Source organism: Pantoea sp. BRR-3P, from assembly GCF_039621635.1.
Lineage (GTDB): Bacteria > Pseudomonadota > Gammaproteobacteria > Enterobacterales > Enterobacteriaceae > Pantoea > Pantoea floridensis.
This window is the reverse complement of sequence record NZ_CP155067.1, coordinates 634386-692056: the sequence shown is the minus strand read 5'-3', so window position 1 is coordinate 692056 and position 57671 is coordinate 634386. Positions and strand designations below refer to the sequence as shown.

Annotated in this window: 51 protein-coding genes (2 of these 51 cut by a window edge); 26 read left to right on the top strand and 25 right to left on the bottom strand. The window is 53.5% G+C overall.

Annotation, left to right across the window (positions count from 1 at the left end):
• The 4 genes in view from AAGR08_RS22660 to AAGR08_RS22645 are tightly spaced (at most 8 nt apart) and all read left to right on the top strand, a layout consistent with a single transcriptional unit that may run on beyond the window.
• A protein-coding gene (locus AAGR08_RS22660; RefSeq protein WP_345830336.1) for a TonB-dependent siderophore receptor crosses the window boundary here: on the top strand, positions 1 to 2041 show its 3' portion. It extends 89 nt beyond the left edge of the window; 2041 of the gene's 2130 nt are visible here — the last part of the coding sequence; its start codon lies off the left edge, out of view; it ends in the stop codon at positions 2039 to 2041.
• Positions 2035 to 2904 (top strand): ABC transporter substrate-binding protein, encoded by an 870-nt coding sequence (locus AAGR08_RS22655; RefSeq protein WP_345830334.1) that lies wholly within the window; start codon positions 2035 to 2037, stop codon positions 2902 to 2904. Before AAGR08_RS22660 ends, AAGR08_RS22655 begins: the two co-directional genes overlap by 7 nt.
• Positions 2901 to 4880, top strand: coding sequence for a Fe(3+)-hydroxamate ABC transporter permease FhuB (gene fhuB / locus AAGR08_RS22650; protein WP_345830332.1), 1980 nt, complete (start codon positions 2901 to 2903; stop codon positions 4878 to 4880). Before AAGR08_RS22655 ends, fhuB begins: the two co-directional genes overlap by 4 nt.
• A gap of 8 nt (positions 4881 to 4888) precedes the next feature.
• Positions 4889 to 6472 (top strand): cyclic peptide export ABC transporter, encoded by a 1584-nt coding sequence (locus AAGR08_RS22645; protein ID WP_345830330.1) that lies wholly within the window; start codon positions 4889 to 4891, stop codon positions 6470 to 6472.
• On the opposite strand, the gene AAGR08_RS22640 is transcribed toward AAGR08_RS22645, so the two are convergent.
• The 12 genes from AAGR08_RS22640 to AAGR08_RS22585 form a co-directional block, all read right to left on the bottom strand.
• Positions 6462 to 7157 carry a DJ-1/PfpI family protein gene (locus AAGR08_RS22640; protein ID WP_345830328.1) on the bottom strand — a complete coding sequence of 232 codons (696 nt, stop codon included), beginning with the start codon at positions 7155 to 7157 and terminating at the stop codon, positions 6462 to 6464. The genes AAGR08_RS22645 and AAGR08_RS22640 overlap by 11 nt on opposite strands.
• A 62-nt stretch (positions 7158 to 7219) precedes the next feature.
• Positions 7220 to 8746 (bottom strand): sodium:solute symporter family protein, encoded by a 1527-nt coding sequence (locus AAGR08_RS22635; protein ID WP_097098202.1) that lies wholly within the window; start codon positions 8744 to 8746, stop codon positions 7220 to 7222.
• Complete coding sequence (locus tag AAGR08_RS22630) at positions 8743 to 9012, bottom strand: hypothetical protein (RefSeq protein WP_097098203.1); 270 nt, start codon at positions 9010 to 9012, stop codon at positions 8743 to 8745. The genes AAGR08_RS22635 and AAGR08_RS22630 overlap by 4 nt, the downstream gene beginning before the upstream one ends.
• A 147-nt stretch (positions 9013 to 9159) precedes the next feature.
• Complete coding sequence (locus AAGR08_RS22625) at positions 9160 to 10098, bottom strand: phosphotransferase (RefSeq protein ID WP_345830832.1); 939 nt, start codon at positions 10096 to 10098, stop codon at positions 9160 to 9162.
• Positions 10098 to 11030: a phosphotransferase gene (locus AAGR08_RS22620; RefSeq protein WP_345830326.1), complete on the bottom strand. Its 933-nt coding sequence runs from the start codon at positions 11028 to 11030 to the stop codon at positions 10098 to 10100. Before AAGR08_RS22620 ends, AAGR08_RS22625 begins: the two co-directional genes overlap by 1 nt.
• The gene (locus AAGR08_RS22615) at positions 11027 to 12298 is read right to left on the bottom strand and encodes a Zn-dependent hydrolase (protein WP_345830324.1); all 1272 of its coding nucleotides are present in this window, start codon (positions 12296 to 12298) and stop codon (positions 11027 to 11029) included. The genes AAGR08_RS22620 and AAGR08_RS22615 overlap by 4 nt, the downstream gene beginning before the upstream one ends.
• Entirely contained in the window at positions 12237 to 13034 is a 798-nt protein-coding gene (locus AAGR08_RS22610; protein WP_097098206.1) for a DeoR/GlpR family DNA-binding transcription regulator, read from the bottom strand. Before AAGR08_RS22610 ends, AAGR08_RS22615 begins: the two co-directional genes overlap by 62 nt.
• Before the next feature lie 90 nt (positions 13035 to 13124).
• A complete protein-coding gene (locus AAGR08_RS22605) occupies positions 13125 to 14519 on the bottom strand; it encodes an amidase family protein (protein WP_345830830.1) in 1395 nt (464 codons plus the stop codon).
• A 358-nt stretch (positions 14520 to 14877) separates the two neighbouring features.
• Positions 14878 to 15846 carry a magnesium/cobalt transporter CorA gene (corA, locus tag AAGR08_RS22600; protein WP_345830322.1) on the bottom strand — a complete coding sequence of 323 codons (969 nt, stop codon included), beginning with the start codon at positions 15844 to 15846 and terminating at the stop codon, positions 14878 to 14880.
• A gap of 43 nt (positions 15847 to 15889) precedes the next feature.
• Positions 15890 to 16360 (bottom strand): GNAT family N-acetyltransferase, encoded by a 471-nt coding sequence (locus tag AAGR08_RS22595; RefSeq protein ID WP_345830321.1) that lies wholly within the window; start codon positions 16358 to 16360, stop codon positions 15890 to 15892.
• Positions 16361 to 16410: 50 nt separating this feature from the next.
• Positions 16411 to 16731 carry an AzlD domain-containing protein gene (locus AAGR08_RS22590; protein WP_097098210.1) on the bottom strand — a complete coding sequence of 107 codons (321 nt, stop codon included), beginning with the start codon at positions 16729 to 16731 and terminating at the stop codon, positions 16411 to 16413.
• A complete protein-coding gene (locus AAGR08_RS22585) occupies positions 16721 to 17395 on the bottom strand; it encodes an AzlC family ABC transporter permease (protein WP_345830319.1) in 675 nt (224 codons plus the stop codon). Before AAGR08_RS22585 ends, AAGR08_RS22590 begins: the two co-directional genes overlap by 11 nt.
• Before the next feature lie 102 nt (positions 17396 to 17497).
• Between AAGR08_RS22585 and AAGR08_RS22580 the strand changes: the two genes are divergently transcribed.
• The 4 genes from AAGR08_RS22580 to AAGR08_RS22565 all read left to right on the top strand — a co-directional run bounded on the left by AAGR08_RS22580 (position 17498) and on the right by AAGR08_RS22565 (position 19854).
• Positions 17498 to 18046 (top strand): XRE family transcriptional regulator, encoded by a 549-nt coding sequence (locus AAGR08_RS22580; RefSeq protein WP_097098212.1) that lies wholly within the window; start codon positions 17498 to 17500, stop codon positions 18044 to 18046.
• 139 nt (positions 18047 to 18185) lie between these two features.
• A complete protein-coding gene (locus tag AAGR08_RS22575) occupies positions 18186 to 18707 on the top strand; it encodes a GNAT family N-acetyltransferase (RefSeq protein ID WP_097098213.1) in 522 nt (173 codons plus the stop codon).
• Positions 18708 to 18776: 69 nt separating this feature from the next.
• Positions 18777 to 18962 carry a tautomerase family protein gene (locus AAGR08_RS22570; RefSeq protein WP_007886101.1) on the top strand — a complete coding sequence of 62 codons (186 nt, stop codon included), beginning with the start codon at positions 18777 to 18779 and terminating at the stop codon, positions 18960 to 18962.
• Between the two features lie 151 nt (positions 18963 to 19113).
• Complete coding sequence (locus tag AAGR08_RS22565) at positions 19114 to 19854, top strand: GntR family transcriptional regulator (protein ID WP_097098214.1); 741 nt, start codon at positions 19114 to 19116, stop codon at positions 19852 to 19854.
• Here the strand turns inward: AAGR08_RS22565 and AAGR08_RS22560 are convergent.
• From AAGR08_RS22560 to AAGR08_RS22545, 4 genes are all read right to left on the bottom strand, one after another.
• A complete protein-coding gene (locus AAGR08_RS22560) occupies positions 19841 to 20821 on the bottom strand; it encodes a PfkB family carbohydrate kinase (RefSeq protein ID WP_345830315.1) in 981 nt (326 codons plus the stop codon). The genes AAGR08_RS22565 and AAGR08_RS22560 overlap by 14 nt on opposite strands.
• Positions 20808 to 21824, bottom strand: coding sequence for an ADP-ribosylglycohydrolase family protein (locus AAGR08_RS22555; protein ID WP_345830828.1), 1017 nt, complete (start codon positions 21822 to 21824; stop codon positions 20808 to 20810). The genes AAGR08_RS22560 and AAGR08_RS22555 overlap by 14 nt, the downstream gene beginning before the upstream one ends.
• Positions 21825 to 21847: 23 nt before the next feature.
• On the bottom strand, positions 21848 to 23122 hold the full coding sequence (locus AAGR08_RS22550; RefSeq protein ID WP_345830313.1) for a nucleoside permease: 1275 nt from the start codon (positions 23120 to 23122) through the stop codon (positions 21848 to 21850).
• 192 nt (positions 23123 to 23314) lie between these two features.
• Positions 23315 to 24691 (bottom strand): aldehyde dehydrogenase family protein, encoded by a 1377-nt coding sequence (locus AAGR08_RS22545; RefSeq protein WP_097098218.1) that lies wholly within the window; start codon positions 24689 to 24691, stop codon positions 23315 to 23317.
• A gap of 480 nt (positions 24692 to 25171) precedes the next feature.
• On the opposite strand from AAGR08_RS22545, the gene AAGR08_RS22540 reads away from it, so the two are divergent.
• The 3 genes from AAGR08_RS22540 (at position 25172) to AAGR08_RS22530 (ending at position 29897) form a co-directional block, all read left to right on the top strand.
• Complete coding sequence (locus AAGR08_RS22540) at positions 25172 to 26101, top strand: RepB family plasmid replication initiator protein (RefSeq protein ID WP_007886110.1); 930 nt, start codon at positions 25172 to 25174, stop codon at positions 26099 to 26101.
• A gap of 1617 nt (positions 26102 to 27718) precedes the next feature.
• Complete coding sequence (locus AAGR08_RS22535; RefSeq protein ID WP_345830308.1) at positions 27719 to 28918, top strand: AAA family ATPase; 1200 nt, start codon at positions 27719 to 27721, stop codon at positions 28916 to 28918.
• 7 nt (positions 28919 to 28925) lie between these two features.
• Positions 28926 to 29897 carry a ParB family protein gene (locus tag AAGR08_RS22530; protein ID WP_345830306.1) on the top strand — a complete coding sequence of 324 codons (972 nt, stop codon included), beginning with the start codon at positions 28926 to 28928 and terminating at the stop codon, positions 29895 to 29897.
• Positions 29898 to 30344: 447 nt separating this feature from the next.
• On the opposite strand, the gene AAGR08_RS22525 is transcribed toward AAGR08_RS22530, so the two are convergent.
• Complete coding sequence (locus tag AAGR08_RS22525; protein ID WP_345830304.1) at positions 30345 to 32276, bottom strand: sigma-54-dependent Fis family transcriptional regulator; 1932 nt, start codon at positions 32274 to 32276, stop codon at positions 30345 to 30347.
• A 272-nt stretch (positions 32277 to 32548) separates the two neighbouring features.
• Between AAGR08_RS22525 and ssuD the strand changes: the two genes are divergently transcribed.
• From ssuD to AAGR08_RS22485, 8 genes are all read left to right on the top strand, one after another.
• Positions 32549 to 33721, top strand: a complete 1173-nt coding sequence (gene ssuD, locus AAGR08_RS22520; protein ID WP_345830302.1) for an FMNH2-dependent alkanesulfonate monooxygenase — start codon at positions 32549 to 32551, stop codon at positions 33719 to 33721.
• Positions 33722 to 33735: 14 nt separating this feature from the next.
• Entirely contained in the window at positions 33736 to 35142 is a 1407-nt protein-coding gene (locus AAGR08_RS22515) for an FAD/NAD(P)-binding protein (RefSeq protein ID WP_345830300.1), read from the top strand.
• Between the two features lie 75 nt (positions 35143 to 35217).
• The gene (locus AAGR08_RS22510; RefSeq protein WP_345830299.1) at positions 35218 to 36612 is read left to right on the top strand and encodes an LLM class flavin-dependent oxidoreductase; all 1395 of its coding nucleotides are present in this window, start codon (positions 35218 to 35220) and stop codon (positions 36610 to 36612) included.
• The gene (locus AAGR08_RS22505) at positions 36609 to 37628 is read left to right on the top strand and encodes a methionine ABC transporter ATP-binding protein (RefSeq protein ID WP_097098225.1); all 1020 of its coding nucleotides are present in this window, start codon (positions 36609 to 36611) and stop codon (positions 37626 to 37628) included. Before AAGR08_RS22510 ends, AAGR08_RS22505 begins: the two co-directional genes overlap by 4 nt.
• On the top strand, positions 37625 to 38323 hold the full coding sequence (locus tag AAGR08_RS22500; RefSeq protein ID WP_097098226.1) for a methionine ABC transporter permease: 699 nt from the start codon (positions 37625 to 37627) through the stop codon (positions 38321 to 38323). The genes AAGR08_RS22505 and AAGR08_RS22500 overlap by 4 nt, the downstream gene beginning before the upstream one ends.
• Entirely contained in the window at positions 38320 to 39195 is an 876-nt protein-coding gene (locus tag AAGR08_RS22495; RefSeq protein WP_097098227.1) for a MetQ/NlpA family ABC transporter substrate-binding protein, read from the top strand. The genes AAGR08_RS22500 and AAGR08_RS22495 overlap by 4 nt, the downstream gene beginning before the upstream one ends.
• Positions 39196 to 39371: 176 nt before the next feature.
• Positions 39372 to 40805 (top strand): MFS transporter, encoded by a 1434-nt coding sequence (locus tag AAGR08_RS22490; RefSeq protein ID WP_097098228.1) that lies wholly within the window; start codon positions 39372 to 39374, stop codon positions 40803 to 40805.
• A 3-nt stretch (positions 40806 to 40808) separates the two neighbouring features.
• The gene (locus AAGR08_RS22485; protein ID WP_345830296.1) at positions 40809 to 42023 is read left to right on the top strand and encodes an acyl-CoA dehydrogenase family protein; all 1215 of its coding nucleotides are present in this window, start codon (positions 40809 to 40811) and stop codon (positions 42021 to 42023) included.
• A gap of 515 nt (positions 42024 to 42538) precedes the next feature.
• Here the strand turns inward: AAGR08_RS22485 and AAGR08_RS22480 are convergent.
• Entirely contained in the window at positions 42539 to 43486 is a 948-nt protein-coding gene (locus AAGR08_RS22480; protein ID WP_345830294.1) for a sulfonate ABC transporter substrate-binding protein, read from the bottom strand.
• 266 nt (positions 43487 to 43752) lie between these two features.
• On the opposite strand from AAGR08_RS22480, the gene AAGR08_RS22475 reads away from it, so the two are divergent.
• Together AAGR08_RS22475 and AAGR08_RS22470 are read left to right on the top strand one after the other, a co-directional pair.
• Positions 43753 to 45810, top strand: coding sequence for an FUSC family protein (locus AAGR08_RS22475; RefSeq protein ID WP_345830293.1), 2058 nt, complete (start codon positions 43753 to 43755; stop codon positions 45808 to 45810).
• A 15-nt stretch (positions 45811 to 45825) separates the two neighbouring features.
• Complete coding sequence (locus AAGR08_RS22470) at positions 45826 to 46515, top strand: aspartate/glutamate racemase family protein (RefSeq protein WP_097098232.1); 690 nt, start codon at positions 45826 to 45828, stop codon at positions 46513 to 46515.
• A 176-nt stretch (positions 46516 to 46691) separates the two neighbouring features.
• Here AAGR08_RS22470 and AAGR08_RS22465 read toward each other — a convergent pair whose 3' ends face one another.
• The 6 genes from AAGR08_RS22465 to AAGR08_RS22440 form a co-directional block, all read right to left on the bottom strand.
• Complete coding sequence (locus tag AAGR08_RS22465) at positions 46692 to 47963, bottom strand: alanine racemase (RefSeq protein WP_345830291.1); 1272 nt, start codon at positions 47961 to 47963, stop codon at positions 46692 to 46694.
• An 11-nt stretch (positions 47964 to 47974) separates the two neighbouring features.
• On the bottom strand, positions 47975 to 48712 hold the full coding sequence (locus AAGR08_RS22460) for an amino acid ABC transporter ATP-binding protein (protein ID WP_345830290.1): 738 nt from the start codon (positions 48710 to 48712) through the stop codon (positions 47975 to 47977).
• A complete protein-coding gene (locus AAGR08_RS22455) occupies positions 48709 to 49353 on the bottom strand; it encodes an amino acid ABC transporter permease (protein ID WP_345830288.1) in 645 nt (214 codons plus the stop codon). Before AAGR08_RS22455 ends, AAGR08_RS22460 begins: the two co-directional genes overlap by 4 nt.
• Entirely contained in the window at positions 49350 to 50087 is a 738-nt protein-coding gene (locus AAGR08_RS22450; protein ID WP_097098236.1) for an amino acid ABC transporter permease, read from the bottom strand. Before AAGR08_RS22450 ends, AAGR08_RS22455 begins: the two co-directional genes overlap by 4 nt.
• Before the next feature lie 49 nt (positions 50088 to 50136).
• The gene (locus AAGR08_RS22445; RefSeq protein WP_097098237.1) at positions 50137 to 50973 is read right to left on the bottom strand and encodes a transporter substrate-binding domain-containing protein; all 837 of its coding nucleotides are present in this window, start codon (positions 50971 to 50973) and stop codon (positions 50137 to 50139) included.
• Between the two features lie 141 nt (positions 50974 to 51114).
• The gene (locus AAGR08_RS22440) at positions 51115 to 51507 is read right to left on the bottom strand and encodes a RidA family protein (RefSeq protein WP_097098238.1); all 393 of its coding nucleotides are present in this window, start codon (positions 51505 to 51507) and stop codon (positions 51115 to 51117) included.
• Between the two features lie 393 nt (positions 51508 to 51900).
• On the opposite strand from AAGR08_RS22440, the gene AAGR08_RS22435 reads away from it, so the two are divergent.
• From AAGR08_RS22435 to zigA, 3 genes are all read left to right on the top strand, one after another.
• On the top strand, positions 51901 to 52653 hold the full coding sequence (locus AAGR08_RS22435; protein WP_345830286.1) for an IclR family transcriptional regulator: 753 nt from the start codon (positions 51901 to 51903) through the stop codon (positions 52651 to 52653).
• A gap of 114 nt (positions 52654 to 52767) precedes the next feature.
• Positions 52768 to 53874, top strand: a complete 1107-nt coding sequence (locus AAGR08_RS22430; protein ID WP_097098240.1) for an ABC transporter substrate-binding protein — start codon at positions 52768 to 52770, stop codon at positions 53872 to 53874.
• A gap of 201 nt (positions 53875 to 54075) precedes the next feature.
• On the top strand, positions 54076 to 55296 hold the full coding sequence (gene zigA, locus AAGR08_RS22425) for a zinc metallochaperone GTPase ZigA (RefSeq protein ID WP_345830284.1): 1221 nt from the start codon (positions 54076 to 54078) through the stop codon (positions 55294 to 55296).
• Between the two features lie 33 nt (positions 55297 to 55329).
• Here zigA and AAGR08_RS22420 read toward each other — a convergent pair whose 3' ends face one another.
• Entirely contained in the window at positions 55330 to 55998 is a 669-nt protein-coding gene (locus AAGR08_RS22420) for an O-methyltransferase (protein ID WP_345830282.1), read from the bottom strand.
• A gap of 91 nt (positions 55999 to 56089) precedes the next feature.
• Between AAGR08_RS22420 and AAGR08_RS22415 the strand changes: the two genes are divergently transcribed.
• Entirely contained in the window at positions 56090 to 56728 is a 639-nt protein-coding gene (locus tag AAGR08_RS22415; RefSeq protein WP_097098243.1) for a TetR family transcriptional regulator, read from the top strand.
• Between the two features lie 130 nt (positions 56729 to 56858).
• On the top strand, positions 56859 to 57671 hold the 5' portion of the coding sequence (locus tag AAGR08_RS22410) for a Cof-type HAD-IIB family hydrolase (RefSeq protein ID WP_345830280.1). Its footprint extends 9 nt past the window's final position; the window shows 813 of its 822 coding nt (coding positions 1–813); its start codon is at positions 56859 to 56861; its stop codon lies beyond the right edge, outside the window.

Sequence of the window (57671 nt, the reverse complement as noted above, 5' to 3'; positions counted from 1 at the left end):
AAACAATGCTGATAACAGCACACTTACCGTTACCGCCAGCAGCGTTGAGAGCGATAGCGCCGATGCTGACAGCTGGAATCAGGTGGCGAAAAAAGCCGATAGCGTCACTAAAAGCACGCGTCCATTGATTGAAACGCCGCAGAGTATTTCGGTGATAACGCAGGCGCAGATGGCCTCGCAGGCGGCGCTGAATGTCTCGCAGGCTTTGCGTTATAACAGCGGGATTGGCGCGGAGGGTGGCGGCGCAGATTATCGCTTTGATGACATCTCAATTCGCGGTTTTTCTGCCGATGAGTATCTGGATGGCCTGCGCTTACCCACCGTTACCTATTGGTCACGTCCGAATTACGATACTTATCTATTAGATCGCCTTGAAATAGTGAAAGGCCCAAGTTCGGTTACGTTCGGCCAGGCAAGTCCCGGCGGCGTGGTAAACCTAATCAGTAAGCGCCCAACCGCTGAGCCGATCCACCAGATTTTTGTCAGTACCGGCAGCCATAACCTGTTTGAAACCGGCCTCGATCTCTCCGGCGCGCTGGATAACGATGAACATTGGCTGGGACGCCTGACCGGAACCTGGTCACGCAATGACACGCAGGTCGATTACACCAAATACAAACATTATGACATCGCCCCTGCCCTCACCTGGCAGCCGAATGACGACACGCGTCTGACGCTGCTCGGGCAGTTCCGCAAAGATCCCTACACCGGATTTTATAATCAGCTACCGCTGGAAGGCAGCCTGATCAAACTGGCGCAGGGCAATTACTCCGATAAGTTTTACGGTGGCCAACCGGGCTTTGATTACTATCGCCGTGAACAAGCCAGTATCGGCTATGACTTTATGCATAAATTTGATGATATCTGGAGCGTGCACCAGAATCTGCGCTATCTGCACACCAGCAGCGATTATCAAATGGTCTATCCAAACGCCACCGTGAATGACGGTTCGGCCACGGTGAGCCGTGACAGCATGCGGGTGATTGAGTCGTTTAACGCCTTTGACGTGGATACCAATCTGCAGGGCAATCTGGATACGGGGCCAGTCAACCACGCGCTGACGCTTGGTGTTGATTACGTGCACGACGATCTGCGGCAAAACAGCGGCTATGGTACGGCGTCAGATATCAGCTATCTCAATCCTGATTACAGTACGCCGGTCGATCCGTTGTTGATCGATAACCATAATCGCTCGTTTATGACTCAGCTCGGCTTCTACCTGCAGGACAGCATGAAGTGGAACCAGTGGATCCTGAATCTAGGCGGGCGCTACGATCGGTCACAAACTCGCAGCCAGAACTGGGTTGCCGGTTCGCGTACTGAACTGAATGATTACGCCACCACTGGTCGAGCAGGCCTGATGTACCACTTTGATAACGGCATCGCGCCCTATATTAGCTACGGTACCTCCTTCCAGCCGCAGGCCGGCACCTCGTTTGACGGAAACGCTTTTACCCCCACCAAAGGCAAGCAGTCTGAAGTTGGCGTGAAGTATCAGCCGAATGGCCTTAACGCGCTGTTCAGCGCCGCTCTTTACGATCTGCGCCAAACTAACGTGCTGACCGCCGATCCTGAGCATGCTAACTATTCAGTACAAACCGGCGAAATCCGTTCGCAGGGATTTGAGCTGGATGCCAAAGCTAACCTTACTTCGCGCTGGCTGGTGAACGCCTCTTATGCGCTGACCAACCCGAAAGTGTTGTCTGCCAATGATGACACTGAAGGTAAGCAGCCCGTCGCCATTGCTCGCCAAAGCGCCACGTTGTGGACAGAATACGCCTTGCCTGGCGTGCTAGAGGGCATAACGATTGGCGGTGGCGGACGCTACGTCGGAACCAGCTATGCCACCACTGACAACAGCTTGAAAGTGCCGGCAGCACTGGTTTACGACGCGATGATGCGCTATCGCTGGCAGGATTGGCAACTGGGGCTCAACCTACAGAACCTTACCGATAAACAGTACATCAGCAACTGTAACGATCTCGGTTGCCACTTTGGTTTACGTCGCCAACTGATCGCCACGGTGAGCTATCAGTGGTAATCAGTCGTCGACAACTTTTACTGGGCGCGCTGACAGGCGCTGCCCTGTATTCATTTCCCACATGGGCGGATACCGCGCCGCGCTGGGTGATCCTCGATTGGGGATTGACCGAAATGGCGCTGCTGCTCAACGTCACTCCAGTGGGGGTGGCCGCGCCGGACTGGTATCGCCGCCTGTTCAGCCAACCTGCGCTGCCGCAGCAGGTTGCAGATGTGGGTTTGCTGTTTCAACCCAATTACGAAACGCTGTATGAGTTACAGCCGACGCAGCTGTTGGTGACGCCCGCGCATCGCCTGGCTGAAGCGCAACTTTCGCGTATCGCACCGCTGCACTACTTTCCCGTGAGTGGCCCACAGCCCTGGCAACGCGCGCAGCAAAATCTGCATACGCTAGCGCAGCTGGCCGGTGCGAATCAGCGCGCCGAGAGTGTAATGCGCAGTCTGCTAGCACGGATGGCTGTCGCACGGCAACGCGCCGCACGCTTTCAGGACAAACCGATCTATTTATTACATCCTCTTGATACGCTGCATGTGATGTTGCTCGGCACGGGAAGCTTATTTAATGACGTGCTGGTTTTACTCGATTTGCCGCACAGCACGCCATTTACGGTCGGTGCGCAGGGTTACGCCACGCTAGAGCTGGAACAGCTCACCTCCTTGCCGCCGGGTTGGCTCGTGCTGTTGCCGTCATGGCCGGAAATCGATCTCAATCCGATACTCCAATCACCGCTATGGCACATCTTAACGCGCCCCGGTGGGCACAGATTACTGACGCTGCCGGACGGTTTATCGACCGAAGGTGGCGTTCTGACCGCCGTGCGCTTCGCCGAGGCATTAGTAGCCGCATTAGAGGCGCACACATGAATCGTCACTGCGCCGGGTTAACATTGTTGCTGTTCGCGATGGCACTCATGTTGTGTCTTGAACAACTTGCCCATCAATTGTCGTGGTGCGCGATTTGGCAAGCGCTACGTGGCACCGCCATGCCGAGCCTGCAACAGCAGATGTTCACGCTGATGTGGTTACCGCGTCAAGGCATGGCACTGCTGTGCGGCCTGGCGCTCGGTTTTACCGGCGTTGTCATGCAGCAAGCCCTGCGTAACCCGCTGGCAGAGCCGATGACGCTTGGCATAGCGTCCGGGGCGACATTGGCACTGTCATTGGCGACACTGATTGGCCCAACTTGGCTGCTGGCCAGTCGTGAATGGATCGCTTTAAGCGGCGCCATTACCGCTTTTGCGGTGGTATTTTTGCTGAGCCTGCGCCAGGGTTTTACGCCGCTAGCGTTAACGCTGGCGGGGATGCTCGTCAATCTCTACTGCGGTGCCGTCAATCTGCTGTTATCCATCCTCTACGATCGTTCATTGTCTGCCGTATTTATCTGGGGCGGAGGCGCATTGACGCAGGAGAACAGCCATGCGCTGTGGTGGTTACTGCCGCGACTGGTAATGGCCGCCCTGCCGGTGTTATTCATTCTGCGCCCTCTGCGCCTGCTGGCGCTGGATGAGCGCGTCACCCGCTCAGTGGGTTTACCGGCAGGATGGGTGCGTGCTATTTCGCTGCTCTCAGCGTTAGCCATCAGCAGTCTTGTTATCAGCGTGGTCGGCGTGATTGGCTTTATCGGCCTTGCCGCACCTCATCTCGCTGCGTTAAGCGGTGCGAAAAATTTCTATCAGAAACTCATCTGGTCGCCGCTGCTGGCTGCTGGCTTATTGTGGTTAACCGATCAAGGCGTGAGTCGCCTGAATGGCATCAACGGTTTGCTGTTGCCGACCGGCATGATGACTGCGTTGGCTGGCGGACCGCTACTGCTGTGGTTTTTGCCGCGCCTGCGCCACATTTTCCAACCGGATGTCAATGAACCGTCGTCCGCTCCTTTTCCCACCCATCAGATAGCAATGCTGCCGGTGATCATGATGTTTCTGCTGATGTTGGCTATCGCGCTTGATTTTGCGCGAGGTCTGCACGGCTGGCACTGGAATTCACTGGCAGAAATGCACCAGATGCTGCCATTCCGCGTGCCGCGACTGCTCGCCGCGCTCGCGTCGGGTGTGCTGCTGGCCGCCGCCGGCGTGATTTTGCAGCGCGTTAGCCGTAACCCGATGGCCAGTCCGGAACTGCTCGGTATTGGGGCAGGCGCATCGCTGGGTATTACTGCACAGCTGCTGCTGTGGCCACTGGCGGGAATGGCGGTGATGATAGCCAGTAGCGCGCTAGGGGCTCTCTTCACACTTGGATTAACGCTGTGGCAGGCACGCCGCTATGCGCTCAATCCTCAGCGCATGCTGCTTAGCGGGTTGGCCATTACCGCGCTGTTTCAATCCGTCGCGGCGATCGTCATCAGTAATAACGGTATTGCCGCCGCCATGCTGCGCCAGCTGATGACCGGTTCCACCTATTATGTCAGCACGCCCATTGCGACTCTCGCTTTCGTGCTGGCCTTGCTGCTGCTGGCATTGACACCGTTGTTGCGGCGCGCCTTGCTGCTGTTGCCGCTCCATAACATTTCACCGTCGCTGGGACTCAATGTTGCCCATGCACGCCTGCTGTTGATGCTTCTGGCCGCCGCCATGACAGGCGTCGCTACGCTCATTGTCGGACCGTTATCCTTCATCGGTTTACTTGCGCCGCAGCTGGCACGCCAGCTTGGCGCGCGCAAACCGATGGCGCAACTGCTGCTGGCGGTGTTGATCGCCGCAATAGTGATAATGCTGGCCGATTGGGCGGGCAACAATCTGCTCTTCCCGCGACAAATTCCGGCCGGACTCATGGCCACGTTAATTGGCGGGCCATGGTTGGCACTGCTGCTGTGGCGACCACTCAATAGCGCCAACGCATAGGAGATGATGTGGCAATATATCGGCGGTTACTGCGCACCAGCGGCGCGCTATTTTTTATTGCGCTGGGTTGCAGCGTGATGGGTGGATTAAGTAATGCCGCGCTACTGGCGTTAATTAACCAGGGATTGAACGCCAGCGATGCACAACGTTTGCAGCTGGCATGGCAGTTTGCTCTGCTGGCGCTGTTGATGCTTGGCACGCGAACGCTGAGTCAGTCGCTATTTATGGCGATGGGCCAGCGCAGCAAGGCCGAATTGCGGCGCCAGCTGGTACAGCAGGTGGCCGACGCCGGCTATGCCAATCTGGAAAAGCACGGCATGCCGCGTGCGCTCAGTATTCTGACGCAGGATCTCGATCAGGTTGTGGTGTTTTTTATCTCGCTGCCCAGCTTTGTGATGTCACTGGCGGTGATTACCGGCTGCATAGCCTATCTCGGTTACTTATCGCTCACTGTGATGGTGATTGCGCTCATCACCATCATGATTGGCTCACTTGGTTACAGCAGCGTCCATCGGCGCGCGCTGCAGCTGATGCGTCAGTCGCGCCAGCGCGAGGAGGCGTTAACGGGCGAAGTCAGTGCGCTATTCAGTGGCGCGAAAGAGCTACGCTTGCACGCTCCGCGCAAACACGCCTTCATGCATAATAAATTGTTCCACACCATTGAACAGGTGCGTGTTGAACGCACGCGTGGCTACGTGCTCTATGCACTGGCGAATATCTGGGCCAGCGTATTTTTCTTTGCGTTTATCGGGGCAGTGATGTTTTTGCTTGCGCGTGTACTGGATCTGCAGGGCAGCGTGATGTCCGGTTTTGCCATGGTGTTTCTATACATGATCGTGCCGATTGAAAACGCGCTTTCCGCCCTGCCTGGCCTCACCCTGACGCAGGTGGCGCTTAAACGTATCGCCGCAATGCAGCAGCAACTGCCGCCGGAGCACACCGCCTTCGATAAGCCCCCACAATCATTTCAGCGGCTGGAACTGCGTGCGCTGACTTATCAGCATGACGTTTTCCAGCTCGGTCCGATCAGTCTGCAGTTTCAGCCCGGCGAACTGGTCTATCTCACCGGAGGCAATGGCAGCGGCAAAACAACGTTAGCACGCTTGATCACCGGTTTGTATCAGGCCGAAAGCGGTACCTTGTTGCTGGACGACGTCGCGATCGATGAGAAGAACCGCGCAGGGTATCGCCAGCTATTTTCAACGGTATTCAATGATTTTCACCTGTTCGACGATTTACAAGGCATAGATAGCGCGCACTTAGATAACGATGTGCAGAGATTGCTGCGATCGCTACAGCTGGAGAAGAAAGTGACGCTTGAAAATGGAACGTTCTCCACGTTAGCGCTCTCCACGGGACAGCGTAAACGACTGGCGCTGCTGGTGGCATGGCTGGAAGATCGCCCTTTCTATCTATTTGATGAATGGGCGGCCGATCAGGATCCGGCGTTCCGCGAGGTGTTTTACCATCAGCTGTTACCGGCGCTGAAAGCGCGAGGAAAAACCGTCTTGGTTATCACACATGACGACCGCTACTTCCATCTTGCCGACCGCTGCCTGAAGCTGGAATGGGGACAGTTAGTCAGCGCTTAAGACGCGCTGCGGCCTGCTCGGTTGCCACGCGACGGCGGGCAATAAATTCTGCTATCTGCGCTTTCGCCTCTGCCAGGCGCGCCGGTGAGGCACTGCGTGGAGAACCAGAATGGAATGGCGGTGCCGGATCGTATTCCATCTGCAGTTGGATATTTTCCGCAATCTCACGTCCAAACAGCTCTTCCGCTACCGTTAAGGCGAAATCGATGCCCGATGTAACGCCTGCGCCAGTGATACGGTTGCGGTCACGTACCACGCGCTCTGACACCGGCGTGGCACCCAGCAGGCTAAGCTGATCGAGCGAACCCCAATGCGAGGTCGCGCGATATCCCTGCAACAAGCCTGCAGCACCCAAAATCAGCGAACCGGTACACACCGACGTTACCCACTGTGCGTTCTCCGCCATGCGGCGCACGAACTCCAGCGTGTCGTCATCGTCCATCAGCGCAATCTGCCCGGGACCGCCGGGGATGCAGATCAGATCGAGTTTGGGGCAGTCAGCAAACGTGGCGGTGGGCACGATGGCCAGGCCACGATCGGACATCACCGGCTGCCGATCTTTCCAAATCAGATAATTAGTGACGTTCGGCATGCGGGCGAAGACTTCCCACGGACCGGTCAGATCGAGTTGCGTTACGTTGGGATACAGCAGCAAACCAATAGTCATAGACGAAGAAGCGGCCATGATAATCTCCATGAGCAATCAGAGCGTTATCATGGCCTTGCTTTTCAAAGGAACGCAATGGATTAATTCAGCAGGGGTTTGGCCTGCGGCTGTTTCACACCGTCTGCCAGTGCAAACAGTGCTGCCACCCGCTCTTTCTCTTTAGCATCAACCGGGATCAGCAGGCCGCAGATCACAAACACCGCGACGTTACCCGCCAGACCGACAATGCCGCTGGTCAGTGAACCCAGAGCCGGTATGTCATCCGGATAGAATACCGTCAGCACAATGGCGATAATGATGCCGCTCATCATGCCGAGCAGCGCGCCTTGCTTGTTGCCAAAACGACTAAAGATGCCGAAGAACAGCGGTACCGCCAGCTGAATAATGCCCTGATACGAGATCTGCGCCAGCAGCTGCAACCGCGAATAGTTAAAGGTGAAATAAGCCAGCAACGCGGCGGCGACAATAAACACCACCATGCCTGATTTCGCCAGCACCGTTAACTGACGATCGCTTCGCGGTTTATTCCAGGTGGCGAGGTCATTGGCGAACTGCGTGCCACATACCTGCACACACCCATCTACGTGACCAATGCTTGCCGCAAGCACAATCACCAGGGCGATTGCCAGCAGCCACGGGCCGCCTTGATCGAACAACGCGGTAAAGAAGCCGTTTTGTGGATTGGCCTGCACGTTTGCATCCTGGCTCACCGCGGTCGCAAACAGCATCAGGATGGCGTAGAAACCGCCCACCAGCAGAATAGTCAGCAGCGTACCTTTCTTCACTGCGCGAATACCGCTGGCGGTATAGATGCGCTGGAAGCTCATCGGCCAGCACATCGATCCGATAACGCCGGTGAAGATCAGGCTGAACATGTACCACGGACCGTAATGCGAGCCTTCCGCACCTGGAATTTGCAGCATTGCCGGTGGCAGCGAGGCGAGTTGACCAAAACCGTGATCGCCGCTAAATAGCAGGATGACACACACCAACGCGCCCAGCCCGTAAGCGATAATGCCCTGATACATATCGGTCATGATCAGCCCACGCATGCCCATGCTCACCGTCCAGTACTGCCGCACCAGAATCAACAATACGCCTGCGATTAGGCAAGTGGTGACGCCCCAGCGGCCAAAACTGGCGAATTCAACCAGTAGCGCGAGAGCCTGAATCCCCATGACCACCCACGGGAATACGCAGATAATGCCGATGATTGACGCCACGCGTTTCACTGCCGGACTGTTGAAGCGCATGCCCAGCAGATCGGGTTGCGTGGTCAGGTTAAAGTGTTGCCCCCATTTCCACGCGCGACGCGCCATCAAATACATCGCCGTTACGCCTAACGTGGAGTAAACCGCACCGTAAAAACCGATCACGCCACTGACCGACAGGGCGAAGAACGCGGTAAAGGTTGCGCCCGGCCACCATGAGTTGGTATAGCTCATGGCGATATACCACGGCCCGTACGAGCGCCCGCCGACGGCATAATCGGAAAATGACGTGCTTTTACGATTGGTGGCATAAAGCACCGCGATCATGATGGCCAGAAATAGGCCAATCATGCCGAAAGTAATGACGTAGTGGGGTTCTGCCGCACTGATTTTCATGATACTTCCTCATCGGCCGGAATTTCACCAAATGCGCATTCCGCGAGATACATTACCCATAAACCAATACCTAAAAATACGGCTATCGCCAGCCAGTAAATAATCGGTAGCGGAATCCCAAGAAACAGAGCGCTGCTGCCACTTACACTTAAATAGAGTGGTGGGCAAAGCGCTAACAGTAATAATGCAAGCAGATATATGGAAAAGACTTTATTTTTAATACTTATGCGGGCGCGCAGTTGTTGCCCGATGACCATCGAACTCATAGCGATCTCCTCAACGTTTATTGACGGTTTGCGCACTCCCTTACCTGCTGAAAACAGCATCTTCCTGGTGAACTTAAAACACTTCAAGCTAAAACAGATTGAATAGCAGGTGCCTATGAATGTACACCCAGTGTGGCGACCCGCGGTTTATACCGCTCGCAGCCAATTCTCCCAGTCGGGATGATGTAATACACTGCGAGCGCGTAAATTCTTCCAAGCACCATATTTTGAAAAATCAAAATCAATATCTGCCACATGATGCTGAATAATAGCCCAGGTAGACCACTTCATATCGGCAAGATATTTATGGATCTGCACGCGCGCAAATAAAGCGCTATCCACTTTGCCAAAATAATCTTCCAGTAATTCGTGTTCAATTTGCGGTGTGAAAAACATTTCGCCAAACCACAATGCTAATTCATAGCAACGATCGTTATTTGACGCATATTCGAAATCCACCAGCCGAATATCCTGCTGCGCATTGAGCATGAAATTGCCGGCAAGCGTATCGTTCATGCAGGGTACTAAATCCAAACCGGCGGCCTCTAACGCCTGTTGTGCTCGCTCGGCTTGTTTGTGCAGCCATATCGCCTCTGCTGTAAAGACCACCTTGAGCGCTTTGACTTGTTCAATGTGTTCGTTGAGCATGTCGAACACCGTTTTGTTCTGCTTGAGCAAAGGCTGATCGTTAAAGCTTTTCAGCCCATGCAGCGCGCGATGGCGAATGGCCGGCTGCTGAAAATCGAGATTAGACGAAGCGCGCCAGCCATCAATAAATTCGAAGACTTCAACACCTAACTCGCGTAGAAAGGCCACCACCGGCACGCCGTAACCGGTTTGTGCGGCTTTCAGGCTCGCTTCATGTGCGGTTTCGCGGTTAATAAAGCGTTCGGTGCCTTCGCCGGGAATTTTGACAAAGTAGGCGCACGGCGCACCGTCGACTGAGACATGCCAGTTTGCGTTGGAAATCCCGCCGCTGACCGGACGATAATGTACCGCTCTGCCCTGCCATTCTGGCATGGCTGCAATTGCCTGCTCTACGCGCTGTTCCTGCCAGTTTTGTGCTTCTCCGGGACGTTTGCTCATCATGCTGCCTCCGCCGTCAGGGTTAACCATCGTTCAAAACGAGGATCGCTGGCGCTTTGTCGACAGCGCAGCAGCATCCATTGCCCTAGCTTGGCAAACTCAAGACCACGAGAACTGATGCTGCCGTTCAACATGCCCCACAGCGTCCAGTGATAATCATCAACCAGCGCGTATAGGCGGCAGCGCGCGACATCCGCTTCGCTACAGGCGCCACGCCAGGCACGAATCGCATCGCGCCAGCGATCGTCAGTGGGCAACTGTTCGTGGATCAAAGTAGCAATATCGTGCCAGGCATCGCCCTGCGCAGCATAATCAAAATCCAGCATTTGCCAGTCGCCTTTGCTGTTGATCATCCAGTTGCTGGCAATATTGTCGCCGTGAATCAGCACGGGCTGATACGGCACAGCATTCAGTGCCTGCCAGGCCAAATCAACACACTCGCCGAGCCAAAGGAGTTCGTCCGGTAACACCACATTTTGCCGGGCAATGTGCTGACGCAGCTGCAACATATCCTGCTGACGCTGCTGGCTTGGCAGTGGTAAACCGGCGTGATGCAGTTTATCCAGGGTACGAGTGAGCGCGTTAAAGTGACGCGGATCGCGGAAGGTCTCCAGCTTCGCCCAGCGATAATCGGCAGCCAGCGCCGCAAAAATCAGCACACCTAAATCGGCGTCAACGTGACAGAGTGCTGGCGCAATGCCCAGTTCTCCCGCCTGGCGGCTAATTTCCGTGGTGCGCTGCAGGTCGATCAGCGATTTTTGATCATCAAACAGGACTTTGGCGTAATAACGTGTCTCCGACGCTGTAACATAAAATCCCGCCCACTCCGTTGCTAAGCGATGCGGCGAGGCCACACCTGCGGTACCCGGCGCTATCACCACGCGTTGTGAAGGCTGCCAGCGCGCCAGCGCCTGCTCTAAACGTCCCATCATTCTGCGGCCTCCGGCGCTAAGCTGAGTTCACTGAGCATCGCCATCAGCACATCTAATCCGCGATGCAGATCTTGCTCGGCGGTAAATTCCCGTTCGTTATGCGAAAGCCCATTCACGCTCGGGACAAACAGCAACGCGCTGGGGCAGTGATAGCTCAGGCTGATGGCATCATGCCCCGCGACACTGCGCATTGGCATGGCGCTGAATCCCAGTTTTTCCGCCTGCGCCAGCGCCAGCTGACTGAGGCTGTTATCCAACTGCTGACGCGGACGAAATTGTGCGCGGTCGAGGCTGACATCCGTCGCGGTTTGCTGGGCAATGGATTGCATCTGCTGACTGAAGCTGTCACGTAGTTGCTGCAGCAGTGCTTCGTCAGCAGAACGAAATTCGATAAACAGCGTTGCTTCACGGGTCACCACGTTAGGTGAATTGGGCGCCGTTTCCAGACGGCCAACCGAAGTATGTAGTACCTCGCCGTGGCGATCGGCTTCAGCGCGCACCGCTACAATGGTCAGTGCCGCAGCTAACAGCGCATCGCGTCGGCGCGACATCAATGCCGGACCGGTGTGATTTTGTTCGCCGCGAAAGGTCACCTGCCACTTCAGTGCTGCCCAGGTTTCCGTTACTACCCCAATCTGTTTTTGCTGTTGCTCAAGATGTGGACCTTGTTCAACATGCAACTCGAGGTAAGCCGCTAACGGCAGCGGGGGCAATGCGTTACCGTCATAGCCAATGCTGCGCAGTGCGGCTTGCAATGTCACACCTTCAGCATCTTCACAGGCCAGCGCGTGTTTAAGCGACAGTGCGCCAGTAAAGACAGAACTCCCGGTTAAGCTGGGTTGAAATCGCGCGCCCTCTTCGTTGGTCCAGTTTACTACCGCCAGATTACGCGCTGGTTTTTCGCTTAACTGACGCACCAGCGCCGCGATAGTGGCTGCTGCGCCGGTTACGCCGTATGCGCCATCGAATCGTCCGCCCTGCGGTTGACTGTCAAGATGTGAGCCGCACAGGATCCACGGCGCTCCTTCGACCAGCGTCATTAAGCCAAAAATATTGCCAATTTCGTCGACATGAACCGAAAATCCCTGCTGCTTCAGCCAGAGGCAAAAGGCATCGCGCATCTGTTTATCCGCAGCCGAAGCAGTAAGACGATGCAGACCACCCGCGTCAGTGGAACCAATGCTGCTGCTCAGCGCGAAAAGCGCGTCAAACGCCTGATAGTCTTGTGATGTCATCCGCGGCCGTGCCGGGATGGAGGATGTTGACATGTGCATTCTCCAGACTCGCTACAAAAGCTGCCGCAGGAGGCGCATTGGTCACTAAGGTGTCGACCGCGCTAAACGGCAGCGTATTCACAAAGGTTCGCAGTCCAAATTTGCCTTCATCCGCCAGAATCACACTCTGACGGCAGTGCGTGCTCAGCACGCGCCGTAACAACGCCTCAGGCTCTTCGTAGTCCATAAAGCCGTTTTCCCGATCCACTGCGCCAATGCCCATGAAAGCGATGTCGTAGTGAAACTGCCGGGCAAACTCCAGCGTATGGGGGCCAATCAGTGCGTTATCATTTCGCCGAACGCGCCCTGGTGTTAGCGTCACAGCGTTCTCGCTTTGTTGCGTTAGCAACGCGGCGATATCCATCGAATTAGTAATAATTTTCAGACGCGAAAAGCGCGTTAACTGCTGTGCCAGCGCCAGGGTTGAGGTGCCCGTATCAAGAAATAGCGCCATCCCCTCCTCCACCAGATCGCTGGCTAACTGTCCAATTCGCACTTTCGCCCGCGGTTTGATACGGCTGCGAATTTGCAGCGGCTGCTCCTCGCTGGAGACCGGCAAAATGGCCCCACCGTGCACTCGCCGTAATACGCCCTGCTCTTCAAGAAACTTCAAATCACGTCGAATAGTCTCTTCCGAGACCACAAACTTTTGCGCCAGCTCGGTCACGCGCACCCGTTTTTCGTGGCTTAAAATCCGTTTAATTTCATCGAGTCGCGGCTGATTGATCATGCTTACCCTTATGTTTTGCGGAGAAAAAACCAAGTATACCTGTAAGTTGATCTCCGCTTTGCCAACACGCGATTAATCCGCTCGCGACGGTTAGAGCGCAGGGCAATGCTGATCCCACGGCATCAACGCTTCCAGCGCCGCGCAGAACTGCAGGACATCCGCTTCGGCGTAACGCCGGCCAACAACCTGCAATCCCACCGGTAGACCTTCAGGGGTAAATCCGCAGGGTAGGGTGGCAGCGGGATTACCACTCAAATTGAACGGCCAGGTAAAGGGCGTCCAGCGCGCCCACTCCACGCCGCTCTCACCCGCAGGTTGCGTTTCCGGCACGTGGCGATCGGCAGCGAAAGGCAGAATCGGCAACGTAGGCGTAATCAGCAAATCCACCTCATCGAACAGCGCATGTACCTGATTGGCGAAGGCTGCGCGCTGTTTTTGTGCCGCAAGATAATCAGCCAGATCGAGATGCTGCGCGCGTTCTATTAATGCAGCAAAGCCGGGATCGAGTTTGTCTAGCTGCTGTTTTAAGGCTGCACCGTAAGCAACACCCCGGCCGCCACTCCACAACGTATCAAAGGTATCGAATGGCGTTGACCACGCCAGCGAACGGGCGGTCAGCGTGACCGGTAAGGCATGCGCAATATGTTCAACGGCCTGCTCAACACAGGCAGCAATACGATCGTCCACCGGCGTATTAAACAGCGTTGGGCTGTAGCGCACCCGCAGCGGGGCTAACGGCGCATCACAGCGCTCCAGCCAGGATTCGGTTTTAGCGGGCAGCGCCTGATGGTCGCGTGCATCCGGACCGGAGAGCAGATCAAACAGCAGTGCGCTATCGCGTACCGTACGCGTCATCGGCCCGGCATGGCTGAGCATTTCAGTGGCGGACCATGGCCAGGTGGGAATGCGCCCCAGCGACGCTTTAAGTGCAAAGATGCCGCAAAAGGCCCCGGGAATTCGGACCGATCCCCCGCCATCCGAACCGAGCGCCGCAGGCACCATGCGTGCCGCCACGCTGATTGCCGAACCCGAGCTGGAGCCGCCGCTGGTAAGCTGGGGATCCCAGGGATTACGACCGTGGCCAAAAACCCGTGAATAGCTCGACCCCGTCCAGCCAAATTCGGTGGTCGCGGTTTTGCCAATAAGGATGGCTCCCGCTTGCTTGAGACGCGCAATGATTGGCGCGTCACTGTCGGGAACATTATCAAGTGAGGTCAGCGAGCCTTTGGTCGTGCGCAGGCCAGCTGTTGAGAACAGATCTTTGATGCCAAAAGGGATGCCATGTAAAGGTCCACGCAGCACGCCCTGCTGACGCTCCAGGTCACATTGATGCGCGTCTTCAAGCGCTCGCTCAGCGTAAACATCGCCAAACGCATTCAATGTGGGATTGTGGGTTTTTATGTTTTCCAGGCAGCGCGCAACCAATGCCTCACTGCTCAGCTCACCCGCGTGCATTTGCTGCGATGCGCCAAGAACATCGGGCACACTCTGCGATAAATTACGTTCAACCGCCATTTTAACGCCCTGCCTTTCGCCTCAATAATGAGACGATAGTGGCAAGTGTTGATGTGCGAATCAAGCCCGCACAGTGTGACTAATGTGGGATATGTTGTTTTAATCTGGGCGCAGTAATAGGAAAAGCCGATGGCTAAAAACCGGTAAAAATGACAGCAAGGTGACGAAAAAATGAAGAGTCATTTTTTAAAGCCGTATCCGCCCTCAGTTTTTCGCTTTGCGCAGCGGTGACGTTATTTTGCATGGCAAGCAGCGGAACGCATCCTGAGCGGTCCATTGCAGACCGCTGTGATAATAAAAAAGTCTGAATAAAAAAGCGTCTGATGCGTTACAGCCAACTCGCTTTTTTCAGCCGCCACCACATCACACAACAAATCACTACCGTTACGCCCACCACCGCCGGATAGCCAAAGTGGGTATGCAATTCGGGCATATCGGGGAAGTTCATGCCATACATGCTGAAGATAATTGTCGGTACGATCAGAATTGCACCCCAGCCGGCAAGTTTTTTATTCACTTCACTTTGCTGCACAGATACCAGCGCCAGATTCACCTGCATGGCGCTGGTGAGCATCTCACGCATGTCTTCGGCATCGATCATTACGTGATGCGCATGATCCTGCACATCACGTAGATAGGCGCGCAGATTTTTCGGAATGATATCTTCATGGAATCGCACCAGCTGCTGGCAGATTTCTGTCACCGGCAGCGCCGCGTTGCGCAGCGCCAGCAGTTCACGCCGCAGATGATATACATTTTGTAGCGCATCGCTGTCGAAGCGGGTAGTAAACATCCCCTCTTCAAGTCCACCAATGCGCTCATTCAGTGATTCGGTGATTTTGCTGTAATTATCGACAATAAAATCAAGAATACAGTAGAGCGCATAGCCCGGTCCGTCACACAACATCGCGTGATTTTTCTCTGCTTTGCTGCGAATTTCCGCATAGCCCTCTGATGAACCATGACGCACGGTGATCAGGAAGTTTTTACCTAAGAAGAAATGGGTTTCGCCAAAGCTGATGCGTTGTAGATCGTCCATATGTGCAGTTTTCACCACGATGAACACGGAATCGCCATACTGTTCAATCTTGGGTCGCTGATGTGCCACCAGCGCATCTTCGATTGCCAGTTCATGCAGGCTGAATTCCTGTTGCAGCGTCTGCATAAAGGCCGGGTCGGGCTGATATAACCCCATCCAGACGAAGGAGTTCTCCTCTTTGAGCACTTCGCTAATGTCGGCGACATCGACATGCTCTTCGCGCTTGCCGTGACGATAGGCGACGCAGTTGATTACCATATTTGGCCGGTCCTTGTTGTTTGCACCTTGAATCATAATAGCCTTAAAGATCGCGAACCATTTCAACGCAGGCGAGGTCGGCCTGGGCCAGCGCCGAGGGATAAAGCGCTTCGCGCACCACGCTAAAACCGTGGCGCTGATAGAAACTACTGGCATTAGGGGTGGCGGCAAGCGTCAGTTGGGAGAAGCCGCGCTTTTTCGCTTCATCGATAATCGCCTGCATGATAGCGCTAGCGTAACCTTTGCCGATGCAGGCGGGCAGCGTAAATATGGCTTCAACGCTGCCGCTGTGGAGATCGAGAAAACCGGTCGCAGCCACGCCGTGTTCCGGATCATCGATAACGTAAAACGGATTGCTTTTCACCGCCTCGAAATAGCCGAGGGGTAACGTATCGGGCGTCCATGCCGCGATAACGTCAGCCGGATAAACCGTTTGGCAACCGTGGCGAATGGCGAGATTACGAATGCGCCACAGCGCGGCGGTTTCATCGCAGCGGGCTAAACGCGGTTTCATTGCTCCTCCTGATGGCTATTAATCTGTGATGCCTCACAGTAGCAAAATTATCAGGGGACGCCTAAATAACGCAGCAAGGCGGTCATCAACGCCGCGCCAATGATCACCAGAATCAATGGTGTGCGGCGCCAGGCGAGAAATACCGCAAACAGTACGCCTGAGATGCGCGCCACGCCGGCGAAATGGGTACCTTCAAATAGTGCCGTCGTCACCGCCACCGCCAGCAGCAAAACCGTGGCCGCGTCCGAAAGCATATTGCGCGCGCGATCGGACATCTGCATGCGGCTTCCCAGGCGATAACCGGCAAAGCGGATGGCATACGTTCCTACCGCCAGCAGCGCTATACCAGCAACGATCAGATTATTTTGCATTTTTACGCTCCCGCCAGCTGAGTAAGCCCAGCAGTGAAAACAGCACCGGCATGCCAGCTGGAACAAACGGCGTTGCTAATACGGATAATGCGGTGCCAAGGGTTGCTGGGATCAGCGTGCGACGCTGACGCAACGCCGGGAAAATCAGGGCGATCAAAATCGCTGGAAATACCGCATCAAGACCAATCGCCGAGACATCAGGAATAAAGCGCCCGATCACCGCACCGCCGATGACCGTCAACGGCCAGACAGTGAAGATCCCTAATCCACAAATCCAGTACGCCGCACGACGCTGAGCCAGCTTTGGTTGGGAGATCCCAAACACGACGCTTTCATCATTCATGATGTGGCAGCCCAGCAGGCTGCGACTGCCCTTGCCGACTAAATCCTTTACCGCGATACCGAATGGCAGATGACGGGCGTTGACCAGTAAACCCGCTGCGGCTGCCGTCAGTGGACTACCACCGCCCGCGACAATACCGATAAACAGAAATTCCGACGCGCCCGCTAGCACTAAGGTTGAGAGTGCAATGGGTACCCATAGCGGAAAGCCTTCAGCGGCCGCCAGTGAACCATAAGAGAGCCCGACAATGCCATCGGCCAGACAAACCAGAATAATTGCTTTGATTACACCGCGATCAAGCGGCACTGCACCCAGACGCATCACAATTTCATCTCATATCGAACAAGAAAGACGTTATAATGAACGCACCACGAGTGTTTTACAAGATGAACAAATTGTTCGATATAAAGAACAGGAGCAGGTTTGACCACGCCAATTGACATTATTGCTGTTGGATTATTGCGCGAACGCCAGCGCGCGGGGCTATCGATAACCGAAGTAGCACGTCGAGCGGGGATCGCTAAGTCAACGCTTTCACAGCTTGAGGCGGGCAATGGGAATCCCAGTCTCGAAACGCTATGGGCACTTTGCGTGGCGTTGAACATACCTTTTGCACGGCTGATGGAGCCTGAAGTTAAGCGCCTGCAGGTGATTCGCCGGGGCGAAGGGATGGTGGTATCAGCAGAGATGGCGGATTATCAGGCTGCATTGCTGGCAAGCTGTCCGCCCGGCGGACGGCGCGATCTTTATCTGATTACCAGCCAGCCTGGCGCACCGCGCGCCTCAAAACCTCATCCTCCGGGATCGGTAGAACATATCATTATTGCGCGCGGCCGGGCGCTGGTGGGCCCTAGCGATGAACCTGTCGAACTGCATCCCGGCGACTACATCTGCTACCCCGCTGACGAACCGCATGTATTCGAAGCATTAGAAGCGGACACAATGGCTGTACAGTTGTCGGAGCAGAATTAAGGGCGGCCCTCTATCGTAAGGTGCGCATTGATGCGCACCCGAAAATATCAATCCATCACAATTTCCTATTGTTAAACCCGGTGATTAGCGTGCGGCCTGATGGCATGCTGTGATTTTCTACGCTGAGAATCAGGAACATATGGACATCATTCCCGCTCGACCTCATCACGCTGCTGCCATTCAGAAAATCTACGCCTGGCACGTAATACACGGTACTGCGACCTTTGAAACCGAGCCGCCCTCTGAAAGCGAAATGCAAAATCGCGTGCTGGATGTGCAGCAGCGCGGCGGGTTTTGGCTGGTGGCACAGGAAAATGATCGCGTGCTGGGTTACTGCTATCTTGCACCGTATCGCCCGCGCTATGCCTATCGATTTACGCTGGAAGATTCGATTTATCTCGATACGGAGCAAACCGGTAAAGGCATTGGACGTGCGCTGCTGCAAAAAGCCATCGCACTGGCTGAAGCGGCGGGGTTTCGTCAGATCATCGCGATTATTGGCGATAGCGCCAATGAGGGCTCGCTGGGATTACATCGCGCTCTCGGGTTTGAGCACACTGGCATAATGAAGTCGGTCGGTTTCAAACATGGCCGCTGGCTCGACACCGTGGTGATGCAGCGTTCACTTGGTCTCGGAGACAGCCAACCGCCTGAACGTTAATCGCAATGCCCCTGCACGGCTGGCCTGCGCTGAGGTATGCTGAACCTCCACCATTAAGGAGATGCAGATATGCCCGAAATCGTTGTGTATGCGGCGGAAGGTCGTACGGTTGAGCAGAAGAAGAAATTATTGCGAGCGGTCACCGCGGCGGTGGCGGATTCGTTTGAGATCGATGCCAATTCGGTGACGGTTTCCATCATCGAAACGCCAAAACACCATAAATCAAAAGGCGGCGTGCCATTTGACGAGCGGTGAAAGTAGTTAAAGTGTGAAAAGCCCCGCTGGGGCTTTTATTGTTTTTAAAGCATTTATTAGTGATATCCATGCTAATCGAGTGCTTCGCACGCGCCGAAAAGTCAGTATCATAGCGTTCTGCCGCTTACTGGAATGAGTGATCTATTTTGCTATGACCAATCAAACTGCACTATTTTCGCGGCTGACTTCAATCCTTGCCGATGAAAGCCGTACCCCGCTGTACAAACGCTTCGCCACCGCAATTAAAGATGCGGTGCGTGAGGGAATGTTAGTGCATGAGGAGATCCTGCCAAGCGAACGCGAATTTAGCCAACTGCTGAACATCTCACGTATCACCGTGCGTAAAGCCATGGATTCCCTGGAAAAAGAGGGCGTGGTGCTGCGCTCACGCGGCTATGGTACGCAGATTTCCAGCCAATTCGAATATTCGCTGAAAGAGCCAAAGGGTTTGTCACAGCAGGCGGTTTTGCGCGGCAAAAAACCTGATACGGTGTGGATCAACAAAAGCAAAATTCACTGTAGCGCTGAGATTGCTGAGAAGCTGGGACTGAGTATTGGTAGCGATGTCTATCTGCTCAAGCGTATTCGTTATGTCGACGAACAAGCGGTATCGGTTGAGGAATCCTGGGTACCGGCGCGCTATATAGCCGACGCGGATGCGATTGGTATTTCGCTTTATGATTACTTCCACCAGCAGCAAATTCTGCCGGTGAAATCGCAAAGTCGAGTAAGCGCTCGCATGCCGGACGAGGCGCTCCAGCAGCAAATCGCCCTGCCCGCCAATGTGCCTGTTCTGGTGATTAAGCAACTGGCAATGGACGCACAGGGCAATCCGCTGGAGTACAGCATCAGCTACTGCCGCAGCGATATGTACGTGTTTATTGCTGAGTAAAACGCTGTTGCCAATAGGCGCTTAACGTGGCGCGATCGGGCGCACAATCGCCGCCACGCTGCGATACCACGTAAGACGCCACCACGTTGCCCAGCGCAACGCTTTCCGCCAGTGACCAACCTGATGCCAGTCCCGCCAATAAACCACCAGCGTGGCTGTCGCCTGCGCCGATGGTATCCACAACGTTGGTAGCCAGCGCCGGGATCCAACCTTGCGTATCTGCGTTAACGAAACCGGCACCTTCGCTGTCCAATCGCACCACCATTGCACCAGCAAAACGTTGCTGCCAGCACGTCATCAACTGCCGAGCATCAAAAGGTTCAGGCTGACCGAGACGCTCATACCACAGCAGTTCCGCCTCCTGTCTGTTCACTGTAATCAGTGGATGGCATGCCATAATCTGCTCGAACTGTGTATCGCCGATATCCGCCAGACGTGGGCCGAAATCCACCAGCAGCTGATAAGGTCGGCTTTGCTGCTGCAGCCAATCAATCAATACATCACCGCTTTTGCTGGTCAGCTGGTAGCCGGAGAGATAGATCCAGCGATTGATCGGCTGCGGGAGTGTGCTAAGCAACGTTGCATCCCACAGATTTTCCACGCCGCTCACCGACAGAAAGGTGCGTTCACCATCGGGTTCAACCAGCGCCAGGCACCAACCGTTATCGCCTTTCGCCGTTTCCAGCACGCTGTGAATACCGTATTCCGCTAGTTTCTGACGAATAATGCTGGCCCAAGTGCCAGTGCCCAGCGGCAGCGCGTTGATCGATGGAATCCCCAGGCGATGCAGCGTAATCGCCACATTCAGCGCGCATCCGCCTACATTGACGCCCTGCTGCTGAAGTTCAATATCGCTGCCTCGATGGGGCAATGAGTAAGCATCTGCAATCACATCAACCACCGCTGCACCTACCACGCATACCGGCAGACGGCCTTCGAGTCGCGCCAGATCGTCAGGCGTTAGCATAGGCGGCCTCCCGCTGCTGACGGAAACGGGTGAAAGCGGCGCTATAGCGGGTGAAATCCAGTGCGTTGGCAGCGTCCAACTCGGCTTTCAATTCGCTATCAATGCTATCGATGCCATTCAGCGCACCACAGATGGCGACCGCCATCGCGCCAATGGTGTCGGTATCACCACCGAGATTGGCACACAGGATCGCGCAACGATTAGGATCGGTCTCAGCCAGTTCCACCATGGCAATGGCTGCTGGCACTGATTCAATGGTGCTGGTTCCAGTGCCAACCAAATCGTAAATCTGCTGCATGGTCGATTCCACACCCCTGCCCTGCTTCACCACATCCAATGCCAGCTCCAAACGTGCCGCCATGGAAGCGCTAAAAGTGGTCACCCGCTTTTCCTGCGCTGCACGTGCGATAGCGGGAAGCTCATCACGAATGGATGTCCAGCCCGCACCGTCAATGGCACGGGACACCGCCCAGGCAATGACTGTTGCACCGGAAATGGCTACGTCAGATTTATGCGTTGGACTCGACGCCAGCGCGACGGCATCAATAAAGGCTGAAAGATCATGTGCAGGTAGCAGACAGCCGAGCGGAGAAACGCGCATCGCTGCACCGTTTGTCATACCGTTGTTTTCAAGCTGGGATACTGGAGTGCCAGCTTTCATCGCGTTAAGCGCCATTTTGGAGGTGGGCCCCAGTACGTTCTTATTGAACGCATCAAACGCCTCCGCCCACTGCAAAATATTCGCTCCAATGGTTTCCGCATTGATCTCGCCCTCGTGAGTTACGATGGCATCGGCCAATGCCAGCGCCATCGACGTATCATCAGTAAAAGAGGCACGGCCAAAATAGCAGGCGGCATTATTTTCAGCCGGCCCGGGCAGAAACCGGTCGATCCAACCGAAGTGTTGCTTTACGCGGGATCGCGGCCACAACTCTGATGGCATGCCCATTGCGTCCCCCAGTGCCTGGCCGTAAAACGCGCCTAAAATCCTTTTTTCTTGCAGTGTCATCGTCATGGTGAAATCTCTTATTTATGGCTTTCAGCCGTTGCTGAGTTATCAAATGCGGTAAGTTCATCGCTGCGCTTTTTGCCGTCGCGGAACAGAACAATAAAGGCGATGGTGATGATTACGATCATCACGCTACCGAACATCCACATGCCGGCCCAGTTAAAGGTTTGCCCGTTGTGCGGTGTGTCATAGGCAAACATTTCCTGCATCAGATACCCGCCAAGACGGTAACCCAACAGGCTGCCGATGCCCTGACAGGCAAGCGTGATAAGACCCTGCGCAGCATTACGCATCGCAACCGGTACTTTCTTATCCACATAGATGTAGGCGGTGATGAAGTAGAAATCGTAGCTAACACCGTGCAGCAGAATGCCCATAAAGAGCAGACCGTAAGTCAGCATGTTTTGATCGCCGCCGAACACGAAGAACACATAGCGCAACGCAGCGGTGGTTAAACCTAGTAGCAGCACTTTGCCGATACCAAAGCGCTTGATGAAGAATGGCAACGCCAGCAGGAAGAAAATTTCTGATATTTGACCCAGCGTCATCCAGCCGGTTGCATGCGGCAAACCGACCTCCGTTAAATAACCTTCAGCAAAGATGTAATAGAACGCTAAGGGCATACTGAACAGGAACGAACAGACAAAGAAGACGAGGAAACTCCGATCTTTTAATAAATGCAGTGCATCGAGACCGAGCGCAACGCGAACACTGAATTTGCCGGTGCTTTTGGGTTCAGTTGCCGGCAATGTTAATGCAAATATGCCCAATATCAGCGAGCTTGCAGCGGTGATCAGTAACGGCACGTTACTTGCCGAGATGTCGCCATATCCCAGCAGTGGCGGCAGAAAGCCGCAGACAATACCCGATGCGATCCAGCCAAGGGTTCCCATTACGCGAATGCGTGGATAATCTCGTTCCACATCCGCTACGTGTGAAAATGCGATGCTGTTGGTCAACGCAATGGTTGGCATATAAGTCAGTGAATAGAGCAATAGCAGCGGGAAGAAGCCGCTAAAATGCGTTTGCTGGGCAGCAAAGAACATCAGAATTGCGCCAACGATGGTGAGAAGCGACAACACTTTTTGTGCCTGGAAAAAACGATCGGCCAGCGATCCCACCAGGATCGGAGACAATATGGCCGCTATTGAGGTACAGGCATAGCACCAGGCAATCTCAATCGGCGAAAAGCCGTTTTTACTGAGAAATGCCCAGAGCGGTACAAACCATGCGCCCCAGATAAACCACTCTAAGAACATCATGAACGACAGTTTTGGGATTGTTGTTTTCATAAATAGGACTCCCCGGTGTAGGTGAGGCCAATCTAGCACCACAAATAATACCTTTATAATACCATTGGTGGATTTTTTGAACTCGTCCACAAGATTTTTAACCAGTGGGCAACCGCGTTGAGCAGGAAATAAGCGTTGAGGGGAAGGTGGTAAATGAGAAAGTCAGGGCGCGATAGCCGCGCCCTTGAAGGCTTAGCGGCGGTTTTTCCACACTGTCTGAATGTTACAGAACTCGTGTACGCCAAAACTGGAGAGTTCACGGCCGTAACCACTTTTCTTCACTCCACCAATAGCCACTCGTGGATCGGATGCGCCGTTACCGTTGATGAATACGGCCCCGGTTTCCAGCTTTTCTGCCAGCTCATTAGCAACGGTTTCATTGCTACTCCACACGGTAGCGCTCAGACCAAATTCGCTGTTATTGGCGAGCTCCAGAGCGTGTTGTGCATCGCGAGCCACCGTTATGGCTGCAACCGGTCCAAAAATTTCTTGCTGAAACGCGGTCATTGCAGGAGTGACATCCGCGAGGATCGTCGGCGCATAATAGTTACCTGCGCCTTCAATTTTATGGCCGCCTAAGACCAAACGAGCTCCTTCCTGAAGGGTTTGCTGAACCTGATGATCCAATTCATCACGCAGATCGTAACGCGCCATCGGGCCGATGTAGGTTTCTTCGTCTAAAGGATCGCCAATCTTGAGTGCCTGCACCGCAGCGCTAAAACGCGCCTCAAACGCTTCTGCAACGCTCTCTTCAATAATGAAGCGCTTGGCCGCCATGCACACCTGTCCGGTGTTCTGGTAGCGTCCTGTGACCGCTGAGGCCACTGCTGCGTCCAGGTCGGCATCCGCAAGCACGATAAATGGATCTGCCCCACCGAGTTCTAACACGGTTTTCTTCAGTACCGCACCGGCTTGTGCCGCAATAGCTCCGCCAGCACGTACGCTACCTGTAACCGCGACGGCAGCGATACGTGGATCTTTAATGGCCGCGGATACGCCTTCGTTATCGACGTTAATCACGGTAAAACCGCCTTTAGGCAGATCGGTGGCATCAAACAATGATGACATCAAGTTGGCTGAGCCCATCACACTTGGAGCATGTTTCAATACATAGGTGTTACCTGCCAGCAGCATGCTGACTGCACCGCGCAGAACCTGCCAGTATGGGAAATTCCATGGCATAACCGCGAGGATCGCGCCGAGAGGCCGAAACGATTGCCATGCCTGCTGGTTTTCTACCAGTGTGGGTTTATCTGCAAGGATCGCTGGGCCGTGTTCGGCGTACCAGTCACAAAGGTTGGCACATTTCAGTACTTCTGCCCGCGCCTGAGCAATGGGTTTACCCATCTCTAACGTGGCCATTTTCGCCAGCTCATCCTGGCGCTGGCGGATCTGTTCAGCGAGCTGACGCAACACTTTCACACGCTGGGGCATGGCGGTATAACGCCATTCAGCAAATGCATCTGCGCTTTGTTGCAGTGAAGCCTCAAGTTCAGCAGGGCTTTGCAGTGTATAGGTTGCGAGGATTTCGCCGTTAGTGGGATTGCGTGAGATAACGTTGTCAGTCATGAAAGATGTCCTCGTCATAGTGAAGTGATGTTCAATGCCGTCCACCTTACGCCGGGCACAGGTTTCTTAAAAATGAATAATAATGAGGAAGTTGTTCATTTAATGAGAATCTTAAGGATCTTTATTGCACACAACTGATGTTTTTAAGGGATCGGATGAGATGTTATGGCGATGACGCTGTTTTACGGTTATTGCCGCGCCAAAGCCGCTGCAGACTTGAACTTATCCAGTTATACAGTGAATAGATCTTAAAGAAAGATCATATAGAGATCTAAAAGAGATCCTAAGAGATCCCCGATCGTCGCAGCCCGCACCAGACAAGGCCTCAGAAGGTGATCGCGTTCACTATAATGAGTAAAGCATCCACTGTAGTCAGTAGTTTATTCACTATAGAGAGTAGAATGTTCACTATAAACAGTGTTAATGTTCACTGTAATCAGAAAACGACCCTTTTCATCCACAGAATGAAGATCTCAGGCTATGGCAGATAAAGAGAGTGAAAACAAGGCGTTACTCGAGCCTTTTCTGTCGGTGACAAAAAATAGTGGTGAAGTTATTCAACTCCACCCAAATAAAAATAACACCGTACAACCGGTCGCTTTGATGCGCCTGGGTCTGTTTGTTCCTACGTTGAAATCGACCGCGCGCGGTAAGTCAGGTGCGATGGCATCGACCGATGCGACGAAAGAGCTTAAGAACCTTTCATTAGTAAAATCAGAAGGTTATGAAAAGATTACCATCACTGGCGCACGGCTGGATATGGATAATGATTTCAAAACCTGGGCCGGCATCATTCAGTCTTTCTCTCGTTATCCCTCTAAGGGTGATACCGTGACGCTGCCATTTATTGATTTTGTTAAGATGTGTGGGATCCCATCAGCAAACTCGTCAGCCGCATTACGTAAGCGTCTGGACGCGTCTTTACGACGTATTGCGACCAATACCTTGTCCTTTGAAGGTAACGGTAAAGCCTACCACACTCACCTCGTGCAATCGGCGTATTACGATCGTGAAAAGGATCTGGTACGAATCCAGGCTGATCCAAAGCTATTTGAACTCTATAATTTCGACCACAAAGTTCTGTTGCAGCTGCGCGCCATTTCGCGTTTGAAGCGCAAAGAGTCAGCGCAGGCGTTGTATACCTATCTTGAAAGTTTACCGACCAATCCGGCGCCAATTTCCCTTGCGCGTCTACGTATGCGTCTCAATTTGGGATCTAAGACCACAACGCAGAATCACGTAGTACGCCGTGCGATGGAGCAATTGAAAGAGATTGGCTATCTTGATTATTCGGAAGTGAAACGTGGTCGCTCGGTGTTCTTTATCATCCATAGCAGAACGCCAAAGCTGGATGGGATCAGTAATCTTGAAAGCATCGATTCGCTGGAAGATATCGAGTTCGAAGAGTGATTTCCCCCATTCACTGTAATCAGTAACCCCTCATCCGGCAGTGTCACTTTTTGTGCAAAAGTGACATCTGCTCTTTTCATAACGTTCACTGTAATCAGCAGTTATTTAGCTGTTCACTGTAATCAGTTGTGTTCACTATAATCAGTAATTCAGCTCTATCTCAATTCCATTATCTGTCGTGGAAGTGGTAATTGTCCCATTATTACTGAGTTATATTGATAGTGAGTACTTACAAGGGCGCTGATATATTATCGCATAGCACCCTTCACTTCACGTTTACCGATCACAGTGAACGTTAAGATCACCCGCTAATTTTACCGATTACAGTGAATGATACCAATGACATTATTTACTGACTACAGTGAATAATAATGGTTAACTTAATGATTTATAACACTAAAAATTAATCTTCTTATTCGGGTTTACTGTAGTCAGTACCTTCCCTGTTAATACAAACAGTAAAAGTGACAGGGTTGGTCATAGCACTGATTACAGTGAACATTAGCGATATCTCAACGCTATAGTGAAAAGAGATTACTGTTCGTTTTGGAAGAATGCTGGCGTCCTGAATCTGTGCGTCACGCTGTCACTGATTACAGTGAATGTTATAGTCATAGCGCCTGCCCTCCCCCTTTTGCGCACGCCCTGCCGTTTCACAGACTCGCCCAATTTTACTGAATACAGTGAACGTTCGGCTACATGCCGAACGAGCTGAATGTACTGATTACAGTGAACACTTGCAGCAATGCTCTGGAGCGGTGGATGGAACCACTAAGAAGTGCGTGCTGATTACAGTGAATATGCGCTTTCCTTTATCGCCTTCTCCCTTGCGATGAGTTCATCCAACGGTTAAGGCTTTAAACCTGATCTACTGAATACAGTGAATCTTTGCCGAAATTGTAAAACCACTTATTGCTGATTACAGTGAACGTTGTTCTCTATGTCATCACTTTTACTGATTACAGTGAATGGGCTTGTACAAGCCAACTTTGCTTTGCTGATTACAGTGAATGTTTAACCTGCCCTTGAGTGTGGTTTTACTGACTATAGTGAATCCCTGATACCTCCTCATTGCCAATGCTACTGATTACAGTGAACGTAGAAAACGCGAAGAGATGATCATCAAGAGTTACTGATTACAGTGAACACGATCTCCAGGCATCTAACAGATGCTACTCAGGCTTCATGCTTCTTCCTCGAAAGTATGGCCACTGATTACAGTGAATGTTCATCAGATTATTGCTGATTATAGTGAACCGTGTACTGAATACAGTGAACGTTAAGGGAGCCTAGACAAGCTTTGCTGATTACAGTGAATGTTCTCAGATTTCAGCCGCAACTGCCCTATTTCATGCTTACGGCAAGCAGTGACAAATAGAAGTGACTACTGATTACAGTGAACCTTTGATTCAATGAGCAAGTAATGCACGGTTTAATTTTGAACAATAAAAGGCTGAAGACTAAAAGGTGTGCACTGATTACAGTGAATGTTTGGCTTAAATCGTTCTCAGCCAAGGTATTTCCTCAGAACTGAATGTTCCTGTGCAGAAGAGATATATTTGCCTCGTGTGCAGGATTTATGTATAAAGTCATAAATCCTACATGTGTGGAGCAAGTATGGCTAACGATGAGAAGCAAGTTCTGAAAGTTGCACAACGTTCAGAAAGAATGCTGATGAGTTTGACCGAGCAAATTCAAGCGCAGAAAGAAGAGTTGCAGGAAAACACTTTTTATCAGGTTTACGCGAAAGCGGCGTTAGCCAAACTGCCAAAGCTAACGCGTGCGAGCGTTGATTACGCCGTTAATGAAATGGAAGAGAACGGTTATCCGTTCGATAAGCGTGCTGCAGGTAGCTCAACCAAGTATGCCATGTCGATTCAAAATATTATCGATATCTATCATCATCGCGGCGTACCCAAATATCGTGACCGCCACCCTGAAGCGTTCAGCATTTTTGTTGGTAATCTGAAAGGTGGAGTATCGAAAACCGTTTCTACGGTCTCTCTTGCTCACGCACTCCGCGCGCATCCACATTTGTTATTCGAAGATTTGCGCATTTTAGTTATCGATCTTGATCCACAATCTTCTGCAACGATGTTCCTGAACCACGAGCGTTCAGTAGGATTAGTTGAGGCAACTGCCGCCCAGGCTATGCTGCAAAACGTGAGCCGTGAAGAGTTACTTAACGAATTCATTGTTTCATCAATTATTCCAGGCGTGGATGTGCTGCCCGCTTCTATTGATGACGCCTTCATCGCCTCACGCTGGGAAGAGCTGTGCGCCGCGCATTTGCCGGATCATAACGTCCATGCTGTGCTCTATGACAATGTAGTAGCCAAGCTGAAAAAGGATTACGACTTTATCTTTATCGATAGCGGACCGCATCTGGATGCCTTCCTCAAAAATGCCATTGCCGCTTCAGATTTGTTGATGACGCCGGTTCCACCCGCGCAAGTGGATTTCCACTCTACGCTGAAGTACCTGACGCGCTTACCTGAGCTGATAGGCATCATTGAAGAATCAGGCGCGGCCTGCCGCTTGCAAGGCAATATCGGCTTCATGTCTAAACTATCTAATAAAGCCGACCACAAGCTGTGTCACAGCCTGGCGAAAGAAATTTTTGGCGGCGATATGCTTGATGCAGCACTGCCGCGTCTGGATGGATTTGAGCGCTGTGGTGAGTCGTTTGACACCGTTATCTCAGCCAATCCATCAACCTATGTAGGCAGCACCGAAGCTTTAAAGAATGCGCGTTCAGCAGCGGAAGATTTCGCTAAAGCCGTATTTGACCGTATTGAATTCATTCGCCTGAACTGAGGTTATTATGAGCGCAAAAAGAATCACGATTGGCCGCACCTTCAGCCAAACTCCTTTGCAGACTGAGGAAAGCGCCGATGGCCATTCTCAGACTTTCATTCTTTCAACGGGTAAACGTGCGCTGTTCACACTTGAGCACATCACCGCGAAAGAGATTGAAGAAAAAACCTTCGTTAAAATGGAAACCAATGGCCGCGATCAGTCTGGCCTAACCCCTGAATCACTGCGCGACATTATCCGCACCATCAAATTGCAGCAATTCTTCCCGGCTATAGGTGTGAAGCGCGACGATCGCATTGAAATTCTGGACGGCTCCCGTCGTCGTGCAGCCGCGTTGCACTGCAAAACTGGGCTGGATGTACTGGTCACAGAGGTTGCTATTACTGCTGATGAAGCGCGCCGGTTGGCCCAGGATATTCAAACTGCGCGTGAACATAACCTGCGTGAAGTGGGTATGCGTTTACTTTCCCTTAAGGACAGTGGCTTGTCACAAAAGGAAATCGCGCAGAGTGAAGGCTTATCGCAGGCTAAGGTTACCCGAGCCCTGCAGGCCGCTAGCGTGCCGCTGGAGCTGGTGACGTTGTTCCCCAATCACTCGGAACTCACCTATCCTGATTACAAAGCATTATTGCAGGCTTACGAGAAATTGCAGGAAACGGGCCAAACGGTAGATGCGCTGATCGATACCATCGGGATGGATGTCGATACTGTATGTGCGCGCGATGGGTTAGCGGAAGATGAAGTCAAGAATGGAATTCTGCGCCTGGTGCGTAATGGCAGCCAAACGCTAATGCAGTCTCCAGCGAAAGATAAAGTTGTTGCCACCCCGCTTTGGAGCTTTGCCGATAAAGATCGCTTTGCGCGCAAGAAAACGCGCGGCCGCATGTTTAGCTATGAGTTTAACCGCCAGTCCAAAGAGTTGCAGGAAGAGTTGGATAGAGTGATTAATGAGACGCTCAATAAATACCTTAACCAGTGATGACAATGCCGCCTTCGGGCGGTTTTTTTATACCTTCTTCCACTCTCGCCAGCACTATTTCATCGCTAACTGTATGAATTATCAATTATCAACGAAAAAATTTCAGCCTGAAATCGCCAACATTTCAAGCCTATCTACTTTGTCAGCATGGTTAAATTCACCAGAAATCTTTAACCTGCTGCGGCCTATTTGACCAGCTGAATGCTTAATCAGCTTCAATAGCACTATGCAAAGTTTCTGCAATTACCATGCATGAAATTTCAAAGGCTCGCCATACTAATTTCATGTATAACTTAATGATTATAAGGGTTTTTTGTAATTAATTTCAGCCTGAAATCGCCCTGTATACGCTTTGGCACTGTTTCGCGATGATGCAATAAAATTTATTAGCCAGATGATATGCAATGATTTATCCACAGAAAGCGTGGATAACTTTACTGTCCTGGCCTACTCAATGAGTGCCAACGCTGATGAAAACTGCCAAATCGCATCACGCACTCGCACCGGTTTATTAATCAGTCCCAACGCATAAAAACGGTCGGCAATTATCTGCTGTTCCTTTATGACTTCAAAAGCCATTGCACGGGTTTTATGACTGCGGCGCGTCAGTGCACGTTCCACTGCTGCCATTTCCAGCCCTAGCTCTTGCGCTAACATTGCAGATGCTTCGTGACGATGGCTATCAATGAATGAGCCAGTTTGCTGTAAGCTCTCCACCAGCTGTCTGAGAATATCATCGTGCTTTTCAACATAATCACGACGAGCAAGATAGAACTGGTGATTATTTACCTGCCCTTCACCATTAACTAAAATGCGCAGATCAGGATTACTTTCTGCCGCGCTGAGTAGCGGGTCCCACATCATCCATGCATCAATCGAAAGATAATCGCTAGCCGTCAAAGGATATTTTGGCGGAGTGTAGACCACTTTCAGTTCCTCCAGGCCGATTCCCGCTTCTTCCAGCAACTGCAGCAGTAACCAGTGAACGTTAGAACCTTTATTGACCGATATGCGTTTGCCGCGCAGATCCTCGACTGTGCGAATATCACTTCCGCGCGGCACAACAATACCCACGCTGCTCGGTGCGGGCGGTTCCCAGGCGATATAGGTCACACTGCTGCCGTTAGCTTGTGCAAAGATAGGAGGCACCTCACCGGTGGTTCCAAAGTCGATCTCATTGTTTTGCAGTGCGTAGAGCAATTGTGGACCAGCAGGAAATTCACTCCAGAGCACGCTGATCCCCTGCTCAGCGAAGACATGTTCCAGGCTTTGACGTGCTTTCAATACACCCAGATTGCCAAATTTTTGATAACCAATACGTAATTCTCGCTCTTCTTTACCCTGAATAAAGGCATTCGGTGATGACAATGCCGCTTTGCGCCGTCCTTTAATCATTCCCTGATTTGCCAAATGCGTACGTAGGGTGTGCCGACTAATACCCAATAGCGCCGCTGCCTGAGTTTGATTCTGGTCGGTCATTTCAAGCGCGTTACTAATCAGGCTATTGATGACGCGATCGAAGAGTTGCTGCGGCTGGCTGATCAGCTGTTGTTGCAGAAAACTGTCGAGAGTGGAATCCGACAACTCATGCAAGCCTCGTTCACTGTAACCAGCAATACGTAGTTGAGCGGGTGTTAATGTCTCTTCGCGGCTAAGCAGCACGGCATTATGTAAGGTATTTTCCAGCTCACGAATATTGCCGGGCCAGTTGTATTCCAGCAGCGCTTCCAAAGCATCTGGGGAGAGGTGTCTTGCAGGACGTCCGAGTCGGCGGGCATAGCGCGTGAGGAAATGTTGAGCCAACAGTGGAATGTCTTCGCGACGCTGGCGCAGCGGAGGTAAAGGAACCACCGCAATATTGAGACGATAAAACAGATCTTCGCGGAAGCGCCGTTCACGGATCGCCTGCGCCAAATCAACGTGGGTAGCCGCAATCACGCGCACATCTACCTTTACTGATTTGCGTGAACCTACACGTGTGATCTCACGCTCCTGCAAAACGCGCAGCAGTTTAACCTGCAATGACGGACTCAGTTCACCGATCTCATCGAGCAGTAATGTTCCGCCTTGTGCCGATTCGAACCAGCCGGGATGCGCCTGCGTAGCACCAGTAAATGCCCCTTTCTCATGGCCGAACAGTTCCGCCTCAGCTAGGCTCTCGGTTAATGCGCCACAGTTAACCGCCAGGAAAGGGCCGTGGCGCCGTTGGCTATGATGATGCAAATAGCGTGCGACCACTTCTTTACCCGTACCGGTTTCACCGACTATCAGCACGGTTGCATCGGTTGGAGCGAATTTATCTAGCAGAGATTGGAACGCCAGTGAAGCCGGGTCGACCAGGCGTGGAGAATCGGTATGGTTGGCATAGGTGGTTAACATGGAGTCACTCCTTAAACAGCATAGCGCTAAGCTAAATGCTCACAGAGACTATTAACACCATGTAAAAAGCATAAGCTGTTGCATATGCAGCAATAGCTGTTGTGACTGAGTTGCAATTGCAACTGAGCAGTCCGCACTTGTAAAAGGTAACTGGTTGAATTTAAGCGGTTATCATTATTTTCCAACCTGGCACGGATTCTGCTAACACCTATATAACTAAATAAGCAGTTCAAATTGATCATTTTTTAATAAAGTTATATAGGAAAAGCATAATGGCCGATTCCGAGAACGATAAAATTAATGTCTTCTGGTTTTTACCGACACACGGTGATGGACGGTACCTGGGCACCGCTGAAGGCGGTCGCCCAGTCGATTTAGCCTATCTGCAGCAAGTTGCACTCGCCGCAGACAACCTCGGCTTTTATGGCGTGTTAATTCCAACGGGCAAAAGCTGCGAGGACTCCTGGCTGGTTGCGTCGGCATTAGCGCCAATTACGCGTCGTCTGCGTTATCTGGTTGCGGTACGTCCCGGTTTGCAGCCGCCTACGCTCGCCGCACGTATGGCAACCACACTGGATCGTCTGTCTGAAGGCCGTTTACTGATTAATGTGGTGACAGGTGGTGATCCGATTGAGAACAAAGGAGATGGCATTTTCCTTAACCACAGTGAACGCTATGAGGTCACCAAAGAGTTTCTGGATGTCTATAGTCGGCTGATGCGTGGCGAGAAAGTGGATTACGAAGGAAAGCACATTCACGTTGAAGGAGCAGAAGTTCTGTTCCCGCCGGTACAGGAAAACGGTCCGCCGCTCTATTTTGGTGGTTCATCCGATGCCGCTATCGATGTTGCGGCGGAGCAGATTGATACCTATCTCACCTGGGGCGAACCGCCTGCGCAGGTAGCTGAGAAGCTGGAAGTGGTGCGTGCACGTGCGGAGCAGCGCGGGCGTAAGCTTGAATACGGTATCCGCTTGCACGTTATTGTGCGCGAGACCGAAGACGAAGCCAAAGCGGCGGCAGAGAAGTTGATCGCCCACCTTGATGAAGAGACTATCGCCCAGGCGCAGAAGATCTTTGCGCGTATGGATTCCGCCGGTCAGGCGCGTATGAGCGCCTTGCACAACGGCTCGCGCGATAATCTCTACATCTCGCCGAATTTGTGGGCGGGTGTGGGGCTGGTGCGTGGTGGAGCAGGAACCGCGTTAGTCGGCAGCCCTGAACAGGTAGCTGAACGGATACGCGAATATCAGGCGTTAGGCGTAACCAACTTTATCCTGTCAGGTTATCCGCATCTGGAAGAAGCCCATCGCGTGGCTGAACTGTTGTTACCGCTGCTCCCTCTGGCGAACGGACAGCAGCAGCGCGCGCGCACCATTAATACCGGCCCGTTTGGCGAAACTATTGGCGGCGATAAGCGTCCTTCAAAACAGGCGAGCGCCAGCTAATGCAGGAGAAGGCAATGGCAACTGCACGGGTGATCATCGTCGGTGGCGGCTTCAGCGGTACGGCGCTGGCGATTCATCTCGCGCGTCAGTCGTCAACTGCGTTACAGATTACAGTGGTCGAACCGCGTGCCACTCTTGGCGGCGGTGTTGCCTATTCCACACCGGAACCTGCGCATCGCATTAATGTTCCCGCTGCGCGCATGCAACTCAGTGGGGAAGAGCAGGGCGCATTTGATCGCTGGTTTCGCAATCAGCCAGAATGTTCACTGGATTCATCAGCCCATTGCGCTGACGGCGCTGTTTATCCGCAGCGCGGTATGTTTGGACGTTATCTGGCGGAACAGTTTGCTGCGGCGGCAAAAGCGCATCCACAGATTACACTGCGCCACATTCAGGCCAGTGCGGTCGCCTGGGAAGGAGAGCAGCTGTTACTCAGTAATGGTGAGGCGTTACAGGGAGACGTGCTGGCGCTGGCGGTAAGTCATCCGCCACCGTCGTTGCCGCGTGCGTTACGGCCTTTCACGTCACATCCCGGGTTGATTGCCAATCCGTGGCAGCATGGCGTTCTCGATGCCATCAAACCTGACGCATCAGTAGCGATCATCGGAAGCGGGCTCAGTATGGCAGATGTCGTGGCGTCGTTAGGCACCCGCCAGCATCAAGGCTCGCTCATCGCCTTCTCGCGCCGTGGGCAGCTTTCTCGTGACAATCTGAGCGGTGACTGGCCGGAGTGGACGCTGGCTCCGCAGATCGTCCCTACTGCCCGCGCGTGGCTTCATCACATTCGAGCGGAAGTGGTGCGTGCCGCCGAACAGCAGTTACCGTGGCAGCGCGTGCTGGATCAGGTGCGCGTGCAGGGGCAGGAGATCTGGCAATCGTTGCCGCTGCGCGAACAGCAGCGGTTTGCTCGTCATTTACGCTCGTGGTGGGATGTTCATCGCTACCGCATTGCGCCGCAGGTTTCCACCGTCATCCGTCAACGTCAGCAGCTGGGCAGCCTGAAGGTGCTGGCTGCGCGTCTTGACAATATCGCCGCAAAGGGCGATCGGTTAGCGATCGCGTTGCGCTTACGCAATGGCTCCGTGGAGACACACCATGTCGACCATTTAATTGTCACCACCGGGCCCGGACATGCCGCCTTAACCGCCAGCCAGCCGCTGCTGCAATCGTTGAGCCAGCAAGGTGTGATTCGCGCTGACCAATTGGGTTTTGGCATTGATGTAGATAGCCATTCGCATACGCTCAACCGCGAAGGTCAGCCAAACGCGCGCCTGTTTGTGGTTGGCCCGGCTGCACGAGCGCGCTTTGGTGAACTGATGGGCTTACCGCAGGTAGCCGATCACGCCGCCGACGTGGCGACCCAGATTTTAGAAGAATTGCAAATCGCTCACGCCGAGCGATGTCCCCCTTCAGCGCTTTAATCTCTCAACATCCTAAAAAATTAACTGACGAACGCCGGGTCGTAACACGATCACGGCCTCGCTATGGAGATTGCTATGCCATCGCAACGTGAAATACGCTTGAATGCATTTGATATGAACTGTGTCGGACACCAGTCGCCGGGCCTGTGGGCGCATCCGCGTGACCGCTCCTGGCAGTATAAAGATTTGGAATATTGGGTGGATTTAGCGCGCCTGTTAGAGCGCGGTAAATTCGATGGTCTGTTCATTGCCGATGTGCTTGGCATCTATGACGTATTAAACGGCAACGGCGATGCAGCTATTCGCCAGGCTACGCAGGTACCGGTTAACGATCCGCTGGCGTTGATCACGCCGATGGCGCTGGTTACGGAACACCTCGGATTTGGCCTTACCGCGTCGTTATCGTTTGAACATCCTTATCCGTTTGCACGCCGCCTGTCCACGCTCGATCACCTGACCAAAGGGCGAGTTGGCTGGAATATCGTGACTTCTTATCTGGAGAGCGGCGCACGCAATATCGGCCACAAGGCGCAAACCGATCACGATAGCCGTTACGATTACGCCGATGAATATCTGCAGGTGGTGTACAAGTTGCTGGAAGGCAGCTGGGAACAGGATGCCGTACTGCGCGATCGAGAGCGCCGTATTTTCAGCGACCCGAGCAAAATCCATCCTATCAATCATCAGGGTACCTTCTTCAACGTACCCGGTATTCACCTGTGCGAGCCGTCCCCGCAGCGCACACCCGTGTTGTATCAGGCCGGTGCTTCAAGCCGTGGCAAACAGTTTGCTGCTGAGCATGCCGAATGCGTGTTCGTGGCGGCACCTTCAAAAGTGCTGCTGAAGAAAACCGTCGCGGATATCCGTCGCCGTGCCGTAGAGGCGGGACGCGATCCGTACAGTATTAAAATCTTCAATCTGCAAACCGTGATTGTTGGCGAAACCGATCAGGCGGCGCAGGCGAAATGGAAAGAGTACACCAACTGGGTCAGCTATGAAGGCGCGCTGGCGCTGGTATCAGGCTGGACCGGCATCGACTTCGGCCAGTATCAGCCGGACCAGGTATTGAAATATATCCACACCAATGCGATTCAGTCGGCGGTTGAAACCTTCTCCACCGCCGATCCCGATCGCCAGTGGACGGTTAAAGCGCTGGCGGATTGGGTTGGTATTGGCGGCTTTGGTCCATTGATTGTGGGTAGCGCGGAAACCGTCGCCGATGAGTTGCAGGGCTGGGTAGAGGATACCGACGTTGATGGCTTTAACTTTGCCTACGCGTTGACGCACGAAACCTTTGAAGATGTCGTAGAGCTACTGATTCCGGAACTGCAAAAGCGCGGCGTCTATAAAAAAGAGTACGCGCAGGGCACGCTGCGCGAAAAGCTATTCGCCGCCGGTCCACAGCTACAAGCGCCGCATCCGGGCGCGGGTTACCGCGTGAAAACCTCCGCGCCGCAGGAGGTCTCATGATCGAGATAGATCAGCTGAGTAAGCACTATCGCGCACCCGATGGGCGCCTAACCGAGGTGTTGCAATCCATCAATTTGCAAGTACCGCAGGCCAATATCACGGCAGTAGTGGGGCCAAGCGGTGCGGGAAAATCCACGCTCGCGAAGTGCATCAGCCTGCTGGAGCAACCGAGCTCGGGCAGTATTCGCGTCAACGGCAGCGATCTCTCCCGGCTGGATGGCGAAGCGCTGCGCCAGGCGCGTCGCTCAATCGGCACGGTGTTCCAGTCTTCCGCGCTGCTACAACGCAAAACGGCGTGGGAAAACATCGCTTTACCTCTGCGCTATCTCGGCGTGGTGGATCGCGATATTACCGCACGCGTCGGTGAACTGCTGGAGAGCGTTGGCCTCAGTCACAAAGCCAAAGCCTATCCCAGCCAGCTTTCCGGCGGCCAGCGTCAGCGTATCGGCATCGCACGTGCGCTGGCGCTGCGTCCGACGGTTCTGCTGGCGGATGAAGCGACTTCCGGACTCGATCCTGAAGCCACGGTAACCATCCTCGATCTGCTGAAAAAGCTGCGTGATGACTACAAGTTGGCGATTGTGCTAATCACCCATGAAATGGACGCGGTACGTCAGGCTGCCGATGCGGTGGCAGAAATCCGCGACGGCCAGATTGTGCAGTACGGCGTGGTGAAAGCGTTGCTGGCGCAGCCTGACTCTGCGCTGGGCCAGCGGTTGCTCCCGCTGGCAGCACAAGCGAGTGATGCCGAGCTGGTGTTGCAGCTCAGTTATCGCACCGATGTGCCGGTCACCAGCGACTGGATCTCACGTCTTAGTCAGCAGTTCGGTTTACGCATTGATTTACTCGGCGCGCACGTTGAGCAGGTTAACGGTTTGCAAGCTGGACGCCTGCAGGTGGGCATTCACTTCCAGCATGAGCGTCTCCCGCTGGCACGTTTACTGGCCCAGTTTGAGCAGCTGGGCCTGATAGCCAGCGTTTCCGGCAGCGTATTGCCATTGAGGGAGGCAGTATGAGCGTATCGGTAATGAGCCAGGATACACCGTGGCCAGAGATTCCGGCATTAATGCTGCCCGCGCTTGGCGAAACGGCATTGATGGTGGTTATCGTGATGCTCTTTGTGGTCACGTTCGGCGGCGTGGTGGGCGTAGTACTGTTTAACACCTCGGCACGCGGTCTGTTCCCGCATCGTGGCATTCATCGGGTGCTGAGTTGGATCGTCAACATGGGCCGTTCGCTGCCGTTTCTGGTGCTAATGGCGGCTATCATTCCGTTTACCTTCTGGCTGACGGGCACCACCATCGGTATTCCGGCGGCGGTGGTGCCGATGATTGCCGCAGGTATTCCATTCTTTGGTCGGCTGGTGGATAACGCACTGCGCGAACTGCCCGGCGAAGTGACGGCCGTTGGCCTGGTATGCGGTGGTTCGCGCTGGCAAATCATCCGTTCGGCTCAGCTCAGTGAAGCGCTGCCGGCGATTGTCGCCGCCGTCACGTTGAACCTGATCTCCATGATTGAGTACTCCGCCATTGCCGGCACCATCGGCGCGGGCGGCATTGGTTATCTGGCGGTAGTGTACGGCTACCAGCGCTTCGACAACCACATCATGATCGCCACCATCGTGGTGCTGATCGCGCTTATTCAAACGATTCAATTTCTCGGCGACCGTTTGGTCACCGCATTACGTCATCCCCAGGGGACATCGCTATGACAACACAAGATTTTGAGCTGCGGAAGACGCGGCGCTGGCCATGGTTGCTACTGATTATAGTGGTCGTTGTGCTCGCCGCAGGCGGGTGGTTCTGGCGCAGCCAGCAGCCGCAGGCCGTGGTATTTGGCAGCACGTTAAAAATACATTTTGAGCCAGCGATGGCGGGCGAGCAGAAGCTGATTGAATACGTCGGTGAGCACATCGCGCCGGATTATGGTTTGAAACTCGAAGCCGTGGGCGTGCAGGACCCGGTGCAGGCGGACCGCGCGGTAGCGGAAGGGCAATATGCCGCCACGGTGTATCAGCATCAGTGGTGGTTGAAGCAAGTAGTAGATGCCAACGGCTTCGCGCTCACGTCGGCACTGCCGCTGTTCCAGTGGGCGTTTGGTATTTACTCCGATCGTTACAAATCAGTGGCGGATTTACCGCAGGGCGCAACGATTGTCGTACCGGATGACGGTGCCAATCAGGGGCAGGCACTCTGGTTACTGGCGCGTCAGGGTTTAATTACGCTGGATCCAAATGTCGAGCCGCGCACCGCGAAGCTAAAGAATATTGTCGGCAACCCACATGGATTTGTTTTTAAAGAGCTTGATCTGTTGACTATGCCGCGTGCGCTGAATTCGGTTGATGCGGCGATTGGCTACGTGTCGCAGTTTGATGCCGGTAAGGTGCCGCGCGAGAAAGGCATTCTCTTCCCACCTGCGCCGCGCACTTTTGCCTCGCAGCTGGTAATCGGCACGCCGTATCTGGACCAGGAAAACATCGAGAAGCTGAAAAAAGCGTTCTCCGATCCGCGCGTACAGCAATGGCTGAAGACTACCGACGATCCGCTGGTGAAAGGGGTGTTGGTGCCGGTTTCTGCTGACTAATCTGCAGGTTAACCCATCCCCCGGACTCGCCGTGCGCGTCCGGGTTTTTCTGTTTGGTTTTTTATTTAACTAATTGATATTTATGTAAATTAATATCAATAAATGTTGTTTTGGCGCGGCTTAATAAGCGTTTATAACTCCCTCACCTGCACTACAAAACAACAACGTGAGGCGTTATGAGTTCTCTTCCTTTAGAAAACACCATCCCGGTTTCAGAACCGGTCCGTTCGGTCAGTGATGTGGCAAGACTGATCAACACCCGCAGTAAAACCAACAATTATGCGCGAATGATTGTATTCCTCGCGCTCGGCGGCGTATTTCTTGACGCCTACGATCTCACCACGCTGTCTTACGGTATTGACGATGTGGTGCGCGAGTTTCAACTCTCGCCGCTGCTGACCGGTTTGGTTACATCATCAATTATGGTTGGCACCATTGTCGGCAACCTGGTCGGCGGCTGGCTGACGGACAAATATGGCCGCTATTCGGTGTTTATGGCCGATATGCTGTTCTTTGTCGTCTCGGCAATTGCCGCAGGATTAGCGCCAAACGTGTGGGTGTTGATTGGCGCGCGTTTCCTGATGGGTGTCGGCGTAGGTATCGATCTACCGGTGGCTATGTCCTATCTGGCGGAATTCTCCAAATTTGCCGGTAAAGGCAACAAAGCAGCGCGACTCGCTGCCTGGTGCCCGATGTGGTATGCCGCTTCTACGCTCTGCTTCCTGCTGATCTTTGCGCTCTATTTCCTGCTGCCGAAAGATCATCTTGATTGGTTGTGGCGTGCGTCGCTGCTGTTCGGTGCGGTGCCCGCGCTGTTGATCATCGCGGTGCGCAGCAAGTTTATGAACGAGTCGCCGTTGTGGGCCGCTAATCAGGGCGATCTCAAGTCGGCTGTGCGTATCCTGCGCGACTCCTATGGTATTCATGCCCATGCAGCCGAACCGGAAGCGCCACCAGCTGCTGCCGCGCCGAAGGTCAGCTTCCGCGTGCTATTCCAAAAACCCTGGCGTGAACGCACCATCGTCGCGGGCGTGATGAACATTTGCATCTCATTTGAATACACCGCAATTGCCTTCTTCCTGCCGTCGATTCTCGCGCAGTTCCTGGGAGCGGGGGTGTTTGAAACTATTTCGGCGTCGCTTGGCCTCAATGCGTTGTTTGCCTTTACTGGCGGTCTGCTCGGTATGCGTCTGGCGTGGAAATATCCGTCGCGCCACGTGGCAATTGCCGGATTTGCACTGCAGTTCTTTGCGCTGATTGCGCTGGCGTTGATTGGTCATCCTGAAGCGATTGCCGGTATTGTTTTCGCCATCCTGATGCTTGGCCTGTGGCTGTTTGCCGAAGGTTTTGGTCCAGGCGCGCAGCTGATGGTTTATCCGGCGCTTTCCTATCCCACTTCTATTCGCGCCACCGGCGTGGGCTTTAGTCGTGCGCTCTCAGGCATTGGTAGCGCACTGGCGCTATTTATTCTGCCGCTTCTGCAGGCGGCACTTGGCACCAATATGTTCTGGGTGGTTTCACTGGCAGCAATTATTCCGATCTTCTTCCTGCTGGCGGTGCGCCACGAGCCTACGCGCCATGACATCGATGATCTTTCACATCAGGAGTGAGCCATGAGCTTATTAGTGACAGAAACCCATTACGACACGCTGGCGGCGCATTTCCGTCCGGTGTTTGCGCGCATCGCACAAGGTGCGGTGGAACGCGAGCATGTGCGCACTTTGCCCCATCAACCCATCATCTGGTTGAAAGAGGCGGGGTTCGGCACGGTGCGGGTTCCGAAAGAGAAGGGCGGGTGGGGCGCATCGCTGCCGCAGCTGTTTCAGCTGCTAATCGAGCTGGCGGAAGCTGACTCTAATCTGCCACAGGCGCTGCGCGCACATTTTGCGTTTGTTGAAGATCGACTCAACCAGCCGGACAGCCCAGAGCGTGATGGCTGGTTCCGCCGCTTTATTGATGGTGAGCTGGTGGGCAGCGGTTGGACGGAAATTGGCGCGGTAAAACTGGGTGATGTGATTACCCGGGTCACTCCTGGTGAAGCGGGCTGGACGCTGAACGGCGAGAAGTTTTACAGCACCGGTACGCTGTTCGCCGACTGGATTGACGTCTATGCACGCCGCAACGACAACCAGGGCGATGTTATCGCTCTGGTGAACACTCACCAACCCGGCGTCACGCGTGAAGATGACTGGGACGGATTTGGCCAGCGCTTAACCGGCAGCGGCACCACGCGTTTCGCCAATGCCCATGTTGAGCAGGAGCACGTCTATGATTTCGCGACGCGTTTCCGCTATCAGACTGCTTTTTATCAGCATGTGTTGTTAGCGACGCTTGCAGGAATCGGACGCGCGGTGGCGCGAGACGGCGCACAATCGGTGGCAGCGCGCAAGCGAGTTTACAGCCATGGCAACGCGGGGGCGGCACGTCAAGATGCGCAGCTATTGCAGGTGATCGGCGAAATCACCAGTCTGGCGTTTGCAGTCGAAGCCACGGTAATTCGCGCGACCCATTCACTGCAATCAGCATATGTTGCGCATGTGAGCAGCGATGAGGCGCAAATCGTAGCGGCGAATGTGTTGGCTGAAGCCGAAGCGGGCCAGGCACAGGTGATAGCCAGCGAACTGGTCACGCGCGCAGCGACCGAGTTATTTAACGCTTTGGGGGCATCCGATACGCGCGTCAGCAAGGCGCTGGATCGCCACTGGCGCAATGCACGAACTGTCTCGTCACATAATCCGGTGGTCTATAAGGCGCGTGATATCGGTGACTGGAAAGTGAATGGCAACGCACCCACCAGCATCTGGCAGATTGGCGCGGGAGAGGGCTGATAAATTCAGGTGCGCGTCATGCGCACCGTACCAAAGCCTTGCTAAATAATCCTGGGGTCACCATTCATGGTGTAATACCGCTCAGTTAAGCACTGAGCGACTTTCGTTCGCCATCGGCTGAGGCAGTTGCAGTTCTGCCGTGCGGCGACCGAGCAGAGGACGCCTGGCCGCGCCCTCTGCACTCCCGGGCCCTGCGCCAGCCCATCCCGCCGCTGCGCGGTGCCTTCACTCACTCACGATTCCTGACGGACCGGCGGCGATTCGCTCCTGCTCAGCGCCGCCTCTCGCCGCATCCCTGCGGCTCGCCCTGGAATCGCTCACTCGTTCAGCGGGCTGGGATGTCGCCTCAACACCCACGCTGCAGCAGCGAAGCCTTCTCTTAACTCACCATCGCTGACTGTCACGTAGGGTCGCCATTCATGGCGACCAGGTTACCTCTGCGGTGTCTGTACGCGGCTCAGAGCATGCTTAAATGATGAGCATTACGCCATTCATGGTGACCAGTCAGTAATGACTTACTTCTTATCCAGCGACCAGGTTGCGCTGCGCACATCCACTTTCACTGGCAGCAAGCCAACTCGCGTAAAGGTATCCGCTAACGCCTGCTGTTCGTCAAACACCTGCGGTGTCATGCGCGATGCGCCATATGGCAGACGCTTTAAGGTGGTTTGCCAGATGGTTTTATCCAGCCCGGTGGACTTCGACAGAATCGCGGCGGCTTCATCCTGGTTCTTATTCGCCCAGTCGCTCAGCTTGCTCAGCTCATCTACGACCTGCTTAGCAGTATCAGGATGACCGTCGGCAAACGGACGGCTGGCGAGATAGAAGGTGTAATGCGGTACTAAGCCTTCGGCATTGCGGATTTCACGGGCATCGGCGTTCGCTTCCACTTCAGCAAGGTACGGATCCCAAATCACCCACGCATCAATCGCACCTTTCTGGAAAGCGGCGCGGGCATCGGCGGGTGGCAGATACACCGGCTTAACATCTTTGTAGTTAAGCCCGGCGTCTTCCAGCGCCTTCACCAGCAGGTAGTTCACATCAGAGCCTTTATTAAGGCCAACGCGTTTATCTTTCAAATCAGCCACACTTTTAATTGGCGAATCTTTTGGCACCACAATCGCTTCGGTTTTGGGATTTGCTGGCGAATGGCCGAGATAGATCAAGTCTGCTTTTGCCGCCTGCGCGAAGGCGGGTGGGGCATCGCCCGTCGCCGCCAAATCAATGCTGCCAACGTTTAACCCTTCCAGCATTTGCGGGCCCGCCGGGAATTCTACCCAACGAATAGTGATACCTTCTTTTTTGAAGGTTTCATCTAGCGTGCCGCGGTATTTCAGCAGCGCAAAGATATTGGCTTTTTGATAGCCGATGGTAACGGTCTCTGGATTAGCGGCAAAGGCGTGTGTGGAGAGCAGGCCAACGCTGAGCGCCAACGCGCTCAGGACAGGAAGTTTTACTTTCATGATGTTTCTCTCGTGGTTTTTTTTGCCACCTTAGCAAAGCGCTTATATAACCAATAAATAACTAATTTCGATCGCTTATAACTGATTTTTATGTGATCTGGATCGTTCACTGTAGTCAGCATTCAGCGTGTCCTTAAGACAACGATTTCCATAGATGCCCATATAATTAGCACGGTAATAATTTGTATAACAAATCAAAATGCCATGGCGAAAAGCTTCTGTCAGGATAAGCAATTCCGCTGCTGGCATAAGGTTTTATCTGTTCTATGAAGTGGTTTTCAAAAAGCGCAGTGCTGTTCTCTGCCAAAACATGTCTTGCTGCCTTTCTGGCTTTTTATATCGCTCTGGAACTCAATCTCGATAAACCGGCCTGGTCACTGACTACAGTGTACGTTGCCTCGCAGCTTTACTCGGGATCGACGGTGTCGAAATCCATTTTCCGCTTCTTCGGTACGCTTTTGGGTGGCTTGTTCACACTGCTGGTTTATCCCGCCACGGTGCAGGATCCGCTGCTATTCAGCCTGTGCATTTCGCTGTGGGTGGCGGTATGCCTCTACCTTTCTCTGCACGATCGCACGCCGAAAAGCTATGTATTTATGCTGGCAGGCTACAGCGCGGCGATCATGGGCTTTCCGGACGTGGTTTCCCCTTCGGCCATTACTTACACGGTGATTTCGCGTATTGAGGAGATTACCGTGGCGATCGTTTGCAGTAGCCTGGTACATCGGCTGCTCTGGCCCGTTTCGATGCGCAATCTGTTGGAGCAGAGCGTCAACCTGTGGTTTCAGAACGCGCGCAAACTCTGCAGCGAACTGGTTACCGCCATGCCCGCCGAGAAGTCAGTGGAGCGCGACGATATTTTGGTGCAGATGGCTAACTATCCGCTCAACGTTGAAACGCTGATTACCCACTGCGTCTATGAAGGCGATGCGGCGCGGCGGCTGGTGCGCCTCGTCAGCGTGCAGTATCAGCATCTGTCATATTTCATTCCAACGCTGACAGCCATCGAATCGCGTCTTAATCTGCTCGCGCAGCAGCAAATTCGTTTTCCTGAGTATGTAGCTGAAGTGTTCCAGCAATTTTTACTGTGGCTTAACGGTGAGGAGCAACTGCCGGTGCGCGATAAGCTCACCACCGCGCAAGAGCAGCTGAAACAAGCATGGCAGGAGGGCAGGCTTAACAGCGAAGAGACTATTTTGTTGATTGGTTTACTGGAGCGGCTGCTCAATTTTGTGCGCATCGTCGATGCCTATCAAAGCGTTAGCGAGCGGGTGAGTGAATGGACACCGGCAGTTAAAGCGGGAAAAATGGCGCGTGCGCACAAGCACGTTGATAAAGGGTTATTGCTGCTGTCGTCATTCACCGCGTTTATCGCCACTTTCGCGACCTGCCTGTTCTGGATTGGCAGCGGTTGGTCCGATGGGGCGACTGCGCCGATGATGGCAGCCGTGCTGTGCTCGTTTTTTGCTGGCATGGACAGTCCTATCGCGCCCATGAAGCTGTTTCTTAAGGGTGTATTAATATCGATGGCGATCAGCCTGATGTATATCACGCTGTTCATTCCGCAGGCCGTGACCTTTGAGGCGTTAGTGATTTGCCTTGCGCCGGGTTTGCTGGCGTTAGGTTTGGTTATCGCCAACCCTGCTACCAATCTGATTGGCCTGATTGTCGCCACGCAAATCCCCGGACTGATCGGTATGAGCCACCATTTCAAACCCGATCTGCAGCTTATAGTGAATGCCATGCTGTCAACGCTGGTAGGCATTGCCTTTGCGTTGGTGATCACGGCGCTGATCCGTAACAAGCGTCCTTCGTGGACCGCCAAACGCGCAGTGCGCAAAGGGATCCGCGAGCTGCTGCACTTTATCGCCACGGTGCGTCTTAACAGTGTGACCCTGACGGCGCGTCAGCAGTTTGTGTCGCGCACGCTGGATAAGGTCAACATCATCCTGCCGCGTAAACGTGTCGATCCGGCTCCGGATTTAGTCTCCGGCGGTAATCTGATCGCCGAAGCCTGGCTGGGCGCGAACTGTTACGACTACTACACGCGCCATCGTGAACTTTTGCTGGCACATCATATTGAGAGCGCGGCGATGTTCCATGAACTCAGCCAGTTTTTGAAACGTCGATTGAAGTCGTTACAAAGCTCACCGCAGCCGCAACTGCTGGCAGAACTCAATACGTTGCTGTTACGTCTTGAAGCGGCAGCGATACAGGAAAATAGGCTGTTTGCGCCGATGTTCCACCTGTTCAATATCCGCTTATCGTTGTTTCCTTCAGCGCGTTGGCCGGAAATCCCGTACAGTGCTGAGCAGGGCATTTAAAATGGAGTTAAGCAAATGAAAATGATTGGTTTGATTGGCGGCATGAGCTGGGAATCTACCGCGCTGTATTACCGCATTATCAATGAACAGGTGAAACAGCAGTTGGGCGGTTTACACTCTGCACGCAGCCTGATGTATAGCGTCGATTTCCATGAGATAGAACAGCTACAGGCCGCGGGCGAGTGGCAAAAGGCGGGTGAGATTCTGGCGGATGCCGCGCGCAGCCTTGAGCAGGGCGGGGCAGATTTCATCGTACTCTGTACCAATACCATGCACAAAGTGGCGCAGCAGATTACCGATGCGGTCAGCATTCCGCTGCTGCATATAGCTGATGCCACGGCACAGCGCATTCGTCAGGCGGGCGTGAAGAAGGTGGGTTTGCTGGCAACGGCGTTCACCATGGAGCAAGAATTTTATAAAGGACGGCTTAATCAGGCTGAGATTGAGGTGCTGGTGCCCGATACAGCAGGGCGCAAAGTGGTGCATGACATCATTTATCAGGAACTCTGCCTCGGCATCATTCGTGAGGAATCACGTGCGCATTATCGCAAGATTATTGCTGAGCTGGTGGAGCAGGGCGCTGAGGCGATTATCCTGGGCTGTACCGAAATCACTTTGCTGGTGAACGCAGAGGATGCCAGCGTACCGCTGTTCGATACCACGTTGATTCATGCCGAAGACGCGGTAAAGCTGGCGTTATCGTAGGGTCGCCACTCATGGTGTCCTGGTGCGCATGAATGCGCACCCTACAAAACCTGCACATTTTCGTAGGGTCGCCACTCATGGTGTCCTGATGCGCATGAAAGCGCACCCTACAAAGCCTGCACATTTTCGTAGGGTCGCCATTCATGGCGACCTGGTTAAAACGGTTCATAAAACCATCAGAACGCTGTTTCCAGTGAATCTGTGACGCAATAATCATCATCAACCAGCGGCAGATAGCGCCATTTATCAAAAGCGGTACACGGATGCGAAATACCGCAGCCCACCCAATCGCCCACCTGCAGAGGGTCATTTTCAGGCAGCAGCAAATAGGCGTGTTGATCGTTAACGTCGCTGATGCGCAGATGCGTTGCCGAGCGCGGTGCGCTGCCATCGGCACGGCGGATCCACAGCGGGTTGGGCAAATCCTGATCAAATGGCACGTCACGGCGACCAAAATCCACGAACGCTAATCCCGGCTCTGGACGTGATAACACTCGCCCCCAAATCTCGAGCGCGGCCTCAAAATGGTGTGATGCGCCAGGTTGCGCAAAGGGCGCGATACGAGCGTAGAGACCGCTATCGTGTGCCATATAAGCGCCAGAGCGGATCAACGGCGTCATCGGCAAGGGCAGTTTTGCCGCGGTAAAGCACTCCGTCACCACATCAAACCAGGCACCACCACCGGCGCTTAAAATAATGTGGTCGCTGCCAAACAGTTGCTTCTCCGCCAGTATTGCTGCCGTTGCGATCAACATTTGGCAGTAATCCTTGACGCGTTGAATACCTGATTGATCGCGACCGGCGCCAAGTGCACCTTCATAACCCGCAATACCCACCAGCTTGAGCGACGGGCAGGCGGCAACTGCTTCAGCAATCGCCACGGCTGTCTGCTGTGAACGGCAACCGGTACGTCCGCCGCTAACGGACATCTCCAGCAGAACCGAAATCTGGCTGTCACCGAGGTGCTGTTCCAGCAGTTTTATCCCTTGCAGTGAATCTACATAGCAAAGGAAGCCGTGATCGGGATGCTGCTGTTGCCACTGTGCAATCCAGCGAATGCCCGCCGGATCGACCAACTCGTTAGCGAGAAAGACATTGCGAATGCCGAACTGCCGCAGCGCGCGTACCTGAGCGGGTGTGGCAGCACCTAAACCCCATGCGCCACCCTCCGCAATAGCGCGACGCAGAATGGCGGGCGACATCGAGGTTTTCCCGTGCGCCGCTAACATCACGCCTTTTTCATTACAGAAGGCCGCCAGCTGGCGCAGATTATTCTCCAGCGCCGACTGTTTCATGACCATCAAGGGTGAAAACACGCGATCGCTACTGAACACCGAGGTACCGCTTGCCAACGGCGCATCTCCGGCACCCGCTACGGATTTAAAACGCGGCGCGAGCAACTCTTCATCTAATAAACCATCCGCCTGCAGCGGAAAGCGAATCGACATATCTCCTCCTGTTAGTGCTCAAGCACGCGTGATAAAAACTGCTGGGTGCGCGGATTTTGTGGATTAACGAAAATCTGCTCGGGTGAACCCTGCTCAGCAATAACGCCTTGGTCCATAAACACCACGCGATCGGCGGTTTTCCGCGCAAAGCCCATTTCGTGCGTCACCACCACCATCGTCATACCTTCACGCGCCAGGCTGCGCATCACTTCCATGACTTCACCCACCAACTCCGGATCCAGTGCCGATGTGGCTTCATCGAAGAACATGATTTTTGGTTCCACCGCCAGCGCACGGGCAATCGCAACGCGCTGCTGCTGGCCGCCGGAAAGCTGTGCCGGATAATGATGTGCGCGCTCAGCGAGGCCTACACGCGTCAGCGCCGCCATTCCGCGCTTTGTGGCTTCCGCTTCAGACAGTTTTTGTGCTTTAACAAGCGCCAGCGTGACGTTGCCAAGTGCGGTTTTGTGAGGAAACAGGTTGAACTGCTGGAACACCATGCCAACGTGACCGCAGATTTCGTTGGCGCGCTTACGTTCATGCAGCGGCACTTCATTCACCCAGACTTCACCGCCGTCGGCGATCTCCAGTCCGCTCATAATGCGCAACACGGTGCTTTTTCCCGAGCCAGAGGCACCGATCAGCACCAGCACTTCACCCGGTGAAACATCCAGACTGATCTCTTTCAAAACCTGGGTAGAGCCAAAAGATTTGGTGATCCGGCTCAGCGTAATGGCGGATTTGCTCATGAAATTTGGCTCCTGGTCTGATGATGTTGTACCCAACGGGAAATGGGGAAGCAGATAGCGAAGTAGAGCAGGGCAACCAGACCGTAAACCACCACCGGCTGGCCGATGCGATCGACAATCGCCTGTCCCTGATGCATCAGTTCGGACATGCCGATCATGCTGACGATCGAGGTATCTTTAATCAGTGAAAGATATTGCCCTGCTAGCGGTGGCAGCACGATGCCACGCGTTTGCGGCAGGACTACACTCATGAAGGTCTGGCGCTTCGACATGCCAAGAATCCATGACACTTCCCACTGACCTTTCGGCACGGCTTCAATACCGGCGCGGAACACCTCGGCGATGTATGCGCCCTGATAAATGCTTAGCCCCAGAATGCCGGCGGCAAACAAATTGATGTCGTAGCCGAAGTAAGCCACGCCGAAGTAAATGAACATCAGTGTGATCAGCACTGGCGTGCCGCGAAACAGTTCGGTATAGATCACAGCGATCTGCCTGGCGACCGGCAGGCGGCTGGTGCGCAGCACCGCGGCCAGCAATCCCAGCAGCGTGCTGCCAATAATCGCCGCCACCGACAATAGCAGCGTGATACCGAGCCCTTTCAACAGAATCGGTAACGAACTGATGATTAAGTCGTTCATAGCGCGCGCTCCCGCTTCAATGGATTAGTCAGCCATTTTCTTGCCCACCACCATGCGGACTTTTTTACTGGCGTCACCAGCGGCGGGTGGAACATGCGCCGTCCTGCAAGCGTTCCCAGCCACGAGAACAGGTTGCTCAGCACTAAATACACCAGCGCGACCACGCTGAACGTTTGGATATAGAGCAGCGTACGCGCATTGATCACCGTCGCGGTGCCGGTCAGTTCTGGCAGCGCGATAGCTGAGAGCAACGAGGTGCCAAGCAACAGCTGAATCAGGTTATTGATAATGGCCGGCCACACCGCACGCGCTGCCTGTGGCAGTACCACATTCAGGAAGATCTGTCGCCGCGGAATCCCCAGCACCCACGCGGCTTCGAGTTGGCCTTTGGGTACCGATTGAATTCCCGCGCGGAAGGTTTCGGAGAGATAAGCCCCCACGTTGATCCCCAGTGCCAGCACGCCTGCGGTAAAGGCGCTCATGGTGATACCGAGCGACGGCAGACCAAAGAAGATGATGAAAATTTGCAATAGCACCGGCGTATTACGGATGAATTCAACGTAGCAGTGGCTGATCCAGCGCAGCGGCGCCAGCGGCGATGATTTAGCCAGCGCAGAGAGCAATCCCAGCGCGACCGCCAGCGCAAACGCCAGCAATGTCACTTGCAGGGTTAGCCAGGCGGCTTCGAGAAATGTGTCGGCATAGCGCCACAGGGTTAGCCATTGATAACTCATGGTTCTGTTCCTTGGGGCGGCGCAGCATGTTCTGCCGCGCCGCGTGCCATCAATATTGCGGATTCAGCGGGTAGCGCGGCTTGTTGCCGAACCATTTCTGATACAGCTGGGCGTTTTCGCCGGAAGCGTTAATTTCAAACAGGAATTCGTTTAGATAGTTGGTCCACACCTGGTCACCCTGTTTCACGCCGAAGGCGTTGTATTCCAGCGGTACCAGCGCTTCATTGGTGACGGTTAGCGTCGGGTCGAGCTTGGCCTGATAGGCGAGGAAGTTGTTATCCTCGATCATCGCATCGGCCTGGCCCTGTTTTACCGCGAGAATCGCCGCCTGCGATGAATCATATTCCTGAATCTTCACGTCGATGCCGAGGTTGCGTACTTCGTCGCCGTTGGTGGAACCTTTCACCGTGGCGATCGTTTTGCCGCCCATGTCGTGGGCAGATTGGATGCCGCTATTTTTACGCACCAGCATCGCTTCACTCGCGACCACATACGGGTTGGTAAAGCCGATCTCTTTAGCGCGCTCCAGATTACGGGTGAAGTTACAGAACACCACATCCACTTTATTGGTTTGCAGATTGGGAATGCGGTTGGCGCTGGTGGTATTGACCATCTCAAGCTTCACGCCCATCTCTTTGGCCAATGCTTTGGCGAGATCAACATCGTAGCCGTCGGGATTGCCGTCTTTATCGTAAAACCCGAAGGGAGCGAAGCTCAGGCAATCGCCCACGCGTAAGGTGCCGCGCTGCAACACGGTTTGCAGTGCAGATTGTGGTGCTGCACCAGCGTCTTTTTTCTCTTCCGTGGGCGTACAGCCTGCCAGAGTCAGTAAAACCAGCGCACTGGCTACCGCTTTGACGCTTATTTTTAGCGATGTTGTATTCATTTATATGCTCTCTTTAGATATTTTGACGAGACGGCATCGCGCCGTTATTTCACAGCAAAATAGAAAGGCATTAATTAATAACAGGCTGTCCTGGTGCAGGCGCTTAAAGTGAATTTCGCCAGCCTGTTTTAAGGTTAATAATTATTTACGATCGGCACGGAAGCATTTCATATCGACTTCCACTTTGCAGTCCACCACTAAATCCTGCACGCTACAAATACGCGCGGGTGGATTGCCGCTGAATATCTCACTGAACACCTTATTGAATGAACTGAAATAGCGTGCATCAGTTAATACCGCGGTGACGTGCACCACATCTTCGACGCGATAGCCGGCTTCGCGCATGATAGTGAGGCAGTTTTCGAACGCCAGTTGCGTCTGTTCGATGATGCCACCCTCAACGACTTCACCATTGCGCATCGGCGTTTGGCCGGAGATGTAAAGCCAGCCGTCGGCTTCAACTGCACGAGCGAAGGGTAGTTTTTGCCCACCCGTCCCGGTTCCACCTTCTACACCATAACGTGTAATCGTCATCCCATCCTGCTCCTGTTTGCACGAAAGCGTGGTTTTCTTATTGTCTGATATACCAGACTGCAATCTGCAATACTGGATAGGGCAAGATTTGCACAGGATTTTTTCTTTTGCAATATGTGCATGGGTATTTAATTTTTTGTGATGTAGTCGGGATCGCAAAATAAAATTAAGCGACCGTTCATTTTTAAATGAGAATGTGATCGTTATCGTGATTTTATAAAAAGAGAGGGCGGTGCAGTGCGCCAAAATGAGGCCCCAAAAAAGAACGCCTAAATAAAATTCTGATGAATAATTTTTATTTAATCTGAGATGGGTAAAAGCATAAGCCACGTGTATGATGTTTTGCTTATATCCCCTTAACTATTCGTAGTAGAGCAGCAGGAGAGTGAGTGTATGCCGGATGAAAAACCCTCACGGGCACGCGGCGTTGACCGGGTTATTGATATTTTTCGGCAGTTGCACAGTGCGCGCCAGCCGATGGCGATGCGTGAGTTGATTGAAGCGACGGGAGCGCCGCGTTCCAGCATTTATGAATTAGTCAGTCTGCTGAGTGAAGCCGGTTTGCTGGAGCTGGATGCCGAAGGCGCCGTCTTTTTTGGCCGGGAAATGCACTATTACGGTGCGGATTACATGGCGCACAACGACCTCATTCGCCGGGCGCATCAGCTGATGGTGGAGATTGTGGCGCGCCATGGGGAAACCGTGCAGCTCTGCATGCTGGAAGGCAATAAATACACCGTGGTGCTTTCGGAAAGTAATGCCCATCCGTTCAAGATCACCTCAGATATCGGCGTGCGCGTGCCAATTACCTGGACGGCTACCGGCCGCTTACTGCTCAGCAACTGGTCTGACAGCGCGATTCTGGATCTCATCCCGGAAGAGGATTATCGCCTCGCCAGCGGTCAAATCCTCGATAAGCAGGCGTTTCTTGATGAAATTCACCATGCGGGAAAACTGGGTTACTGCATGACCGAAGGGTTATCTGAAAGCTTCACCTGCTGCATGGCCGCGCCGATTCGTTCACGCAGTGGCCAGGCCGTGGCCGCGATTTGCTTTATGGTGAGCCGTGATACGCCGCAGGAGCGTCGCCAGATGTTGCTGCAGGAGCTGATCACGTCCGGGCAGAAACTGTCTGATTTCACCTAAGCACAGCCGTAAAACTCCGTTACAACTGATTGAAGTGGCGTTTATTTCCGCCACTTAAGGTTGTGTTAAGGTAATTGATAATAATAACTATTCTTTTTACCACGGAGTTTTAGGATGAAAACGCGCCTGCTTTTGGCAATGGGTTTACTGGCTTCAACCGCGGCTGCCGCCACGACCTATCCGCTGACCGTCACCGATATGGACGGTAAAACGCAAACCATCAATAAAGAGCCTCAGCACATTATCTTGCAGGATGGTCGCGACATTCTGACGCTGGCGCTGCTTGACCGAGACGATCCGTTTAAGCGCGTGGTAGCGTGGAACAACTTGCCGAAAAAACAAGATACGCAAACCTGGGACGCGCTGAAAGGCCGCTGGCCGGAAGCGACGAAAATTGTCGATATGGGCTTTAGCGATCAGGGCCAGGTCAACCTCGAAAGCGTGCTGGCACAGAAACCGGATTTAATGATTGCCCAACTGCGCGCCAAACCCGCCTTGCAGCAGTCAGGCGTGCTTGACACCCTTAATAATCTGCATATTCCTGTGGTATTTGTCGATTACGAACTGCATCCGGCGCAAAACACCGCCCCAAGCGTGACGCTGTTGGGTAAAGTGCTGAACCGTGAAACGCAGGCTAAAGCCTATACCGATTTCTATCAGCAGAAGTTTGAGCGCATTTCCCAGGCGGTAGCGAAAATAAAGAACAAACCGACGGTATTTATCGAACCGATCGCCGGTAACAGCGATAATTGCTGCTTTACTCACAGCCATAACGGTTGGGGCGGATTGGTGGAGGCGGTTGGCGGGAAAAACATTGGCTCTGAACTGCTGCCGGGCAATGCCGGATTTGTGGCGCTGGAAAAAATCATCGCCATGAAACCTGACGTCTACATTATGACGGGATCTAAACGGCCCAATACTAATGTGCTGCCGTTTGGCTATGGCGTTCAGCCGCAGGAAGTTAAGGCGACCTTCGATACGTTGCTGAAGCGCACCGGCTTATCGCAGATCGAACCGGTGAAGCAGGGCCGCGTGTACGGCGTTTATCACCACTTCTATAACCATCCGTACAACATCATTGGCATGGAAATTCTGGCGAAGGATCTCTATCCGCAGCAGTTTGCCGATCTGAAGCCGACCGCCGATTTCCGCACCCTCGTTAAGACCTTCACTACTCTGCCGGATCAAGCAATTGATTTGAGTTACCCCAATAATCAGTAATCCTTCGTATGCCTGGTGCGCATTAATGCGCACCCTACGAAAACCCAGCTCAAAACACATAGGGTCGCCATCCATGGCGATCCATTTATTTTACCCCAATCAACATTCTTCGATGACTTCTCAACTTGTTATGTTATAACATAACAAATCTACCGCATGCGTCACTATGCCTTGTGCTCGCTGTCATATGAAGGAGTTGTTATGTCCGCAATAACCCCATCTACCCATGGGTCTAAAAAGCTGCCGGTCACTGTGCTTTCCGGCTTTCTCGGTGCCGGTAAAACTACGCTGCTTAATCATATTTTGAATAACCGCGAAGGCCGTCGCGTGGCGGTGATCGTCAATGACATGTCAGAAGTGAATATTGATGCCGCGCTGGTGCGCGAGGGCGGGGCAGAGCTGTCGCGCACCGACGAAAAGCTGGTGGAGATGAGCAATGGCTGCATCTGCTGCACGCTGCGCGAAGATCTGCTGCTGGAGGTTAATCGACTGGCGAAGGATGGGCGCTTCGATAACCTGGTGATCGAATCGACCGGCATTTCTGAGCCGCTGCCGGTGGCGGAAACCTTTACCTTCGCCGATGAGGAGGGCCAAAGTTTGTCTGCTGTGGCGGCGCTAGACACCATGGTGACGGTGGTCGATGGCTTCAACTTCCTGCGTGACTATGAATCGAATGAAAGCATTCAGTCGCGCGGTGAATCCCTTGGCGCAGAAGATGAGCGCACGGTGGTGGATTTGCTGGTTGATCAAATCGAGTTCTGCGATGTGCTCATTCTCAATAAAACCGATCTGATTGATGAAGTGGAAAAGGCGCGGCTGATGGCGATTCTGACGTCGCTTAATCCACGTGCCAACATCATTACCTCTGAATTCGGCAAGGTCGCATTGGAGCAGGTTCTCAATACTGGCTTGTTCGATTTTGACGCTGCGGCGCAGGCGCCGGGCTGGCTGCAGGAGCTACGCGGCGAACATACGCCAGAAACCGAAGAGTATGGCATTCGCAATTTTGTGTTCCGTGCGCGTCGCCCGTTCCATCCCGTGCGTTTCGCTCAGGTGATTGAACACGAGATGCACGGCGTAGTGCGTTCCAAAGGCTACTTCTGGCTAGCCAGTCGCCCGCGTCATGCGGGTTCCTGGTCGCAGGCGGGCGGCGTATCACGTCAGGGATTAGCAGGAATGTGGTGGGCTAGCGTGCCGAAAGAGCGCTGGCCTGAGGATGAAGAAAACCTGCAGTACATCCTCGATAACTGGGTGGACGGAACGGGGGACGCTCGTCAGGAGCTGGTCTTCATTGGCATTGACATGGACGAAGCCGCGCTGCGTGAAAAGCTTGAGGAGGCGCTACTCACTGATGAGGAAATGGCGTCTGGCGCAGATAACTGGATCGCGCTCCCCGATCCTTTCCAGCCGTGGTTTAACTGATCCACCGTATTTACGGGAGGCGGGCAGGCCTCCCTACATTTTCCCCAACCACATGGAGACTTCCACGCCATCGTTGAACGGCAGCGACATGAATTCGCGACTGCTGCGCACGCGTTCAAGATAGGCTGGGCTGAAATCGGCATCATCCGCAACGATCAGTGCGCCCGCACGTAAATAAGGCTCTACCAGCGTCAAAATCTCTGGATAGATCGCTTTTGCGCCATCCAGTATCAACATATCAATGGATGCAGGTAAATCGCGGCTCAACGTGTGTAAGGCATCCCCCACGCGTATCTCAATCAGATCGCTGACGCTCGCATCGGCAAAATGGTTACGCGCCAGCGCTACTTTACCTGGCTCAAATTCACAGGTGATGATGTTGCCACCGCCATTATCGCGCACTGCTGCGGCCAGATGCAGGGTGGAAATCCCGAATGAGGTGCCAAACTCAATCACCGATTGCACATTGCTGCTGCGCGCCAGCATATACAGCAGTTTGCCGGTTTCACGGGATATCGCCAGCGGTACATCTTTCAGATGACCATACAGCTCCAGGTAATCAGTTTTACTTTGCAGCAGGCGATGTTGTTCCGCATCGGACATCTTACGGAACGCTTCATTGGTGGGATGCGCCATATTATCGGCCAGCTCAAACAGGTAGTTCAACAGCGGTGCTAACGGCGCTGATGTTAAGGTATTCATGGTTTTCTCCGGACATGAAAAAATGGATTATGCTGTGCGAACAGAATACGATGAATTAATCGCATTTCACTATTCGTGTTCAGGAGAGCCTATGGCTGAGCGTCGTAACACTAAGATTTCAGAGCGAAAAAGGCCGCAGCAGTTGCGTTCGAGCGAGCTGGTTTCGGCCATTTTGCAAGCGGCTACTCAGGTTTTAGAGCAGGAAGGGGCCACGCGTTTCACCACCGCGCGCGTGGCGGAGCGAGCCGGCGTCAGTATTGGATCGCTTTACCAGTATTTTCCCAATAAGGCGGCTATTCTTTTCAGATTGCAAAGCGAAGAGTGGCAACGCACCGGCAATTTATTAGCTGCAATCTTGAGCAATAACACCGTGTCGCCGCGCCAGCGTTTGCACGATCTCACGCTGGCATTTTTGCAATCGGAGTGCGAAGAAGCAGCAATGCGCACGGCGCTTAATGACGCCGCACCGTTATATCGTGATGCACCTGAAGTACAGGAAGCGCGGGCGGCGGGTGATAATGTCATCAGTGATTTTTTGTTGGAACTGCTGCCCCAATCCAATGAGGACGATCGTGCGCGCGCCGCGGATTTAATCAATAGCACGCTGGGCAATGTGGGCAAACACTTCTCCGAATCACCGCGTACGCCTGCAGAGATCCAGGCGTATGCGCAGGAAATGGCGCAGATGTTTTGTGCCTGGATCAGGGAAAAAGGCGCTGATTTACAGTAAAAGATGGACTGGAAATCTCTGAAAGCGGTTAACAAACTCATTATTCACATTCTCAATAATCCACACCGCGAGTAAGCTTAAGAAAACCTTTTAGCTGGATGCAGCAAGCGAACAAATACGGGAGAGCAAAATGGCAGTAAAAATGATTGCGGTGGATATGGATGGGACTTTTCTCGATGACAACAAGCAGTACAATGCGCAGCGTTTTGCTCGCCAGTACGCATTGCTGAAAGAGAAGGGGATCCGTTTCGTGGTCGCCAGTGGCAATCAGTATTATCAGTTACTGCGCTATTTCCCTGAGATTAAAGATGAAATTGCTTTTGTAGCGGAAAATGGCGCCTGGGTTTCTGATAGTAATGAAGAGATCTTCTGCGGCGAATTGGCGCCGGAGCGCGTGCATCAAATCCTCGATATTCTGGCAAAAGAGCCGGATATCAGCACCGTAGTATGCGGCCGCAATGGCGCATATGTGCATACGTCAATGTCCGACGAGGTGATCGCTATGCTGGCGAATCACTACCATCGCCTGGAAAAGCGCGACAATCTGTACGATATCGATGACACCATCTTCAAATTCTCGCTGAATCTGGCGCATGAAGGCGTGGATGCGTTGATGGAGCGCTTGCACGCAGAACTAAACGCGATTGAAAACATCATGCATCCGGTCTCCAGCGGCTTTGGCTTTGTCGATTTGATCATCCCCGGCTGCCATAAAGCGCACGGCATCGCACTGCTGCAGCAAAAATGGGGCATTGATGATTGTGAAGTGGTCGCGATTGGTGATAGCGCGAATGACATCGAAATGCTGCGCCAGGCCTGCTATAGCTTCGCTATGGCGAATGCGGCAGCACCGGTGAGTGCGGTGTCGCATTATAAAACTGAAAGTAACAATGATGAAGGCGCACTCAACGTTATTGCTCGTCTGCTGGCGCGAGAAGAGCCA

Coding starts and splice junctions, on each gene's coding strand:
- fhuB (WP_345830332.1), top strand. CDS start 2,901: ATGAATCGTCACTGCGCCGGGTTAACATTGTTGCTGTTCGCGATGGCA.
- AAGR08_RS22640 (WP_345830328.1), bottom strand. CDS start 7,157: ATGGCCGCTTCTTCGTCTATGACTATTGGTTTGCTGCTGTATCCCAAC.
- AAGR08_RS22635 (WP_097098202.1), bottom strand. CDS start 8,746: ATGAAAATCAGTGCGGCAGAACCCCACTACGTCATTACTTTCGGCATG.
- AAGR08_RS22630 (WP_097098203.1), bottom strand. CDS start 9,012: ATGAGTTCGATGGTCATCGGGCAACAACTGCGCGCCCGCATAAGTATT.
- AAGR08_RS22625 (WP_345830832.1), bottom strand. CDS start 10,098: ATGAGCAAACGTCCCGGAGAAGCACAAAACTGGCAGGAACAGCGCGTA.
- AAGR08_RS22620 (WP_345830326.1), bottom strand. CDS start 11,030: ATGATGGGACGTTTAGAGCAGGCGCTGGCGCGCTGGCAGCCTTCACAA.
- AAGR08_RS22615 (WP_345830324.1), bottom strand. CDS start 12,298: ATGTCAACATCCTCCATCCCGGCACGGCCGCGGATGACATCACAAGAC.
- AAGR08_RS22610 (WP_097098206.1), bottom strand. CDS start 13,034: ATGATCAATCAGCCGCGACTCGATGAAATTAAACGGATTTTAAGCCAC.
- corA (WP_345830322.1), bottom strand. CDS start 15,846: ATGGTAATCAACTGCGTCGCCTATCGTCACGGCAAGCGCGAAGAGCAT.
- AAGR08_RS22595 (WP_345830321.1), bottom strand. CDS start 16,360: ATGAAACCGCGTTTAGCCCGCTGCGATGAAACCGCCGCGCTGTGGCGC.
- AAGR08_RS22590 (WP_097098210.1), bottom strand. CDS start 16,731: ATGCAAAATAATCTGATCGTTGCTGGTATAGCGCTGCTGGCGGTAGGA.
- AAGR08_RS22585 (WP_345830319.1), bottom strand. CDS start 17,395: ATGCGTCTGGGTGCAGTGCCGCTTGATCGCGGTGTAATCAAAGCAATT.
- AAGR08_RS22575 (WP_097098213.1), top strand. CDS start 18,186: ATGGACATCATTCCCGCTCGACCTCATCACGCTGCTGCCATTCAGAAA.
- AAGR08_RS22570 (WP_007886101.1), top strand. CDS start 18,777: ATGCCCGAAATCGTTGTGTATGCGGCGGAAGGTCGTACGGTTGAGCAG.
- AAGR08_RS22565 (WP_097098214.1), top strand. CDS start 19,114: ATGACCAATCAAACTGCACTATTTTCGCGGCTGACTTCAATCCTTGCC.
- AAGR08_RS22560 (WP_345830315.1), bottom strand. CDS start 20,821: ATGCTAACGCCTGACGATCTGGCGCGACTCGAAGGCCGTCTGCCGGTA.
- AAGR08_RS22550 (WP_345830313.1), bottom strand. CDS start 23,122: ATGAAAACAACAATCCCAAAACTGTCGTTCATGATGTTCTTAGAGTGG.
- AAGR08_RS22545 (WP_097098218.1), bottom strand. CDS start 24,691: ATGACTGACAACGTTATCTCACGCAATCCCACTAACGGCGAAATCCTC.
- AAGR08_RS22540 (WP_007886110.1), top strand. CDS start 25,172: ATGGCAGATAAAGAGAGTGAAAACAAGGCGTTACTCGAGCCTTTTCTG.
- AAGR08_RS22535 (WP_345830308.1), top strand. CDS start 27,719: ATGGCTAACGATGAGAAGCAAGTTCTGAAAGTTGCACAACGTTCAGAA.
- AAGR08_RS22530 (WP_345830306.1), top strand. CDS start 28,926: ATGAGCGCAAAAAGAATCACGATTGGCCGCACCTTCAGCCAAACTCCT.
- AAGR08_RS22525 (WP_345830304.1), bottom strand. CDS start 32,276: ATGTTAACCACCTATGCCAACCATACCGATTCTCCACGCCTGGTCGAC.
- ssuD (WP_345830302.1), top strand. CDS start 32,549: ATGGCCGATTCCGAGAACGATAAAATTAATGTCTTCTGGTTTTTACCG.
- AAGR08_RS22515 (WP_345830300.1), top strand. CDS start 33,736: ATGGCAACTGCACGGGTGATCATCGTCGGTGGCGGCTTCAGCGGTACG.
- AAGR08_RS22510 (WP_345830299.1), top strand. CDS start 35,218: ATGCCATCGCAACGTGAAATACGCTTGAATGCATTTGATATGAACTGT.
- AAGR08_RS22505 (WP_097098225.1), top strand. CDS start 36,609: ATGATCGAGATAGATCAGCTGAGTAAGCACTATCGCGCACCCGATGGG.
- AAGR08_RS22500 (WP_097098226.1), top strand. CDS start 37,625: ATGAGCGTATCGGTAATGAGCCAGGATACACCGTGGCCAGAGATTCCG.
- AAGR08_RS22495 (WP_097098227.1), top strand. CDS start 38,320: ATGACAACACAAGATTTTGAGCTGCGGAAGACGCGGCGCTGGCCATGG.
- AAGR08_RS22490 (WP_097098228.1), top strand. CDS start 39,372: ATGAGTTCTCTTCCTTTAGAAAACACCATCCCGGTTTCAGAACCGGTC.
- AAGR08_RS22485 (WP_345830296.1), top strand. CDS start 40,809: ATGAGCTTATTAGTGACAGAAACCCATTACGACACGCTGGCGGCGCAT.
- AAGR08_RS22480 (WP_345830294.1), bottom strand. CDS start 43,486: ATGAAAGTAAAACTTCCTGTCCTGAGCGCGTTGGCGCTCAGCGTTGGC.
- AAGR08_RS22475 (WP_345830293.1), top strand. CDS start 43,753: ATGAAGTGGTTTTCAAAAAGCGCAGTGCTGTTCTCTGCCAAAACATGT.
- AAGR08_RS22470 (WP_097098232.1), top strand. CDS start 45,826: ATGAAAATGATTGGTTTGATTGGCGGCATGAGCTGGGAATCTACCGCG.
- AAGR08_RS22465 (WP_345830291.1), bottom strand. CDS start 47,963: ATGTCGATTCGCTTTCCGCTGCAGGCGGATGGTTTATTAGATGAAGAG.
- AAGR08_RS22460 (WP_345830290.1), bottom strand. CDS start 48,712: ATGAGCAAATCCGCCATTACGCTGAGCCGGATCACCAAATCTTTTGGC.
- AAGR08_RS22455 (WP_345830288.1), bottom strand. CDS start 49,353: ATGAACGACTTAATCATCAGTTCGTTACCGATTCTGTTGAAAGGGCTC.
- AAGR08_RS22450 (WP_097098236.1), bottom strand. CDS start 50,087: ATGAGTTATCAATGGCTAACCCTGTGGCGCTATGCCGACACATTTCTC.
- AAGR08_RS22445 (WP_097098237.1), bottom strand. CDS start 50,973: ATGAATACAACATCGCTAAAAATAAGCGTCAAAGCGGTAGCCAGTGCG.
- AAGR08_RS22440 (WP_097098238.1), bottom strand. CDS start 51,507: ATGACGATTACACGTTATGGTGTAGAAGGTGGAACCGGGACGGGTGGG.
- AAGR08_RS22435 (WP_345830286.1), top strand. CDS start 51,901: ATGCCGGATGAAAAACCCTCACGGGCACGCGGCGTTGACCGGGTTATT.
- AAGR08_RS22430 (WP_097098240.1), top strand. CDS start 52,768: ATGAAAACGCGCCTGCTTTTGGCAATGGGTTTACTGGCTTCAACCGCG.
- zigA (WP_345830284.1), top strand. CDS start 54,076: ATGTCCGCAATAACCCCATCTACCCATGGGTCTAAAAAGCTGCCGGTC.
- AAGR08_RS22420 (WP_345830282.1), bottom strand. CDS start 55,998: ATGAATACCTTAACATCAGCGCCGTTAGCACCGCTGTTGAACTACCTG.
- AAGR08_RS22415 (WP_097098243.1), top strand. CDS start 56,090: ATGGCTGAGCGTCGTAACACTAAGATTTCAGAGCGAAAAAGGCCGCAG.